We start from the raw sequence: 56910 nt of genomic DNA on the forward strand, positions 1-56910 counted from the left end.
ACGCCTCGCAGCCATCGAACGCGAGAAAAAGGCAGCAGAAGACGCGCGCCAGGCGGAAATAAAGCGCCAGGCGGACGCGAAGGCAGCGGAAGAAGCCGAAGCCGCCCGCCGTGAAGCTGACAAGGCCCACAAGGGCAAGGTCAACCGCGCCGCCTTGGATGCGTTCGTCGCCGGCGGGATGCCCGAGGACTGCGCCAAGCAGGCGGTCACGCTGATCGCCAAGGGCCTGATCCCCAACATTCGAGTCACCTATTGAGGACGCCATGAACGACGTTATCGAAGCACCGGCGCGCGAAGTCGCCGCACCCATGGGCGGCCCGGCCGCCAACTCCCCGATGGGCATGATGCTGGCGGCGCTGAACCAGGGCGCTCAGCTCGAGCAGATCGAAAAGATGATGGATCTGCAGGAGCGCTGGCAGAAGGGAGAGGCCAAGAAGGCATATGACACCGCCTTCGCCGCGTTCAAAGCCGAAGCGGTCAAGATCATCAAGGGCAAGGATGTGACGGACGGCCCACTGAAAGGGAGGTCCTATGCAGAACTGCATGACGTGGTGAACGCAGTCACGCCGGCGCTCTCGAAACACGGCCTGTCGTCGTCCTGGAAACTCACCCGGGACGAGAAAGACTGGATGGAGGTGACCTGCTATTTGCGGCATGTTGGTGGTCACGAGGAAAGCGTGTCCATGGGAGGGCCGCCTGATGCCGGCGGCGCCAAGAACGCGATCCAAGCCCGCGCCAGCACCAAGACCTATTTGGAGCGCTACACGCTCAAAGCAATCACCGGCCTGTCTGAACAGAACGACGACGACGACGGCGCCGGCGCGGAGGACGCTGCCTTTGAGCTGCGGGACGAGTGGATCAGCAAGATGGCCCAGGCGGACAGCCTGGACGCCGCCGTATCGACTTGGCAGGACGGCTGCAAGGCCATCGAAGCGACCAACAACCTTGCGGCGTTTGCCGCGTTCAAAAAGGCCTATGCCGACAAGCGGGCCATGCTCAAGCAGGAGAAACAGTAATGGGTCTGATCTTCCACACCGCCCCGCAGGGCTCGCAGGAATGGCTGGACGCACGCCGCGGCGTCATCACGGGCAGCCGCTTTAAGGACTGCCGCGACAAACTGAAGGCTGGCGGCCCGTCGAAAGACTGCCGCAAGTATGCAATGGATGTCGCCCGGGAGCGGGTCGGAGGCCGCCCGCCAGAGGTCTACGTGAACGGCGCCATGCGAACTGGCACTGAACAGGAGCCCTTCGCCCGCGCCGCCTATGAGGCGAAGACCGGCAACTTCGTCGAGGAGGCAGGGTTCATCACGACGGACGACGGTCTGTTCGGCGTGAGCGTGGATGGCCTCGTCGACGATGACGGCATCATCGAAATCAAGACGATGGTGTCGTCCGACACCCTGTTCACCGCTGTGGTCGACGGCGACATCAGCGCCTACATCGACCAATGCAACGGCGCCATGTGGCTGCTGGGACGCAAGTGGGTGGACCTGATTCTGTGGGCACCCGACCTGGAACCGATCGGCCGGCAGCTCACGACCATCCGCATCGAGCGTGACGACGATGCCATCGAAGAACTGGAAGACGACCTGATGGAATTCGAGCGCATGGTCTCCAAATACGAACACCTGCTGCGCAAGGAGGCCGCGTAATCATGGCTCAACTCTTCGGCTTGGCCCGCATCGGCCGCGATGTTGTCGTCCGTCACACGCAGAACGGTGAACCGGTGGCGAACCTGGCGCTGGCGTTCGCATACGGCAAAAAGGACGCCGACGGTAAGCGGCCGACTCAGTGGGTGGACGCCTCACTTTGGGGCCAGCGCGCGGAGACGCTCGCGCCGTACCTCACGGTCGGCGTCAAGGTCAGCGTCACCATCGACGAAGTGCACATCGAGACCTACGAGCGGCAAGGCGGCGAACGCGGCGCCAAGCTGGTTGGACGGGTTTCAAACATCGAGTTCGGCGGCGCGCCGGCGCAGCAACAACCGGCCGCCGCAGAACCGCCGCGCCAGCAAAGCCAACCCGCTCCGCAGCGCAGCGCGGCCCAGCCCTCCCAGGCGTCGACCCTTGCCGACATGGCGGACGATGTGCCGTTCTAGGCACGGGGTCCTGACACGCACCACCACGGCCGGCGCGGCGCTGCCCGCCGGCCACCTATACCGAGAACGACATGCCCAAGATCATCGACGTCATTGTCCAGCACTCACCCTACGGCGGGGGCAAGCCGCATTATTGCCTCGTCGTGGACGTCATGCCCAAGAAGGTCTACACGCGCTACGGCCAATACTTCATCGCGCACGATGACGGCTTCTACGATTTCCTGTCCGGGCGCGCTGGCAAGGGCGACGCGTTCGCGGGCCGCGAGTTCCACATTCAGATTGACGACGGCACCACCTTCCACTGCCAGGGTCAGGTGTGGTCGTCCGGCCATGGCGGCCATGTCGCTGAGCGCACGGTGGAGGTCGGCATTGCCACCCTGGAAGAGCTGGGCAAGTGCTACGTGTTCTTCGGCGGCACGGTGTCCGCCGCCAAGTTGCAGGCCTGGCTAGACAGCAACACGCCCAGCGGCAACTACCGCAAGTACGACCCGAAGCACACGGTGGAATGGCTGGACAGCGTCTTCACATCCGGCAGCCGCCCGATCGGCATCAAGCGCGCCCGCCAGTTGCGCCGCCGCGGCGTGCGCATTTTCAAAGACGACGCCGGCCGCCGTAGCTGGTCGCCCTACTACGAGCGCCGCAAGGCCGAGATAATCAAGGCGAACGCGCAATGATCCCCGCCATGAACCGCCAGCAGCGCCGCATGATGGAAAAGCAGCAGGCCCGCGTGCGGGCCACGCGTCGACCTGATCGCCCGGCCCGCCTGCCCATGCTCATCAAGACCCAGCAGACCCTGGCGCCGCTGGAAGCCATCATCGACCAGATGGAGCGCGACGGCACCGTGACGGTCGACCCGCGCGGCGTGCCGGTATTCCACTGCGTCTCGGACGGCGAGTGGTACGCCAGCGCTCCGGCGATTGCGGGCATGGCGGACTTCTTCGACATGTGGGCGACGCGGCACGGGCGCGAATTCAAGGCCACGGCGCTGCGCCAGCTCGCCAAGCGGCTGGACGTGGGCATGCCGATCGACGGCCCGCTCATGGCCGCGCTGCACGCCGAGATTCCCGCGCTTCGCCGCATCGGCGCCGGGCTGACGCAGGCCGACGCGTCCGACCTGCTGCGCCAGACTCAGATCCTGGCCGAAATGGAGGCCCGCCCGTGATCCCCGACTACTGCGACCCGCTGGACGACGCCGCCGAGCGCGCCTTTCACCGCCGGATGCTGTGGCGCCTGGGTGCATTAACGGCCGCCGCGCTGGCCATCGTCCTGTACTTCCTCTATCCCATCCTCACTGGAGCGTGAACAAATGACCCAACAATGGAAGCCTATCAGCAGCGCGCCCAAGGATGGCAGCCTGATTCTGCTGGGTTGCCCTGACGAAAGACCTGATGGCCGTCCTGCGCTTAGCTTGCCTGGATACTGGCTAAAGGGCTGGGGAGATGGCCCGGACGATATTGGCCAAGACGACGGATGGGTGGATGTTCAATACACCGACTTCTATCCAGGTCGGTCGTTCGGAAGCCCGGATTACATGCGCAAGGGTAGCCAACCCACGCACTGGATGCCGCTGCCCGCCGCTCCTGGAACCCCTCCCGCCAGCGCACAGCCCGAAAGCATGCGCGAAGGGTATCCGCACGACGACCCGCAATTCATCGCCTTGTGCCGTGAGCATGACATCCTAGGTACTGCCATGCAGGGGCTGGCTGCTGTGTTCTGGCGTGCTGCCAGCGCACAGGACGATGCGAAGGACGATTCCATTGCACTGGACAAGCTGGCGGACTACATCGCCGACAACTGGCCCGACAAGAAGTATGGGCTGGAAGAAATCTGCCAGCGGCTGAACGCGACGTGGCCGAGCGCATTCATGCCCGCTCCCGCTGCTGGCGATGATCGGGACGCGGTGAAGGTGGTTCAGTCCCTGCCGCGTTACTCCTTCGGCTACAAGACCGACGAATGGGGAATGGGGAGCTACTTGACCGGGTTGCCGCGAGACGACGGCCCGTATCTCCTGCGCGACGAGGTTATCGCTGCCCTTGCAGCCTCTCAGCAGCAGGAGGGGTAGGCATGAGGTTCTACGCGAGGGTCTGGCCGCAGTCCGGATTTGGTAGTCGCACTCTGGCTCCAGAGTTTGTTCAACGCTCGTCTGCAGCGGATATCGACGAGGAAAAAGCCGAGGCATGCGCCGAAGACTACTTCCGCAACCACGACGGCTTTGAGGCCAATTGGCCGCTCACGTTCGCCATATTCGACGGCTTCACCGGCCCTGAGATTGGGCGGTGGGAAGTCGCTCTTGAATACGAGCCTTCGTTTGCAGCCTATCAGCAGCAGGAGGGGTAGACATGGACCAGATCGAAGACAGCGGTCAGTTGACGCTTCTGGATTCCGCCGCACCGGATGGGTGCGGGACCGAGGATAGCAACCCCGGTATTGGAAAGGGTGCGGTAGCGACGCACCACGAGTCGGCTCAGACGATGGCGCATGACGGCTCTGCGAGCGGCGTATCCGCTCAACCGTCTCCCAAGATTGCAGAGCTTCTGATGATGGGTCCGGACGAGACGACGCCTATGCCGTCATTCGATGCTACCAAGGTATTCCTGCGTGAATACTACCTACATAGCCGGTTCGAGGGCCGTGATGGCCCAGCCTGGAGCCGCAACTATTCGGACGTGGTGACACGCAGCAAGTTGGAAGATCTGACCATCCACGCCATCACGGGCGTGAGCATGTACGACTGCAACCGTGGCCGTGCTGTCTGGTTCGATCGCTCTCTAACCGTTCTGAATCCTGATGAAGCGCCGGCGCAGATCCAGAAGCACCCGGGCAACCTCACACACATCTACGGACAATCGCTATGACCACCCACACCTCCGCCCCGGCACCGAAGGGAGCCCTGTTAACCACAGGGCAAATCCTGAGCCTGGAACGTCGCAGCAACATGACCGACGACGAAGCGTTGCGCTTTGGCCGCGCCATCGAATCCGCCCTGCTGTCCAAGCTGCGCGCCCCGGTAGCCGATGAGCGGGTGGCGCTGTCGCAATACGATTATCAAGCCCTGTTCGACGCCATCGGGAAGGCCGTCAAGGTTCATCCGAATTTGGCCATCGAAATTTCGGTACAAGCGTTCCGCGCCGCCCTGGCAAGCGCCCCTGTATCCGGAGAGGCACAGCCAGTTGGCTACGTGGAGCATTCGCGCGAATACAACTTCCACGCATGCCCCGTGATGACACGGGTTATCGAATACCCCGCGCTCAAAAATTTGCCCAACGGAACCAAGCTCTATGCCGCGCCCCAGGCCAGCGAGGCAGTGCGCGATGCTAAGGACGCGGAACGGTGGCGCGCATTCGAGCGAGCATTGCACACTCGCATCCCCGGACCCGGGCATGGCACCAGAATCAAGGTTGTGGCGATTTGTCCGATGTATGGCGATGAAAAGGACGTTTCAGACGTGCGTGCGCTGATTGACGCCGCCCTGTCCGCGCAACCGGGCGCGCAGAAGGAGCAATGATGGGTAGCCAGATCACCGCCTTCATCCTGCCGCCGGAGTTGCCCGGCGAGCAGTGGAAGCCCAGCAACGGCACCGTGGGCTATTCCTTCGTCGCACACTACTGCGGCGACTGCGAGCGCAACCGCGACGACGACTGCGACATCCTGTCGCGCTCTTTCCGTGGCGAGGCCATCGAATGGCGCAGCACCGAAGAAGGGCAGTTCTGCATGGCGTATGCCCCGCTGGGAGAGCGCCTGCCAGAAGCGCCCTGCCCGCACACCAGCGCCCTGGAGTTGGGCGCGCAGAAGAACGGAGGCAGCGATGCGGGTTGAGCAGATCGGTATCGCCACCCTGTACCTGGGCGACTGCAGGGAAATCTTGCCGACGCTACCTTCTGTCGACGCAGTCATCACCGATCCGCCCTACGGGCAGGCCTACAAGGTCAACACATTTTACAAGGGTGGATCGCGAGAGTCCTCAGTCGTGCAGCGCAACGGCAAGACCCTAAACGTCCTGCCCAATCTACACGCCGAGATAGACGGCGATGACGCACCGTTCGATCCGTCGCACCTGCTCGATCTCGCGCCAACCGTCCTGATCTGGGGAGCGCACAAGTTCGGCCATCTGCTGCCACAAGGCCGCACGCTGGTCTGGGACAAAGTGCCGACCGGAAAGCTGCGCTCCCAGGGGGACGGTGAAACCGCATGGACCAACGTTAATCCCAATGGTCCCCTGCGTGTCTTTCGTCTGCTTTGGGACGGCCTTTGCGTGGGCGACGGTGCCCGACACGAAGTCACTGCCGGCCAAAAGAGGCTTCACCCGATGCAGAAGCCAGAGATTTTGATGCGCTGGTGCATCGAGCAAGCTGGATACCCACGTCGGCTCGTCGACCCATACATGGGAAGCGGATCGACAGGCATAGCTGCTGTGCAAGCCGGGTGTGAGGCGTTCTATGGCATCGAATCACAGGTCTCGTATTTCGACATCGCTTGTCGGCGCATCGAAACTGCCCAGCGGCAACAGCACCTCTTTCCCATCGAAATCGAATCTCTGGCCCACCCCGACCACAAGGACGGAGGCGCTTGACTCATATATAGCGCATATCCCGCTACTGTGAATCATTAACGAGACAAACATGACCAAAGACGAACTAGAGCAGATAGCCACCCGCGAGGCGCACTGCAAGTCCTATGGCTCTGCGGTGACGCTCAGTATTGGAGAGCGCGACGAGCTGGTGGCGCTGGCGAGGGATGGGATGCTCCTGCGGGAGAAATTCACCAGTGGCAATGCGATACCGGTCGAGCGAATAACTGTGCGGGCCGAGGAATTGGCGAAGGAGGGAGCGTGAAGGTATCTGAACTGGAAGGCACGTTGCTGGACGCTTGGGTAGTCAAGGCGCTGGACGGATATCGAGGCCCTTACCAACTGGTCAAAGATGGGCGGCCAGAGAAGAACTGTCTGATTTTTCCTGACGGCGTTCCATTCCGGGCTACCACTGGCAACCTCATGCCTTCGTCCGATTGGTCGCACGGGGGCCCGATCATCCAGGCCGAGCGAATCAGTGTTTATGCCCAAGTTGACGAAGGCAACCTATTGCACTGGGTCGGAGTGGTCGAGCAGATGCAAACCGCCCGGCGCGGTTGGCTCGGGCCCACGCCATTGGTCGCCGCCATGCGCGCCTACGTCGCCAGCAAATACGGAGAAGAAGTACCCGATGACTGACCAAATCCAGCGCGTGCTGGAAGTAACCCGCAATTGGATGCCCGCCTAGCGCGGGCTTTGTTTTGGAGGCGATATGCTGACCCTTACCGACAAGGAAATCGGCGAGATCACCGCTCGCCAGCGTCGCCCGGCCCAGATGAAGGTCCTCAAAGCGCTGGGGATCCGCTATCAGGTCAGGCCCGATGGCTCTCTACTGGTCTACCGTCGATACGTGGACAAGGGCCACCCCGATACAATCCCGTCTCGGGAACCGCAAATGAGGCTGAGAAATGGGCCGTCCGCGCAAATCTGACAAGCATTTGCCGCCCTGCGTCTATGAAAAGCACGGCGCTTACTACTACGTCAAAGCCGGGAAGTGGACTCGCCTGGCGGCGGATCTGCCTGCCGCTTTGGCCGAGTACGCACGTCGGTTCGATAACCCGCGTGGAGGCATGCCGGAGCTTGTGGAAAAGGTCCTGACGCACATGTCTCCGAAGCTATCGAAAAACACCATCGATCAGTACAAGATCGCTGCTGCGCGGATCAAAGAGACGTTCGCTGAGTTCGCTCCGGACCAGATCCGGCCGAAGCACGTTGCCGCGCTCAAGATGGACATGTCCGACACGCCAAACATGGCGAACCGCGTGCTGTCGTTCCTGAAGACGGTTTTCAGTTATGCCGTCGAATGGCAACTGGTCGACAGCAATCCTTGCGTCGGGATCCGCCGTCATGCCGAGGGAAAGCGCCAGCGCTACATCACGGACGACGAATACGCCGCCATTTACGCGAAAGCAAACCCGCGGATGCAGGTCATCATGGATTTGCTGTACCTTACCGGGCAGCGCGTCGGGGATGTGATCGCTATCAAGCGAGCGGACATCAACGACGAGGGCATAGCGTTCGACCAGCAGAAGACTGGCGCGAAACTGCTGGTCCGCTGGACGCCAGAGCTACGGGACGCGATTGCTCGGGCAAACGCTCTGAATGGTAATGTGCTGGCTCCCACTCTGTTCCGCACCCGGTCCCATACTAAGGGCGCACCTTCCTATGGAGCCACCAGGGACCGATGGAAGGAAGCAGTGGAGGCTGCCGGTGTCAAAGACGCCAACATTCATGACCTGCGCGCCAAATCCCTGACGGACGCAAAGCGCCAAGGCAAGGACGCGCAATTGCTGGCTGGCCACACGACCGCCGCCATGACTGACCGATACATCCGGCTGCGTGAAGTGCCTGTAGTTGATGGCCCCACGTTCAGCCGCCAAGCAAAGAAAACCGCCTGAGTTTTAGACTGTCTAATATAAGCATGTCGCAAGTCATTGATTCACAACATACTCCCATGATGCAACAGTACCTGCGCCTCAAAGCCGAGGCCGGGCCGTTGCTGCTGTTCTATCGCATGGGCGACTTCTATGAAATGTTCTACGAAGACGCCGAGCGCGGCGCGCGGTTGCTTAACCTCACGTTGACCAAGCGGGGCTCGTCCAACGGCGTGCCCATCCCCATGGCCGGGCTGCCTGTGCATGCCATGGAGCAATACCTGGCGCGGCTCGTCGCGATGGGCGAGTCCATCGCCATCTGCGAACAGATCGGCGATCCCGCCGCCTCGAAGGGCCCGGTCGAGCGCCGTATCGTGCGCATCGTGACCCCCGGCACGTTGACCGATGACGCCCTGCTGCCCGCCAAGGCGGACCGCGCGCTGGCGGCCATTTTCGTCAGCGGCAGCGCGCGCGCGCCGCGTGCCGGGCTGGCCTGGCTGAATCTGGCCAGTGGCGAGTTCCGGGTGACCGAATGTGCGCCGGCTCAACTGGAATCCGAACTGCACCGCATCGCGCCGGCGGAGATCGTTTGCGCCGACAGCGCGGAGTTCGATTTTCCGTTCGAGGGCGCGCGTTCCCGGGTGCCGGATTGGCACTTCGAAAGCGACGGCGCCCGTGCGCATCTGCTGGCGCATTTCAAGACGGACACGTTGGCAGGCTTTGATATTGAAGACATGCCAGCCGGCATCTGCGCGGCGGGCGCCCTGCTGCGTTATGCAGCGCGTACGCAGTCGCAGGCGTTGGCGCACGTGCAGAGCCTGTCGGCCGAGCGGCCCGGGCAGTTCGTGCTGCTGGACCCGGTCACGCGCCGCAATCTGGAACTGACGCAGACGCTGTCGGGCGAAGACTCGCCCACGCTGTTCTCGTTGCTGGACGGTTGCCGCACGCCGATGGGTAGCCGTCTCCTGCGCCGCTGGCTGCATCACCCCTTGCGTGAAAACGACCAGGCGCTGGCGCGTCAGCAGGCCATTTCGGCGCTGCTGGCCGGGCGCATGGACGTCGAGCAGACCTTCGGCTCGGCGGGACTGCTGGAAGCCCTGCGTGCCTCCTTGAACGCCTTTCCCGATATCGAACGCATCGCGGCGCGACTGGCGCTGCGGTCCGTGCGCCCGCGCGAACTGGCCAGCTTGCGCGATGCGCTGCAGGCCCTGCCGGCGCTGGCCGATCTTGTCGAGCCCATGTCGGCCTCGCCGCGCATCGGCGAACTGATCTCCCACCTATCGGTGGATCCCGCGCTGGCCGCGCTGCTGGTGCGCGCCATTGCCCCCGAGCCGGCCGTGGCGATCCGAGATGGCGGTGTGCTGGCAGCCGGCTTTGATGCGGAACTGGACGAATTGCGTGGACTGGCCGCCGATGGCGGCGACTTCCTGGTCCAGCTCGAAGTCCGCGAGCGCGAGCGCACCGGCATCAGCAATCTGCGCGTGGAGTTCAATCGCGTGCATGGCTTCTATATCGAGGTCACCAAGGGCCAGACGGCCAAGGTGCCGGAAGACTACCGCCGCCGCCAGACGCTCAAGAACGCCGAACGCTACATCACCCCCGAGCTCAAGACCTGGGAAGACAAGGTGCTGTCCGCGCAGGACCGCTCGCTGGCCCGCGAAAAATGGCTGTTCGAGCAATTGCTCGACGTGTTGGCCGAACACGTGCGCCCGTTGTCGGACTGCGCCGCAGCGCTGGCCGAACTGGACACGCTGGCCGCCCTGGCCGAGCACGCGCAGCGTCACGACTGGGTCGCGCCCGAACTGTCCGAGCAGGCCGACATTGACATCGACGCCGGCCGCCACCCGGTGGTGGAGCGCGCCATCGAACGCTTTACGCCGAACGGCTGCCGCCTGGATCCGGCGCGGCGCATGCTGTTGATCACCGGCCCGAACATGGGCGGTAAGTCGACGTACATGCGGCAGGTGGCGTTGATAGTGCTGCTGGCGCGCATTGGCAGCTTTGTGCCTGCGTCGCGTGCCCGGATCGGGAAGATCGATCGCATCTTCACGCGCATCGGCGCGGCCGACGATCTGGCGGGCGGACGCTCGACCTTCATGATGGAGATGACGGAGGCCGCGGCCATTCTGTCGGCCAGCACGCCCAACAGTCTGGTGCTGATGGACGAGATCGGCCGCGGCACGTCTACCTATGACGGCCTGGCGCTTGCGTGGGCCATCGCCTGCCGCCTCTTGTCGCACAACCGCGCGCTGACGCTGTTTGCCACGCACTATTTTGAATTGACGCGTCTGCCCGCCGAGCAGGCCACGGCGGCCAACGTGCACCTGGCCGCCGCGGAATCGGCAAGCGGCATCGTGTTCCTGCACGAAGTGCGCGAAGGTCCGGCCAGCCGCAGCTATGGGATTCAGGTGGCGCAGCGCGCGGGCGTGCCCGCCGCGGTCATCCGCCAGGCGACACGCGAACTTGAACGCCTGGAAGCGCAAGGCGCCCCGACGCCGCAGCTCGGCCTGTTCTCGGCCGCCGCCGAGGCCGACGCGCAGGCGTACGCCAAAGCCGAACGTTCGGACGCCATCGAAGCGCTGGACTCGCTGCGCGAGGAGCTTTCCGCCATTGACCCCGACAGCCTCACCCCGCGCGAAGCGCTGGATGCCCTTTACCGCTTGAAGAAGCACCTCCAATGAACCTCGACCACCCGCTGCCGCTCCTGGGCAATCAAAGCCCCAACGACTTCATGCGCCGTTACTGGCAGAAGAAGCCGCTGCTGATCCGCCAGGCTATTCCGGCTTTCAAGCCGCCCGTCACCATCGCGGCCATCAAGAAGCTCGCGCGCCGCGACGACGTGGAGTCGCGTCTGATCTGGCGCGAGAACGGCGAATGGCAGATGGAAAACGGCCCCTTCGCGCGCCTGCCCAAGGATAACGAGGGTGATTGGACGCTGCTGGTGCAGAGCGTGGACCTGCATAGCGATGCCGCGGCCGAGCTGATGGCCTTGTTCCGCTTCATTCCGGACGCGCGCCTGGACGATGTGATGATCAGCGTCGCCAGCCACGGCGGCGGCGTCGGTCCGCATTTCGACAGCTACGACGTGTTTCTGCTGCAGGCCGCGGGCGAGCGCGAATGGAGCTACGGCCGCCAGAAGGACCTGTCGCTGGAGCCGGGTCTGCCGCTCAAGATCCTGAGCAACTTCCAGCCCGAGGAAAAGGCGGTGCTGGCGCCGGGCGACATGCTGTACCTGCCGCCGCAGGCCGCGCATGACGGCATTGCCATGGGAGACGGCTGCATGACGATCTCCATCGGTTTCCGGGCGCCGACGCAGGCAACATTGGCGCGCGGCCTCCTTGAAGCCGCTGCGGACCAGGTGATGGCTCGCGTGGGCCTTCTGGGCGGTCCCTATGGCGAACCCGCCCTGCCCGGCCCCAAGCTGTCGGCGGTCTACCGTGACCCGGGCCAGCCGGCGGTGGACACGCCCGCGGCGCTGCCGGACGGACTGGTGGCCGCCACGCTGGAAACGGTCGAAAAGCTGCGTTTTGACGATGCCCTGGCATCGCGCTTCCTGGGCTGCTGGCTGACCGAGCCCAGCAACCTCAGCGTGTTCGATGCGCCCGAGGGGTTGGATGTCGATCTGGAAGAAGATTGGCCCGCGTCCGGCCGCCTGGTGTTGGATCGTCGCAGCCGCATGCTGTATCGCGGCAAGCAGCTTTTCATTAACGGGGAAACGGCCATGACGCCCGCCGACGTGGCGTTGCGCCTCTTGGCCGATGCGCGTAGCCTGGATTGTGCGCATCCCGCTTGCGCCCGTCTGTCAGAGGAAGCGCGCGCCTGCCTGGCGGATTGGCTGGACTCGGGTTGGATTCATTACCGCCCCGAGTAGTATCTGGAAACCTGAAAGTATCCGTGTCGCACAGAAAGAAATCAGGTCTGTAAGCCGGGTCACATCAAGAAAGAGATAACACCAAGCTGAAAGGTTTGTTGCTTTTGGGATGCCACCGCTTTAACTTTCACACGCGATCGGCATGAACCTTCCTGTAGCCTGAATTCTGGTTTCCCCTAACGGGGTTTCAAGAGTCGTCATCTACAGGAGTTCAAATAATGATGAGCAAAACCTTGATTATTGCCTCGGTGCTGGCCGTCGCGCTCAGCGCTTGCAACAAGAAGGAAGATGCCCCGGCACCGGCGGCTAACCCCACTCCCGGCGCGACCACGCCCGCTCCTGGCGGCACGCCGCCGGCATCGCCCGCGCCGACCCCTGGCACGACGCCCGGCTCTGGTTCGACCACCCCGGGCGGCTCGACCACCCCCGCGTCGTAAATCTTCAGGCACGAACCCCCGCCCTGAAAGACGCAAAAAAAACCCTGGCATGTCATGCCAGGGTTTTTTTGTGCCTTGCCGCGGCACGCTGAGCGTGCGCGGCGAGGTCGTTTCAATTACATCTTGTCCTTCAGGACGCTCAGCAGGCGCTGCGCCGTCGGGCTGTTGTCAGGCGAACCGTTGGCGTCCAGTACCGAGACGGTGGTCTGTTCGCCGTTGCCCACCAGGTGGATGCGGTACTGGGGCGCCTGCGCCTTCTTGTCGCCGGAGAACATGCGGCTGAAGAAGCCGGGCTGTTCCATCTTTTCGCCGGTGTCCGTGTCGACATAGCGAACGAAGTAGTCGCCAGCCGAACGGTCGCGGTCTTCGACGGCGAAGCCGCCGCCGTCAAGCGCCACGCCGACACGGCGCCAGGCGCGGTCGAAGGATTCGCTGACGATGAGCGACGCGCCCTGCGCGCGGACGTCCTGCTGAACAGCCGGACGCTGCGGCGAGGCTTCCGCCTGCTGCACCAGCCTGCGGGCGTTGTCGACGTCGGTGCCCAGGTAGACCATCATGCGCGCCAGCATGGCGGCGTTCAGGCCGGGGTCTTCCTTGCCGTTCTGCCACTGCACCTGGGCGCCGTCGGAACCGACGCGCTTCTCAAGCATCTGGCGGTGGCTGACGTAGATTTCGGTGTGGCCGTTGACGCGTTCGACGCGGGTGCGGAATTTTTCGCGCTCGCCGCTATCCCAGGCCGTTTCCAGCACGGCGCCCAGGGCTTGGCGAAGCCAGCTTTCCGGGATCTTGGCGCGGTTCTCGGCCCAGTCCGTTTCGATCAGGCCGGCACCAGGGTTGTTGGTGGCGACGGTAAAGCCGCTTTCGGTCCAGAAGTCGATCAGGCGGGGGAAGACCTGCTCGGGCGGACGGTCCACCACGAGCCAGCGCAGGTCGCCGTCGCGCTCGACACGCATGTCGGAGCGGCTGGGCAGCACGTTGCTGGTCTTCGGGGCGCTGGCCTGGGCCACGCCTTGCTGCTGGAACTCAGAGAAGGTGGTGGAGCCGGATGCCGGCGCGCGGTAGCGGGGGTCGCTGTTGGCTTGCGTCAGGTCGGGCGGAATGCTCAGGGGCTCTCCGCGTTGGTTCACTGCGCTCTTGTAGTCGACCGATTCTTCATTGCCCAGGAATTGGTTGACCTCGGAGCACCCGGCCAGCAACACCAGAGACATCAATGCCGACAAACCGGCATGACGCTTGTTCATACGTTTCCTCACGATATTTAGAGCAGTCCCGTTTCCTGGAGCGCGTTGCGCACCGTTGCGTGATGCGGCGCGCTCAGTTCGACCAGTGGCAGTCGGTAGCCAAGCGCGCTGCGGCCCATTTCGGCCAACGCCCACTTGACGGGGATGGGGTTGGCTTCAACGAACAAAGCCTTGTTCAGACGCGCCAGGAACGCGTTAAGTTCACGGACCTTCGGCACGTCGCCCGCCAGGGCGGCGGCACAGAGGTCGCGCATGAGCTTGGGCGCCACGTTGGCCGTGACGGAAATGTTGCCGCGCGCGCCCAGCAGGATAAGAGCGGCCGCGGTGGGATCGTCGCCGCTGAAGACCTGGAAGCTGGCAGGCGCCTCGCGGAGGAGCAGGCCGCCGCGGGCGATGTCGCCAGTGGCGTCCTTGATGCCGATGATGCCCGGCACCTGCGCCAGACGCAGGATCGTGTCGTTGCTCATGTCGGCAACGGTACGGCCCGGCACGTTGTACAGGATGGTGGGCAGGTCGACGGCTTCCGCGATGGTGCGGAAGTGGCGGTACAGGCCTTCTTGCGACGGCTTGTTGTAGTAAGGCACGACCGACAAGCCCGCGTGGGCGCCGACCGCCTTGGCGTGGCGCGTCAGGTGGATGGCTTCGTCGGTGGAGTTGGCGCCCACGCCAGCAATGACCGGAATGCGGCCGGCGGCGTGTTCGACGGCAACGCGGATCAGTTCCGCGTGTTCTTCCATGGAGACCGTGGGCGACTCCCCGGTGGTGCCCACCACCACCAGCGCGTCGGTGCCTTCCTGGACGTGCCAGTCGATCAACGACCGGTAGGCAGCGTAGTCCAGGCTGCCGTCGGGTTGCATTGGGGTGACCAGGGCCACCATGCTGCCCTGGAAAATAACGCCTGCGGCGGTAGCAGGGGATGCCATAGATTCGGGCTCCAAAACCCCGCGGCGGGATTGCCCCAGGGCCTGATTCAGTGAAACCGCTGAGTTTAACGGATATTGGGGGGAATCTTACAGAAACCACTGAACGATTGTCGTTCCCAGCCCGAGCACCGGTTGCATCAATAACCAGAGCACATCGGTGACCAAAAGCACAATGACGATGATCAAGCCATACGGCTCGATTTTCGAGTATTGCCAGGCCAGACGATTGGGCAGCAGGCTGAACAGGATGCGTCCGCCGTCCAGGGGCAGGATGGGCAGCAAGTTCAGCGCCATCAGCACGAGGTTGACGTTGACGCCCGCCACCGCCATTTCGAACCAGAAGCTTTCGTGCAGGCCGCTTTCCATGAACAGGCGCAGCGACAGCGCCCACAGGATGGCCATGAACATATTGGCAGCCGGACCGGCCAGCGCCACCCAGGCCATGTCCTTTTTGGGGCGGCGCAGGCGGCCGAAGTCGACGGGAACCGGCTTGGCCCAGCCGAAGAGCAGCATGGAGCCGCCGATGAGCTTGGAGGCCAGCAGGATGGCGACCGGCACCAGCAGCGTGCCGACGGGGTCGATGTGCCGCGCCGGATTCAGGCTGACCCGTCCGGCCTGGTAGGCGGTCGGATCGCCCAACATGCGCGCCACGTAGCCGTGCGCGGCCTCGTGCAGGGTGATGGCGAAGATAACCGGTATCGCGTAGACCGCAATGGTTTGGATGATGTCATTCATGGCGAACCGGATTGTAGATGAGCCACGCCCGCGCGCGGCACGTCTCGTGCATCGAGGCGAGGGGTGAAATCAGACAAGTCCGAGCGTGGCGGGATCGCCGCGGCCCAGGCGCACGACAACCGGCTCGTCGGCCGTGAGGTCGATCACCGTGGTGGGCGCCTGCGGGCACGCGCCCGCATCGATGATGGCGGCCAGATCGTGGTCGTAGCGCTCGCGGATTTCCTCGGCGTCGTTCAACGCCTCGGTTTCATCCTTGGGAATGAGCGTCGTGGACAGGAGCGGCGAGCCCGCCTGCTCCAGCAAGCCCAGGAGGACGGCGTGATCCGGCACGCGGATGCCGATGGTCTTGCGCGATGGGTGCGATACGCGCCGCGGGACTTCCTTGGTGGCCTCGAGGATGAAGGTCCAGGGGCCAGGGGTCGCGGCTTTCAGCAGGCGGTACTGCTTGTTGTCGACGCGGGCGAAGTGGCCGATTTCAGCCAGGTCGCGGCATAGAAGCGTGAGGTGGTGGCGTTCGTCGAGTCCGCGCAGGCGGCGCAGTCCATCGGCGGCGCTTTTGTCGTCCAGGCGGGCGACGACGGCGTAACTGGAGTCGGTGGGCACAGCCACCAGGCCCCCGTCATTAAGCCATTGCGCGGCTTGCTTGAGCAGCCGCGGCTGGGGATTTGCTGGGTGAACGGAGAAGTACAAAGCCATGGGTTTATCCTAACATCCTTGAAGGCCGCTCAATTGCGCGGCGATGCAAAATGGCGGTATCGCCGATCCGCCCCGGAGAACGAATATGCGCCTTGGAAATTCGCGCCAGAGCAACAATGTGGAAGACCGCCGGTCGGGCGGCCCGCGAATCGGGGGCCGCGGCACCATCGGCATAGGCACGATAGTACTTGCCCTTGTCGCAATGTACTTCGGCGTGGATCCCCGCGTGGTCCTGGACATGGCCGAGGGGCCGGCGGTGCAGGAGCAGGCGCCCGCCACGGCCCCGCCGGCCAACGATCCGCAGGCCGTCTTCGTGTCCAAGGTGCTGGGCGAAACCGAGGACGTGTGGAATGCCATCTTCCAGAAGGAACTGAACCGCCAGTACGTCGAACCCAAGCTGGTGCTCTTTCGCGGCGCTACGCCGACGGCCTGCGGCACCGGCCAATCGGCCATGGGGCCCTTCTACTGCCCTGGCGACAGCAAGGTCTATATAGACCTGTCGTTCTTTGACGAGCTGCAGAACCGGTTCAAGGCGCCGGGCGATTTCGCGCAGGCGTATGTGATCGCGCATGAAGTCGGCCATCATGTGCAGCACCTGCTGGGCATTTCGGACCAAGTTGACCAACTGCGCCGTCGCAACCCGTCGCAGGCCAATGCGCTGTCGGTGCGGCTGGAGCTGCAGGCGGACTGCTTTGCCGGCCTGTGGGCGCAGCGCGCCGATGCGGCGCGCAACATTCTTGAAGGCGGCGACGTCGAAGAAGCGCTGGCAGCGGCCACCGCCATCGGCGACGACCGGCTGCAGAAGCAGAGCCAGGGCTACGTGGTGCCCGATGCCTTCACGCACGGCAGTTCCGCGCAGCGCGTGCGGTGGTTCAAGCGCGGCCTGGAAAGCGGCAGCATCAAGCAGTGCGACACGTTTGGTGCGACATCGCTGTGACGGCAGATTCGCGCTGGACGCCGGCGTCGGCATGTCATCATTCCAGGCCGGCCGCCCGCTTGACTGTATATCCATACAGTCAGCCAACCCCTACCGTCTTCATCTTGTAAGATTACGCCCCCTCGCAATGCTGCGCGCGCGTGTTTATCTCCGCGGCGCGGCGGGCGCAGCGCACGCCACTCGCAGGTTTGCCCACGCGCCCTCCAAGACCCTTTATCTGTTTCCATGGCCAACAAGTTCGAACCGCTGATCACCGTTGATGAGGTGCAAGAGATTCTTGCCGAACCCAAGGAAACCGCGAAGCCCATCGTCTGGGTCCCGAAGCCGGCGGCGGGCAGCGCGCAGTGGATGGAGTTCAGCAGCCCTTGCAAGATCAAGGGCGACGTGCGCGAAGACGTGATCTTTCGCGTCATGTACCGGGGCGCCCGCACCGCCGTGCACGGCCAGGCCACCATCTTTCTGACGGAAGCGTTCTGTGCCAGCCTGTTCGTCGGGCCGCACCGGGTGTACGGGGTGGACACCGACGACTCGTTTCACACCAGCCTGGTGGGCGCGGACCGGCCGCAGTACCGCAAGCCGCTGGCCGACCGCAGCCATGAGCACATCTGGGTCGAGGAAGGCGAAGGTTATGCCGAGCCCGTCGTGCCCGCGCTGGACACCATCGCGGCGCTGATGCAGTATTTCCTGCCGCGAGCGAACCTGACGCTGGCCGGCGGCTTTGCGCATCCCCTCAAAGGCCGCCAAATCGAACTGATCCTATGAGCAATTTTCTGGAAGCCTCCGGCTGGACCGTCCTGCCGGCGGGCGAACACGCCATCCGCGCCGTGTCTCCCATGACGCTGGGCCTTGACGGCCAGCACGCCGCCTTTTTCATCGCGCATCCTGACGAGTCGTCGTTCTACCTGACCGACGCCTGTGAGACCGCGATGCACGCGTCGAGCTTCGGCATCGAGGTAGCGGCCAAGCGCATCGACATCCTGAACGAGACGCCGGGCGTCACCCTCGCCCACTTCGACCGGTCGGGCGCGATCGTGGCGTCGGGCCCGAATGAGCAGTTGCAGGAAGCGCTATGGGACGCGGTAAAGCTGGCGATGGCCCTGTCGTTTCAGTGCGCGAAGTGGATGCCACGTTTCAGCCAGCTGCGCTTCCGCGCCCAGGTGGGACGCGCGCTGGCCGAAGGCGTGGGCGTGAACCGCATGGTCAAGGGCGCGCGCGCCAAGGGCAGCAGCGGTCACACGGCGGACTTCGCGTACGCGGTGCGTGCGGCGGGCAGCACCGCCCTCACCTACATCGAGCCCATCGCCCTGAAGGCGGGCAAGAAGATGGACTGGACGCAGGTCTATCAGACTCACGGCAAGATGTCGGACGTGAAGATGGCCGATGCGCGCAACTCGCGCATGGTGATTCTGGAAGACGGCGCGTCGGCCGAGGAATTCAAGAAGGCCGTGACGATCCTGGAGCAGTCCGCCACCGTGCAGACGCTGGCCAAGACGCGCGACTGGCGCGAAGTGTTTTCGACGTAGCCGTCAAAAGTCAGGTGGGTCAGGACGGCAGATTGGTCAGGCCGTCCACGATTTCGCGGCCATGCAGAATGGCCGCATGGACGGCCTCGCGCGGGCTGTAGACAAAGCCACCGCCGGCAAATTGCGGTACGGGGTATTCGTCGCCGCCTTCAAGGATGGCGCCTGCCTGCACGACCATCACCGATGCGATGAAGACAGGGCCGCTGGATTGCGCCGGAACTTCGATAGCGCCGCTGCCCCGGGAAACCTTGGCCGTGAGGCGGTATCCCTTGTAGATCAAGTTGTTCTGATGCACTTCGGTAGTCCTCTATCTGCCGTCGAGCATACTCCGTGATTCGATGACAATCCGGATAAGTTTTGTAACCCAAGCAGAAAATGGAAACACTGTTGCGCTGCCGCAAGCGCGTCCCCGTTTCTCAACCGCTGGGAATCAAAATGGCCATTTTGCCGAGAGTCAGCGTGGACGCGGCTTGCGGGGCTGCACCGCCCTTTAGCGGTGCAGCATCAACAGCGGTTTCCGGGGATTTACCCTAGGCCCTGTTGCGAAAGTGCATCCTGGGACACTTTCATCCCTGTCATGCGCATGTAATCGTCCAGCCGCCAGCCTTTACCGAGCAGGATCATGCGGGTATGCAGGTCGTCCCGCACGGCCGGACTGACCTCACTTCCCAGATACGTGAGCTGCTTGCTGCGCAGGTCCACGAAGCCCAGCACATAATCGCGCGCCAGCCCCATCCACAGACGATGCGCCCCCACCGACTGACGGGCGCCGCTTAGGATGCACAAACCCGCATCCAGCGCCCAGCGGTACACCGCGGTGGCCAGTCCCATGCCTTGGTAAGGGGCGGCGTACTTGGAATGCGGCGCGCGCACGTAGGGATCGGCGCGCCGCCCCACTTCGATCAGGCGGTTGAAGACGGTATAACCCGCCAGCCGGCCGCGCCGCACGTCCACCACATACACGTAATACTCGCCGTCGGCCTCGCGGTAGCGAAGCACAATGCCAGGGATATCGGTCTTGACCTCCGGCAATCCATGCAGGCGGTCCATTGGACGATTCATGCGGTTGTGGATGGCATCGAGTTCCTTATCCACTTCTTCGGGACTATGGTTAACGTCGATGCGCAATTCCGTCACGATCGACATGACGTGACGGAACGCGTGCAGGGCCAGCGTAGGCAAGGCCACCTCCTGTACAGGGTTGAGAAGCTGTCCGCGAGGGACGGGACGTAAAAAAAGCCGCATCCGCGGCTTGAAAGGTTGTGTGCGGGTGCACCGCCGTATGGGGCGGTATGGATGGGGCGAGGCGCGGAAGAAGCGATCAGGCTGCTGCATGCGCGTCCCTTTGGGCGGCGGGCTGGTCGCCGGCAAGACCGAAGAAGGCCGGAAACTGGCGTTCGCCCTTGGCCGTGATGCGCAGCGCGCGTGAGTCCAGATCCTTGCTGATCCAGCCGCGCGCCAAGAGCGCATCGAGCAGCGCGGCGCCCAGTGCGCCTCCCAGATGCGAGCGCCGCTCGCTCCAATCCAGGCACGCGCAGGCAAAGCGGCGGCGGCGCTGGCGCGCTTGCGCGGCATCAACGCCCACCTGCGCGAGCGACGCCTCGCCCAGCGGCGTCAGCAGATAGTCGCGGCCGTCCGGCGTCAACCAGTGCCGGGCCAGCATCGCATCGTGAATTTGCACCGCCAGCGTGCCGGCCATGTGGTCGTAGCAGGTGCGGCTGTCGCGCAGCGCGGAAGGCGTCGTCGGCTTGAATGGGGCGCGGTCGGCGCCCGCCACCACCAGCAGCGCCTCCAGCGCGTGGCCGACGTCGCCGCTCGCCAACCGATAGTAGCGATGCTTGCCCTGCACGGCCATTTCGACCAGCCCCTGATCGCGCAGACGCTGAAAATGGCTGCTGGCCGTGGACGCGCCGATGTCGGCGGCCGCGGCCAATTCCGTGGCGGTGCGCGCGCGGCCGTCCAGCAGCACGCATAGCATGCGCGCCCGCGCGGGATCGGCAATGGCGCCCGCCACGGCGGACAGGTTGATGTCGGCGAACTCGGAATCCATGATTCGGTATGGACCAAAGTGTTGTGTGCAGGACGTAAGCATACTTCGACTCAACGAAAACAACATCCACGCCATCCCATGCCTGCTTCCCCTTCCTTTTTCGGCTGGAAAGTCCTCTACGCCACCTTCATGCTCGCCATTTTCGGCTGGGGCGTCGGCTTTTACGGGCCGCCGGTCTTCCTGCATGCCGTCGTCCAGCGCACCGGCTGGAGCGTCGGGCTGGTGTCGGGCGCGGTCACCCTGCATTTTCTGGCGGGCACGGTGGTGGTGGCCAATCTGCCGCGTCTGTACCGGCGCATCGGCGTCGCTCGTACGACCGCAGGCGGCGCGGCGCTGTTGGCGCTGGGCGTGGCGGGATGGGCGGTGGCGCAGGCGCCGTGGCAGCTTTATGCCGCCGCAGTGGTCAGCGGAATGGGCTGGGTCACGCTGGGTGCGGCAGCCGTCAACGCGCTGATTGCCCCGTGGTTCGTGCGGCGGCGACCCGCCGCGCTGGGCATGGCGTACAACGGCGCCAGCGTCGGCGGCATCGTCTTTTCGCCGCTATGGGTGTTCCTGATTGCGCAGGCCGGCTTCGCGCAGGCAGCCCTGTGGGTTGGCATTGCGATGGTCGCCGTCATTGCCGTGCTGTCGCACAAGGTGTTCAAGGTGACCCCACAGCAAATCGGCCAGGCGCCGGACGGAGATTTGTCGGGCGGCGTGCCGTCGGTCGGCGTCCCGTCGGCCGGCTCATCGTCAGACGGCTCATCGTCAGACGGCATCCAGTCTAGCGGCACGCCCCCGGCCACCGCCCCATCGCGCGCCGCGCAGGAAAGCGCCGCACCGCCCACGCCAAGACTTGCGATCAAGCTGCGCCAAGACCGGGCGTTCGTGACGCTGGCCGCCGGCATGGCCTTGGGGCTGTTCGCCCAGATCGGTTTGATCGCGCACCTGCTGTCACTGCTGGCGCCGATCTTGGGTGCGCAGACGGCAGGCCTGGCGATGGGACTGGCAACGGCCAGCGCCATCGCCGGCCGCTCGCTCGTCGGTTGGCTGATGCCGCCAGGGGCCGACCGCCGCAAGATAGCCTGCGCGGCATACGCCGTGCAGATTGCGGGATCGCTGGTGCTGATGCTGGCCGCCGACCATGCGTGGGCGCTGTGGACGGGCGTCGTGCTGTTCGGGTCGGGCATCGGCAACGCCACGTCGCTGCCGCCGCTGATCGCGCAGACGGAATTTTCCCGCGAGCAGGCGGCACGCGTGGTGCCGCTGATCGTCGCGCTGTCGCAAGGCGCGTATGCCTTTGCGCCCGCGGCATTCGGCGCGCTGCGCACGTGGCTGCAGCCTTCGGGATTGACGCTTCCCGACTTCCTGGCTGCGGCCGCCTTGCTGCAAGCCGCGGCCATCGCATGCTTTGCGGCCGGCCGGGGCGCGCACGCCAAGCGCTGCGCGCCCTGATGCCTCAGGCGCCTTTGCCGCGCCGGGCCACCAGGCCGGCCATGACCGCGTCGCCGCGTTCGCTGACCAGGCCTTCGGCGACGCCCTCGCGATCCGCCGCGTTGCGGTTCTGGCTGACCTTCCACTTGCCTTCGATACGGGCAATGGGGATCTCGACGCCGATAATGGCGCGCATCTGCGCGGCAATGAAATCGGCGGGTGCCTCGTCCAAGCGCCACGGCTGGACGCGCGCCTTTTCCTGGCTGTCGGTCAGCGCCTCAAGCTGGGCGCGCAGCCAGGCCGGATCGTCCTGGATCACCGGCGTGCCCCACACATGCACGGCCACGAAGTTCCAGGTCGGCACGACCTTGTGCGTTTCCGCCTTGGTCGCGTACCAGGACGGCGTGATGTACGCCTGCGCGCCATGAAAAGCCACCAGACACTCGCGACCCGCGGCCAGCTCGGCCAACTGCGGATTGGCGCGCGCCACGTGCAGGCGCAGGACGCCATGCTCGCCTTCGGGATACAGCAGACAGGGGATGTGATTCGCCATCAATCCGCCCTCTCCGCTGGTGAAGACAACCCCCAGCGGGTGGGCGCGGATGAACTCGTGCTGGATTTCCAGCGAATCTTCGCGAAAAGCGGACGGCAGGTACATGGCAGCGGCGCGATCAGTAGGGAGGAAAACGACAACATACCGCGCGCGTGGCACCACTGAAAGAGCCACACAACCTGCCTTTCATGGAGCCATACGCGGCGCAAACCCGGAACACCGCCCGTGCCCGTCCGGCCGCTATTGCCGGGATCGACCGTACGCCGCGTTCATGCGCTCGCGAGCCTGCGTTTCATGCGCGAAAGCGCGGTCGTAGTTTTCCAGGCACCCTGCCGTGGGATTGGGCCACTGGATTGCAGCGATTGCGTCGGTCAGTTCGTCACGTGCCCGCTGCCATTCCTTGACGGCGGCATACCATTCGTTAGCGGTGTCCATAGATACTCTCCCCCTTCTATGTGCACAGGCCAATCGTAGCGCTGGCCAACACCAGCGAGACAGCGTTTTCGCATGGCCAGATGGATGATGTGGCGGCGACGCAGCGATGCATTGCGCGAGCGAAAAAATTGCCGCGCCGCGCCGCGGTTCAGGCAGATAATTTCCAGCAAGGATCGTGCCGGTTTTGCGCCTGCCTGCCGTGGGCGCCGTTTTTCTGACAAGGGAAAAAGCCATGAAGCCCAACCTCGCACTGCGCGCGGCCTGCTGCGCGCTCATCGGACTGGCCGGCTGCACCAATCTGCCCAAGGCCAAGGACTATTCCACCGCGCTCGGCGAACCGCAAAGCCAGCTTCAGCAGGATCCCAACTGGAGCGGCGGCCGCATCTGGGTCAGGCCAGGTCCGCCGATCGGCAGCCAGTTCGACAAGAAGCTGCTCATGGAAGACGTCACCTACATTCCGGGCGACCGGCCGGACGAGCTGGACTTCCGTGACGACGCCGAGATGCGCCAGCGCGTGCTGGCCTACATGAACGCGGCCCTGCGCCGGGAGTTCACGCAGGCGGGCTATCAACTGATCTCCGCGCCAGCCCCGCGCTCGGTGCGGCTGCGCGCCGCCATCACCGGCACCTTCCGCAACGATCGCGATCCGCGGCCCGGCGAGTATGTGCCCATTGGTTATGTGCTGGGCCAGACTGCCAAGGCTGCAGGCCTGCGCGACCAGTCGGCGCGGCTGCTGATCGAAGCCTCGGCGCGCGATGCCACCACCAACCAATTGCTGATCGCGTCGTTGGGCGCAGTCACAGGCAGCAATTTGCCGGAAAACCGCAAGCCCACCGCCGCCGACGTGCAAAGCGCCATCGACGACTGGGCGCGCCGGGTCCGCGAGCAGTTCGACCGCATCTGGGTCGGCGAAATACCCAAGACCAAATGACGCGCGGCGGACATTTTCCGCCTTCATATCACGATGTGATGAATATTGACGTCAACCCTCACTTACCCAGGGCCGCCGGCTAATGCTACTGTTCCGCCTGTGCAAGGAGTACATGCAATGGATCAGAAAACGAAGCCCTGGGCATTTCCCAAACCCCACCCCGAAAACACGCCACGCGGCGAACGCAACAAACAAGAGTTCGACACGCCGCCCAAGGAAGAAAAACCCGCGGCCAAACCGCGCGCCAAAAAGCAGACGCCTGCGACCGGGCGGGCGCGCCCGTGAGGCTGGCGGCAAAGGTCTGTACGGCAGCGCTGGCGGCGCTGTCCGCGGTGTCCATGGCGGCCGCCGCCGCGCCCGACATCCAGACGGGCGACATGGTGTTCCAGCAGTCCCGGTCAGCGCAAAGCCTGGCCATCCAGCAAGCCACGCACTCGCCCTACAGCCACATGGGCATGATCGTGACGCGCCAAGGCCAGCCCTACGTGCTTGAGGCCGCGGCGCGCGTCAGCTACACCCCCCTCTCTCAATGGACCGCGCAAGGCGAGCGCGGCCATTACGTCGTCAAGCGGCTGCGCGACACTTCCCTGCTGACGCCCGACGCGCGTGATCGGCTGGCGAAGGCGGGCGCCGCCTACGTCGGCAAGCCCTACGATCTGGTATTCGCCTGGTCCGACGATCAGATCTACTGCTCCGAACTGGTGTGGAAAATCTATCAGCGCGTACTGGGCGTGAAGGTCGGCGCGCTGGCGCCGCTGAAAAGCTTCGATCTCGCCTCGCCTGCCGTGCAGGCCAAGATGCGGGAACGCTACGGCAAGAACATTCCGTGGGAAGAACCCATCATCTCCCCGGCCGCCATGTTCGAGTCCGACCAACTGGTCACGGTAGGCACCTTCTGATTGCAGTGCGCGGCGCAACCGCCGTCCAAGGAGCGCAATGACGGTTTCCATCCTGCTGGGCATCGCCATTGCGCTGGAAACGGGCTGGGGTGCGCTGGCATTGTGGATCCGCGCGCCGCTTTCATCTGCATGGAAATTGGTCGCAGTGCTGGCTTGGGTGATGTTGGCATTGGCGGCCATCGCCGGGCTGGTATGGCCGCGTTGGTGGCCGGGCCTGGTTCTGCATGGCGCGGCGCTAGCCGTTCTGCTCGTGTGGTGGCTGCGCATCCGCCCGTCCAACGACCGCCCCTGGCTTGCCGAAGTCGCCCGCCAAACCCACGGCGTCGTCAATGGCAACACCGTCACGCTGCACAACGTGCGCAACTTCGACTGGCGATCGCGCACCGACTTCACGCCCCGCTGGGAAACCCGGCGTTATGCGCTGGACACGCTGCAATCGGTGGACGTGGCCCTGTCGTATTGGGGCCGTCCCGCCATCGCCCACGCGCTGGTGTCGTTCGGGTTTGGCGACGACGATCACGTGGTGTTCTCGGTTGAAATCCGCCGCAAGCAGGGCGACCGGTTTTCCGAGATCGGCGGATTTTTCAAGCAGTACGAACTGAGCGTGATCGCCTCGACCGAAGCGGACAGCCTGCGGGTGCGCACCAACGTGCGCGGCGAAGACAGCTACCTGTATCGCATCCACATGCCCGAGGGCGCGGGGCGCGAACTCTTCGTGGCCTACGTCGACGCCGCCAACCGCCTCCGGACAACACCCCGCTTCTATCACACGCTTACGGCAAACTGCACCACCATCGTCTTCCAGATGGCCCGGCGCATCGTGCCCGGATTGCCGATGGATTACCGCCAGCTTCTTTCAGGCTACCTGCCGGAATACCTGTACAAGCTGGACGCCCTGCGCGGGGCCGGCAGCGCCGCAGAGTACCGGCGCCGCGGCCGCTACACGGACCGCGCCCGCGCCACCACCGACCCGGCCGAATTCTCCCGCAACATACGGCACGGCGTGCCCGGCATCGCGCCTGAATGAGCCTGGTCCACCGCGCCGCCTAGGGAACGCCGGCCTCGGCCACGCGTCACGCGCCGGAAGTCCGCAAGCGCCACGAGCGGACGCCTCGCTCAACGGACGGGCACTGCATCCTTGTAGATGACGCCATCCTTCATGATGACCAGGAAGTTCTTGTCCGGATCGCCGATCAGCTTGATGTCCTGAATCGGGTCGCCATCGACCAGCAGCAGATCGGCAAGCGCGCCTTCGCGCACGACACCCAGATCGCCGCGGTAGGGATTGCGCTTGCCCGACAGTTTCAGCAGTTCTGCGTTCGTGCCGGTTGCCATGATGAGCGTCTGCGCCGGCGTGTACCACCGCGTCAGGCTTGCCAGGATGCGGCCCTGCTGCTCGGCCAACTGGCTTGAAAACAGGATGTCCGTGCCGAACGCCGTCTTGAGCTTGTGCTTGATCGCCAGCTGGTAGGTCCGGTCCGTCCCGGCAAAGACCTCCTGCGCCTTTTGCCATTGATCCGATCCTCGCGGAAAGGCGTCGGCCAGTTCGTCCGGAAAGGGCTGCGTGCTCAGCCACACGCCCGCGCGCGCCATCAGCTCGGCCGTTTCCTCGTCCATCATGCTGCCGTGCTCGATGCTCTGCACGCCCGCCTTGATGGCGCGCTGGATGGCGGTGGGCGTGTAGGCGTGCACCGCCACATACGTACCCCAGTCGGTCGCGGCATCCACCGCCGCGCGCAACTCCGGTTCGGTGAACGTCACCACATCCAGCGGGCTGTGCGGCGACGACACCCCTCCGCCACCGGTCAGCTTGATCTGCGTCGCGCCCTGCATCAGCTGTTCGCGCGTGCGAAGGCGCACTTCGTCGGGGCTGTCGGCGATCGTGCTATCGCCGGACAGATCGTGCCGCGAGCCCGGCGCGCCCAGGGTGCGCGGCAGGTCCGCCATCGAGCGGAAGTCACCATGCCCGCTGGTCACGCTGATCATCGCGCCGGACGGATAGATGCGCGGACCGGGGATCACGCCCTGGTCCACCGCCAGCTTCAGGCTGAAGGCCGAGCCGCCCAGGTCACGCACCGTGGTGAAGCCTCGCATCAGCGTCTTCTTCGCCTCGACGCCCGCGACGATGTTCAAGTACGTGGGCTCCTGCGTCATCGCCACCGCCAGCGGCACGCCCACGAACATGCTGTGCCAATGCATGTCGATCAGCCCGGGCATCAGCGTGCGGCCGCCGCCGTCAATGACGCGCGCGCCGTCTGCCGCGATCTTGTCCCGCGACACTTTTTCGATGACATTGCCGTGAACCAGAACACTGCTCGCCGGGCTCAGGTCGCCGGACACGCCGTCGAAGATGCGCACGTTTTCAAACAGGATCCGCGAATCCGCCGCGGCCTGCGCGGTCGGCGGCGGCGCCGTGGCAGCCGGCGCCGCAGGCAAGCTATGGGAATGCGCCAGCGAAGCGCCAAGAAGCAGCGATGCCGCCATGAATGCAATGCCAGTCCTGACAAACATGATCGAACCTCCGGATGGGGTCATCCGCCCTCAGGACGGAAACAGGATCGGAATCAGCAGCACGCTGACCACCAGCGAAAACACAGCAAGTGGTGTCCCGATCTTCAGATAGTCGGCAAACCCGAAACCGCCCGCCACGCTGACCAGCGCATTGGAGGGCGTAGACACCGGCGACATGAACGCCGCCGACGACGCAATGGCCACCGTCATCGCAAATGCATAGGGAGACGCGTGCAGGCTTTCGGCGATGCTGATGGCGACCGGGCCCATCAGCACGGCGGTCGCGGTGCCGGAGACCACCACGCCCAGCGTCACCGTCGCCACGAACACCAGCGCCAACTGCCCGTAGATGCCCCAATCGCCCGAATAGTGCAGCAGGAACTGCGCGGCCAGATCCACGCCGCCGCTGCGCTTGAGCGCCAGCGCAAACGGCAGCATGCCCACGATCAGGATCAGCGCCCGCCAGTTGATCGACCGGTACGCCACGTCCAGCGTCACGCAGCCGAACAGGCCCATCATCAGCGCGCCAATCAGCCCCGCCATCACGTTGGGCACCCAGTCGGTCAGCATCAGGAACACCACCGTCGCCAGCGAGAGCAGCGCATGGATGGCGCGGTTGGGCACCGGCACCAGCGAATCGGCTTCGACCGGCATCGCCAGGCTGACCAGATCGTGCTCTTCGGCCTGCAGGGAAAAAATGCCCGCCCACGGCCCGACCACCAGCAACGTATCGCCCACGCGCATCTTCACGTCGGGCAGGTCGCGCTTGGCCTCCTTGCCGCGCCACAGGCCCACGACGAAAAGTCCATGCCGCCCCAGCACCACGGAATCGCGCGCATTCGCGCCGTCCAGCCGCGATTCCGACGGGATGATGACCTCCACCATACCCACATCGCGGGCCTGATCCGTGAAGTACACGCCGGACATCTCCAGCCGCCGCAGGTGATGCCGGCTGCAAAAGCCGTCGATATCGAACCCCTCTGCATCCCTGTCCAGGAGCAGGATGTCGCCCGCCTCCAGGACGTCGTCCGCCGTCGCGCGCATGACGGCCCGCGCGAACCGCGTGTTGCGCTCGATGGCGATGACGAATGCTGCCTTGCCGAGTTCGCCCGCCCACAGTCCGAGCTGGCGTCCCACCAGGTCCGAGTCGGTCTGCACCAGCAGGCGGCATGCCCGGTTCTGCAGGGAATATTTGGTCGCCCAGTCGCCCAGGCTGGGCCGGTTCAGCGCGCGCGGCCCCTGGCCCGCGTCGATGAGCTTGCGCGCGAACAGCATGTAGGCGACGCCGCCCGCCAGGACGACGATCCCGATCGGCGTGAAGTCGAAAAAGCCGAAACCCTCGTAGCCCGCATAACCGAGCGCGCTGTTGAGCACCAGATTCGGCGTGGTCGCCACCAGCGTCAGCATGCCGCTGATCGCCGCCGCCGCGCCCATCGGCATCAGGATCCGCCGGGCCGCCATGCCGGATTTGCGCGCGATCCGCAGCACGATCGGAATGAAGATGGCCACGACGGCCGTGGAGCTCATCACCGCGCCCATTGCGCCGACCGCCCCCATCACCAGCAACACCAGCCAGCCCTCGCTCTTGCCGCCGTGCCGCAGGAGCAGGTCGCCGACGGACTGCGCCACCCCGGTCCGCACCAGCCCCTCGCCGACCACGAAGAGGCACGCGATCAGGATGATGGCGGGATTCGAGAACCCGTCCAGCGCCTCGCGGTAGGTTACGGTGCCACTCAGCGGCAGCAGCAGCATGACCAGCAGCGCGACGGCATCCGACCGCGGCCGCCCGATGACGAACAGCACGACGGCCGCACAAAGGATGGTGAGGACAATCGCCAGTTCGCTGCTCATTGCCGTGCTGCCCCCTGCCCCTTTCGGCTAGAACGCCGTATTGCCCGTGCTGATCGCCCACACGCCGATGCCGCAGGACACCAGCACGAGCAGCAGGATCGGCCACTCGTACGGCGCGAAGATGTTGCCGCGCTGTTCGCGGCGCGATATCAGGAAAAGAATGGTGCCCGGCGCGTAGATGACGCAAGACAGGACGAAATACCGGAAACCGCCCGCATACACCAGCCCGGCCGCATAGACCGTGGCCGCCACCGCCAGCCCCAGCTCGATCTTGCGCCGCCGACTCCAGCCGTCATAGGTTTCGCCGCGTACCGCCAGCATCAGCCCGAACGCCGCCACGAAGAAGTACGGAATCAGGCTCATCGAACTGGCCATGTTCTTCAGCAGCACAAAGGTGTCCTCGGTGAAGAGCGTGACGATCAGAAAGAGCTGCACGATGCCGTTGCTGAGCCACAGTGCCGCCGCCGGCACGCCGTGGCGGTTTTCCCGCCCCAGAAACGACGGCATGATGCCCGCGCCCGCCGCGGCGCGCAGCACTTCGGCGGCCAGCAGGATCCACGCCAGGTAGGCGCCCGCCACCGACACCATCAGCCCCACGCTGACCAGCATGCTGCCCCACGGTCCGACCGCCGCCCGCAGCACGCCCGCCATGGACGGGTTGCGCAGCGAGGCCAGTTCCGCGCGCGGCAGCACGCCATACGACAGCATCGTCACCAGCACCAGCAGCGCCAGCACCAGCAGGAACCCGACGATTGTCGCCACCGCCACGTCCTCTCGGCGCTTGGCGTAGCGGGAGTAGACGCTGGCGCCCTCCACGCCCAGGAACACGAACACCGTGACCAGCATCGTGTTGCGCACCTGTTCGAAAAGACTGCCCTTGCCCCCGCCGCTGAGCCCTTCGGCAATGTTGGCGCGCAGCACGTCCAGGTCCACGGCAAACGCGGCGAAGACAATGAAGATGGCGATGGGCACGACTTTGGCGATGGTCACGACCGTGTTCATGCCCGCCGCCTGCCGGATGCCGCGCAGGATCAGGAAATGGGTGGACCACAGCAGGACCGACGACACCAGCACGGCGGCCACGGTATCGCCGTCGCCGAAGAACGGCAGGACGGCGCCCAGCGTTCCCTTGAAGATGACGAAATAACTGACGTTGCCCAGGCAGGCGGCCGTCCAGTAGCCCAGCGCCGCCAGAAAGCCCAGATACAGCCCGAATCCGGCCTTGGCATACGCGAAGATGCCGGCGTCCAGATCGGGGCGCCGGCGCGACAGGAACTGGAACACCATCGCCAGCGTCAACATGCCCGTGCCAGCAATGGCCCAGGCCACCAGGCCGCCCACCGGCCCGGTATTGCGCGCAAAGACGCTGGGCAGCGAAAAGATTCCCGCGCCCACCATCGATCCCACCACCATGGCGGCCAGCGCCATGCGAGAAAGTTTGGCAGTTTCCCCGCTCACGTTCTTCTCCTGAAAGCGATCCGGTGGTTGCGCGCCCGCGCGGCCGCCCTTTTCAGGGATGGCCGCGCGCGGCAATGCGCCGCTAGGCGGGATCCCGCGAAATCGGGCACGTCATGCAGTGCCCGCCGCCGCGGCCCCGGCCCAGTTCGGCGCCGACAAAGGTGACGACCTCGATCCCCGCCTTGCGCAAGAGCGTGTTGGTGTAGACATTGCGGTCATACGCCAGCACGACCCCGGGCGAGATGCAGACCAGGTTGGCGCCGCTGTCCCACTGCGTGCGCTCGCGCAGATAGGCGTTGCCGCCGGTCTCGACGACGCGCATCTTCTTGATGCCCAACGCCTCGCCGATCACGTCCACGAGCGACCCCTTGTCCTTGTGCAGCTCCAGCGACCCCGGCGCGCTGCCCGGCCGGTAGGAGAACGCCTGGATGTTGTTGACGATGTCGGGATACATCAGCACGCAATCGCGGTCGGCAAAGGTCAGCACGGTGTCCAGGTGCATGGCCGCCCGCAGCTTGGGCATGGCCGCCACGATCACCCGGTCTGCCGCATTCTTGGCGAACAGGCTGGCCGCCAGCTGGCTGATGGCCTGGCGCGACGTGCGTTCACTCATGCCGATCATCACCGTCCGGTTGCCGATGGGCATGACGTCGCCGCCCTCCAGCGTGGCCAGTCCATGATCGGCGGTGGGGTCGCCCCACCAGACGTTCACCTTGCCGGCAAAGCGCGGATGGAACTTGTAGATGGACGACGTCAGGATCGTCTCTTCGTGCCGCGCGGGCCAATAAAGCGGATTGAGCGTGACGCCGCCATAGATCCAGCAGGTCGTATCACGCGTGTACAGCGTGTTGGGCAGCGGCGGCAGCAGGTACTCCGTGACGCCGGCGGCTTCCTTGATGAGCGTGAGCTGTTCGCCGCCGATCGACTCGGGGAACTCCTCGGTCGACAGCCCGCCGATCAAGGTCTCGGCCAGCTTGCGCGCCGGCAAGCCGTCCAGGTAGCTGCGGATCTCGTCGAGCAGGCCCAGGCCAACCTGGTTCGCCACGACCTGGTTGTCCAGGATCCACTTCTTCGCTTCAGGTATCGCGACCGTTTCGGCCAGCAGGTTGTGCATTTCCACGACGTCCACGCCGCGGTCCCGCATCTTCGTCATGAAGTCGAAATGGTCGCGTTTCGCGTTGTCGACCCACATGACATCGTCAAACAGCAGCGCATCACAATTGGAGGGCGTCAATCTTTCGTGGGCGCGTCCTGGCGCGCAGACCATCACCGTGCGCAATTGCCCGACTTCTGAATGGACTCCAAATTCCTCGGTATCAGCCATGACTAGCTCCCAGACGTTAGATGGCAATCCAGCCGTAGATCAGGCCCACGATGGCGGCCAGGGCTCCGACGCATGCCACGATGAAAACGACCAACTCCCAGCCGGTGAAGAATTTCCGGCCCTGCTCACGCCGGGCCCAGAAGTACAGGACCGACCCGGGTGCATACAACAGCGCCGACAACAGCAGGAACTTCAAGCCGCCGGCGAAGATCATGAAAAGCGTATAGACGGCCGCGATGCTGGCAAGTGTGAGATCGCGCTTCTGATCCTTGCCGCCGACATAGGTTTCGCCGCGCTTGGCGAGCTGCCAGCCGAAACCCGCGACCAGCAGGTACGGAATCAGCGACATCGCGCTGGTCAGGCTGAGCATCAGCGAAAATGCATCGCGTGACCAGTACGTGCTGATGACGAAAAGCTGCACGATGATGTTGGTCACCCACAGCGCGACGACCGGCACGCCGTTCTTGTTCTCGCGGGCGAACGCGCGCGGCATGTCTTCCGTCTTTGCTGCCGCGTGCATCACTTCGGCGCAGATCAGCGACCAGGCCAGATACGCGCCCAGCACCGAGATCAGCAGACCGACGCTGACGAATACGGCGCCCCACGGCCCCACCACCGACTCCAGCACGCCGGCCATGGACGGCTGGCGCAGCGCCGCGATGTCGGTCTGTTGCATGGCGGCATAGGGCAGCAGAGACACCAGCACCATCAGCAGCAGCGCGGTCACAAACCCGATCAGCGTGGCCACCCCCACGTGCGAACGCTTCGACGCGAAGCGGGAATAAACGCTCGCGCCCTCGATGCCCAGGAAGACGAAGACCGTCACCAGCATGGTTCGCCTCACCTGCTCAAACAGGCTGTAGCCGCTCATGTCGCCCCAGAAATTGATGCGGAAGAGGTCAACCTTGAAGGCCACGAACAGCACGATGATGAACACCACGATCGGGATGATCTTGGCCACGGTCACCACGGCATTGATGAACGCCGCCTGCTGCACCCCGCGCAGGATCATGAAGTGGAACATCCAGATGCCCACGGACGCCACAGCGATTGCGATGACCGTGTTGCCGTCGCCAAAGACGGGAAAGAAGGCGCCGAGCGTCGATTTGATCAGCACCCAATACGACACGTTGCCGATGCAGCTGCCGATCCAGTATCCAAACGCGGACAGAAAGCCCAGGTAATTGCCAAACCCGGCCTTGGCATACGCAAAGACGCCCGCGTCCAGGTCGGGCTTGCGCTCGGCCAGCGCCTGGAACACACGGGCCAGCGTGTACATGCCCGCGCCCGCGATGATCCAGGCGATCACCGCCCCAACCACGCCCGTTGCCCCGCCAAAGGTCCGGGGCAGCGAAAAGATCCCGGCGCCGATCATCGACCCCACCACCATGCCCGTCAGGGCAAGCAATCCAAGCTTCTTGGGAGTACTGCTTTCCATCATGCACCTCCAGTATTGAGCAAAGACGTGAGCAGGTCGGCCGCCGTCCCGGATGCTGCCCGGGACGGCCGGCTCAGCCGCGGGTAACGCGCAAACTGCGGCTGGCGCCGTACACCGTGGTCATCGTGATAAGAAGCGGCACGCCGATGAACGTGCCCGGTATGCCCCACACCAACCCCCAGAAAAACACCGCAAACATCACCATCAGCGGCGACAGCGAAAACGCGCTGCCGGCCAGCCGGGGTTCCAGATAGCAGCCGTAAACGATCTGGATGCAGTTCAAGACCACCAGCACCAGAATGCTCGTCTGCAACGATCCGTATTGCACGAACGCGAAGAACGCCGGAAACACCGTCGCCACCAGCGGTCCCAGGAACGGGATGTAGTTCAGCAGGAACGCCAGCCCGCCCCAGGCGGTCGCCAGCTCCAGCCCGGCGTAGATCGCAAACAGCCAGACGGTCACACCCGTCAGCACGCTGGCGATGGTGCGGATCACCATGTACCAGCGCAGCTTGCTCGCCACCTCGCGTGCGACCGCCATCCAGCGCTGCGCCCTTGCCTCGCCCAGCAGGCGGGTCAGCCGCTCCGGCGCCTCGTCCAGTTCGAACAGCCCCAGCGCGATGAACACGAAGGCGATGAAGATCATGCCCAGCATGCTGTTGATCCGCAGCGCCACTTCCTGGATCGCCCGCACCAGCCATGACACGTTGAAGCTGTCCTGGAACATCTGGATCGCCATCGCGCCGTGCGGGTGCAGCGTTTCGGTCTCTAGCGTGAACAGGCGCTGGAAGCGCGCGGCGTTGGCCATGACCCACTGCGCGACCAGGCTGAAGCCCCATGCCGCCAGCGACAGGAACACCACCGACACGACCAGCGTCACCACCAACGCCAGGATCGCCGCGAGCGGCGCGGGCATCTTGCGGCCCAGGTACTGGCGCAGCGGCGCGACCAGGCAGATCACGAACAGCGCGAACGTCAACGGCACGAACACCGGGCTGGCCAGGTACAACAGCCCCAGCAGCAGGATGGCGAAAATGCCGGACAGTGCGAAAGACATCATCTTGGTATCACCCCATCAACGCGCTTGACCAGATAGGCATAGAACGGATTGGAGGTCAGCCGGGTCAGCGTATCCATGCCGATCACGAAAGCTCCAACCTCGCCACGCATGGACATGGCGCCCAGGCTGATGCCGAATTCCTCGATGTTGTCCGGGTGCGTGCCGTACAGCGCGTCGTCGGTCGGAAACGGCAGCGCCACGTGCGACAGCGAATAGACCTCGCGCGGGTAGTCCATGCCGATGGCGCGTTCCACGACCGCGGTCGCGTTCGGCTCGATGACGCGCTCGATCATGGCGCTGGACGTGGGGCTGGCGTTGGTGACGAGCGTCAGCCGGTAATTGCGCTTTTCGCCTGGCAGCGTGCCCGCCAGCTGCCAGGCCACGCCGCGGCGGAACAGCGGGCCGAGCTTGGTAGCGCGGTTCAGGTCGAACAGCACCAGGTCGCTGCCGTTGGCGGGCAGGCGCGCATACAGGGCGTTGATCAGCGCGCGCGTGCTGACGGTGAAGTCCAGCACCGAATGGAACGTGATGATGGGCGGCAGACGCTCCAGGCCGCCGGATCGCTGCTGCGCGACCAGCCTGTCCTGCAGCGTCTGCGTCAGTTCGAACGACTGGCGCGCCGCGTGGACCGGGAAAGAGTTGTACTTGAACGGGTTGAACTCCGGCACGATGCTCAGCCACGCGGCCTTGGCGAACGCGGGCAGGATGGCGGGCAGCCCGGCCACGCCCGCAAAGCGCGCGAACGACGTGATGCCGACCATCGGCGACAGCAGCACCAGCCGGTCGGGCTTGTCGAGCTTGGGATTGTCCAGCGCGTCCAGCGTGTGCATCAGCGCCAGCGCCCCGCCGTTGGAAAAGCCCACCATGTGCAGCGGCTTGGGTGCGGGCACCCGGCGCCGCGCTTCGCGCACCGCCAGACGCGTCGCGGCCGCCCAATCCTCCCAGTGCGCGTCCGTCAGCCCGCCCGGCACCGTGCCGTGGCCCGGCATCCGGATGGCGATCGCCACGTAGCCGACGGACTGATAATGCGCGGCGACATGGCGCAGGCTGTACGGCGAATCCGTCAGGCCATGCAGCAGCACGGCCACGCCCTGCGGCTCTCCCGCCGGCGTCAGGACGAAGGACCGGTTCCAGTCGTGCGCGAAGTGTTCGGGGTAGACCTTGGCGTCCGCGAAATAGCGGTTGCTGTCCACCTTGTCCTCCGGCAGCAGCTTGTCGCCTACGTTCTGCCGGACCAGCGTGAAAAGCGCGTCCTCGTGCGCCAGGTAATCGTCCCAGGTGCTGCGGTCCAGGCGTTCGGCGTCCAGCTCCTGGGGAACATACGTGTGCCAGGCAGCCAGCGGCGGACCCTGCTGGATGTCGTACAGGCGCACCCCCATCAGCGTGACGACGACCAGCACGGCAAGGCCGGCAAGGATGAACACGGCTTTGCGCAGCCTGCGCCACCCCGGGCGCGGGCTGGCTCTGCCGGGCTTGCCGGCGTTCACTGGGGGGCTCCCACGCCGGGCGGCGGAACGGGGGTAGACATGGCGGGTGAATCGCCTGTCGCAGGACCGCCTGCCGACCCTCCCGCGCCCGGCGGCGATCCCGCCATCACCACCTGCGGCTGTTCATCCCCGCCCCCCAGCGCGACATACAGCGACACGCCGTTCTGAAGCTGGGACGCGCGCAGCGTCAGCATCTGCTGCTCCGCGCTAAACAATCCGCGCCGCGCGTCGACGACTTCCAGGTAGATCGAGATGCCGTTCATGTAGCGCAGCTCGGCAGTCTCGGCCAGGCGGCGCTGCGCCTGGATCGCCGTTTCCTGCGCGGTCACCTGCTCCTGGAAGCGCTTGCGGTTCTCCAACGCGGTGGCCACTTCGCTGAACGCCGTCTGCACCGTCTTGCGGTAGTTGGCGATCAGTTCGTCGCGCTGCGCCGTGGCAAGATCCACCGCCGCGCGCCGCTGCCCGTAATCGAAGATCGGCCACCCGATTCCCGCGCCGATGTTCCAGATCTGGCTGGGCGACGAAAAGAGGTCCGACAGCTCGGTGGAGGCATAGCCGAACGAACCGGTCAGTGCAATCCGCGGAAACAGGGCCGCGCGCGCCGCGCCGATGTTGGCGTTGGCGCTGCGCAAGCGGTTCTCGGCCTGGCGGATGTCGGGTCTTACGACAAGCAGCGACGACGGCAGGCCGGGACTGAGCGCATCGAACTGGCCCGCGGCCTCAATCGGCGGCCCAACGGTCATCTCCCGCTGCAGGTCTTCGCCCACCAGCACCCACAGACGGTTCCAGTGCGCCGCCGTGGCGCGCTGCCACTCAGCGAGCTGGGTCTGCGCCTGCGTCAGCAGGATGGCCGACTGCTCGAAGTCGACCAGCGAGGTCACGCCGGCGTCCAGCCGGTCCTTGGCGACGCGCAGTGCATAGCTGCGGGTTTCGACCGTGCGCTGCGCCAGCGCGATGCCTTCCTCGCCCGCCCGGGCGTCGTAATAGGTCGAGGCCACGTTCGCAATCAGCGACAGACGGAATGCCCTCCGCCCTTCCACGGTCGCCAGGTATTGCTGCAACGCGGAGGCGGTCAGGTTGCGGATCCGCCCCCAGAAATCCAGCTCGAAGGACGAGACCATTACCTGGGCGCTGAACTGGTTGAACTGCACGGTCTGCCGCGACCCCGCCAGCGCCGGATCCAGTACGGTCAGCGGCTGCTGGTTGCGCGACGCGGCCGCGCCGGCATCCAGTTGCGGCAGCTGGTTGGCGCGTTCGATGCGGTAGAAGGCGCGCGCCTGCTCGATCCGGGCCGTGGCTGCGGCCAGATCCTGGTTCAGTTCCAGCGACCGGGCGATCAGGCGCTTGAGTTGCGGATCGCCGAAGAACTGCTCCCACGTGACGTCCTGCGCCGCCACCGCATCCGGCGGGACCTCGCCGGGAAATACCGCAGGCGTCGCGACTTCCGGCTGGCGGTGCTCCGGCGCGAAATTGCAGGCGGTCAGCCCCCAGCCCATCAGCGCCAAGATGGCAATGCGCGCCGGCCTCATGGGTTCTCTCCCCGCTCTTCGGCCTTGGCCGGAACGCTGGCAGCAGGCGAGGACCCGGGCTTGGCCGCATTCTTGCGCGGCCCCGACCAGCGCCGCGCAACCATGTAGAACAGCGGCGTGAAGAAAACGCCGAACAGCGTGGCGGTCAGCATGCTGCCCATCACGCTGGTGCCCACCGCCTGACGGCTGGCCGCGCCGGCGCCGGTGGCCAGCACCAGCGGCAGCATGCCCAGCACGAAGGTGATGCTGGTCATGATGATGGGACGCAGACGCTGCCGGGCGGCATCGACCACGGCCTCCTTGCGGTCGCGCCCTTCCAGTTCCTCTTTCAAGGCGAACTCCACGATCAGGATGCCGTTCTTGGCGGCCAGGCCAATGATCGTGACCAGCCCGATATTGAAATAGATGTCCGCCGACATGCCCCGCCCCAGCGTGAACGCCGCCGCGCCCAGAATGCCGAACGGCAGGATCAGCAGCACGGACACCGGCACGGACCAGCTTTCGTAGAGCGCCGACAGCAGCAGGAACACCACGATCAGCGACAGGCCCAGCAGCAGCGCCACCTGGTTGCCCGCCTGGCGTTCTTCGTACGCCGTGCCGGTCCACTCATAGGTGATGCCCTGCGGCAGGACGCGCCCGGCAATGGCTTCCATCTCGGCCAGCGCCACGCCGCTGGAGCGGCCCGCGGCGGCCTCGCCCGAGATGGTGATGGATGGAAAGCCGTTGTAGCGTTCCAGCTGCTGCGGCCCGTCGATCCAGCGCATCCGCGAGAACGCCGAGAACGGCACCATCTCGCCCCGGTTGTTCGGCAACTGCAAGGCGGCAATGTCCTGCGGCTGCATGCGCTGGTCGGCCTCGGCCTGGATGAACACCCGCTGCACCGAACCGTCGAGCAGGAAGTCGTTGACGTAGTTCGACCCGAACGCCAGTGTCAGCGCCTGGTTGACCTGCGCGACCTGCAGCCCCAATGCGCGCGCGTGCACCCGATCGATCTCGACATACAGGCGCGGTCCCGGCGGCATGCCGTCCAGCCGCACGCCGGTCAGCACGGGGCTGGCCGCAGCGGCCGCGATCATGGCCGCGCCGGTGGCGGCCAGACCCGCGCCACCCTGCGCGGTGCGGTCCTGCACCTTCATGGAAAAGCCCGACGCGTTGCCCATCGACGGGATAGGCGGCGGATTTAGCGCGAAGATCATCGCCTGCGGAATCGACCGGAACGCCAGGTTGCTGCGTCCGACCAGCGCGTCGACGGCCTCGGCCCGATCGGTGCGCTCGCTCCACGGGTGCAGGTCCACGAACGACAGCGCCGCCGTCTGCCCCTGGCCGAAGAAGTTGAAGCCGACCACCGACGCCACGTTGCGCACGGCCGGCAACTGGCGCAGCTGGCTTTCGGCCTGCTGCACGGCGGCCTCGGTCTGGTCGGCCGTGGTGCCGGGCGCGCCGGTGTACGACACGAAGAAGTAGCCTTGATCTTCCAGCGGCAGATAGCCGCCCGGCAGGCGCGAGAACAGAAACACCGTCAGGCCGCAGACGCCCAGGAATATCAGCATCCAGCGCAGGGGCCGCACCAGCATGTGTTCGACCGCGCGCACGTACTGGCGTGTCATCGCGTCAAAGCCGTTATTGAACTTGTCGAAGACCCACTGCTTGCCCTTTGAGATCCGGCCCTTGGGCGGCTTGCCGTCCGGCAGCTTGAGCAGCGTGGCGCACAACGCGGCGCCCAGCGACAGCGCCAGCACGGTCGACACCACGATCGCCACGGACAGCGTGATGGAGAACTGGCGGTAGATGGCGCCGCTGGAACCGGGAAACATCGCCATCGGCACGAACACCGCCACCAGCACCAGCGTGCTGGCGATGATCGGCCCCCACACCTGGCCGACCGCCTTGCGCGTCGCTTCCGGCGCAGAAATCTTCTCGTCCTGCATGATCCGCGCGACGTTTTCCGACACCACGATGGCGTCATCGTTCAGCACCCCGATCGCCACCACCATGCCAAAAAGCGACAGCAGGTTGATGGACGCGCCAAACAGGAACAGGCCCGCGCAGGTGCCGATCAGCGCGATCGGCACGATCAGCGTGGGGATCAGCGTGCTGCGCCAGCTTTGCAGGAACAGGAACACCATTGCCGTGACCAGCAACAGCGCCTCGACCATGGTGACCAGCACCGAGCTGATGGACGTGGTGATGAAAGGCGTGGTGTCGAACGGCACCGTCCAGCCGACGCCCGCCGGAAACACGGGCTCCAGCTCGGCCATGCGCTGCCGCACCTGCCGTGCCACGTCCAGCGCGTTGGCGTCGTTGGCCAGCTGAATGGCGATGCCGGCGGCCTCCTTGCCGTTGACGCTGAGCCGGAAGTTGTAGCTTTCGTTGCCCAGCTCCACCCGCGCCACGTCGCCCAGCCGCACCAGCGAGCCATCGTTGTTGACCCGCAAGATGACCTGCCGGAACTGCTCCGGTGTGGAAAAGCGGCTCTGCGCCACGATCTGCGCGTTGAAGTCCGCGCCGCGCGCCAGCGGCAGGTCACCCAGCGATCCGCCAATCGTCTGCGCATTCTGTTCCTGCACCGCACGCATCGCGTCGCTGGCCGACATCTGAAAGCTGGCCAGCTTGCGTTCGTCCAGCCAGATCCGCATCGCGTACGACGAGCCGAACAGCTGCACGTCGCCCACCCCGCGGATGCGGCGCAGCTCGTTGAGGATGTTGTTGGACGCGAAATTGCCCATCTCGACGGCGCTGACGTTGCCGCTTTCCGATTGCAGCGCCAGCAGCATCAGGAAGCCGGACGACGCCTTGGTCACCGCCACGCCAAGCTGGCGGACTTCCTGCGGCAGCCGGGGTTCGACCCGGCTCAGGCGGTCCTGCACCTGGCTGCGGGCCACGTCCAGGTCCGTGCCCGGCTGCAGCGTCACCGTGATCTGCGACGTGCCGTTGGCGCGGCTGACCGACGCCATGTACAGGAAGTTGTCGACCCCGTTCATCTCCTCCTCGATGATCGAGGTGACCGTGCGGTCGATGGTGGTGGTGTCGGCGCCCCGGAAGGTCGCCTGGATCGTGATCGAAGGCGGCGCGATGTTCGGGTACTGCTCCACCGGCAGCAGCACCACCGCGATCAGCCCGAACAGCAACAGGAACAACGCCACCACCCAGGCGAATACCGGCCGCAAGACGAAGAATGAGCCCATGACCGACTCCGCTAGGGTTTCGCGGCTTGCTGTTCGACCGGGTCAACCTGTTGGCCTGGCCTTATCTTGTGCCAGCCATCCACGACCACTTTCTCCCCTGGTTCAAGGCCGCGGCGCACCAGCCAGCTTCCTGAGATCTGCTCACCCACCTCGATCTGCCTGGGCACCGCCGTGTTGTCGGGCCCGATGACGAACACGGTGGCCGTATCGCCGTTCAGCCGCGCCGCCCGCGCGGGAATCAGGACGCCCTCCTGGCGCACCCCGACAAGTATCTGACCGTTGACGAACTGCCCGGGCAGCAACTCACGCTTGGCGTTGTCGAAACGGGCGCGGATGGTCTGCGCGCCAGTGGTCCGGTCGACGCTCAGGTCCGCGAAATCCACGACCCCGGTCTCGCCAAACTCCCGGCCGTTGGCCAGCGTAAGCCGCACCGGAAACGTATTGCCCGCCGTCGCCAGCGCGCCGGAGCGCGCGTAGTCGGTCAGGTCCATGATGGCGGTGTTGGACTTGGTGAACGTGGCGCTGATCGGCGACAACTGATTGACCTGCGCCAGCAGCGTGGCCGCCGATGCGCTGACCAACGCCCCTTCGGTGACCAGCGCGCGGCCCACGCGACCGGCGATGGGCGCCCTGACCGTGCAGCGGTCCAGCCGCAACTGCGCCAACGTAACCGCGGCCTGCGCATCGGCCACATTGGCCTGCGCCTGCCCCAGCGCCGCCAGCGCGGCTTCGTATTCCTGCGCGCTGACCGCTTGACGCTGCACCAGCGGACGGAACCGGTCCGTGACCGAGCGCGCATTCTTCTGCACGGCCTGCGCACGCTGCAGCATGGCGTTAGCCTGCGCCAGCTGCGCCTTGTAGTCGCTGGGGTCTATCTGGAACAGCGGATCGCCGGCCTGTACGTCGCTGCCTTCGGTGTACAGCAGTTTCTCGACGATGCCGTCAACGCGTGCCCGCACTTCAGCGGTGCGAATCGGTTCGATCCGCCCGGGCAGGTCCACGTTCAGGTCGACCGGCTGGCGGCCGACGGTCATCACGAACACCTTCATCGGCGCAATGGTGACGGCCGCCGCGTCGTTCCGGTCACCACATCCCGCCAATGCAAGCGTCCAGGCGCCCAAGGCATACAACATGACACGACGGACATTGCTGCTTACTTGCGTCATCCACTACTCCCAGGCGGTCGGACTCGGGGTCTCGCGCTGCCCTCACCTCATGGCGGAGGCAAGAGCCTTACTTGGACAGCTTCTATACGGAACAGCTTATGGGTGGACACCTTGCGGGCACGCCTGAGCGCGCCGGACTGACGGACGTGCAGCTTATGAAGCGAGGGCGCAGCAAGGCGCCATGGGGTTATCGCGTTGAAGTAGGAGAATGCCGCCAATCGGGAAAAGTCCGACCCAGGCGGAACCTGCCCAATTGAGGCCAGGCTGGCTCTGGCCCGGCGTCGGCCGGGCGCCATGCAAAACGAACAAGACCATCGACTTTCGCACAAGCATCCTTTATGTCGTTGACGAGGAAGACTGGCTGAAATAGGGCTGCATGGTCGAGCGGCGGAGGGGGAATCCGCTTGCGGGCGCTGGCACGGCACGTGCTGGGCGCGTCGCGAAAGCACAGCTTAAGTAGCGATGGCACTTAGTGCAAGCTTTTCTCGTTTGCGCCGTTGGCGAACGGGAACGAAAGCGATGCGTTGGGAACGGGTGTCGCAGGACAGGGCGATGGGGAGAAGTGCCCCGGGTCGGGCGTCCACTTGAGTAGTTGTTGCCAGACTAAACAAATAGGATCAGAAAGAATCCGCCGCGGCGAAACGAGCCGGGAAGTGGCGGCAAACGCATGTGCCGGCCACTTCCCAAACGCGCGGATCACCCGCGCAACCGCAGCTTGCGAACCACTTCGAGCAGATCGTCCAGCGACACCGGCTTGCTGATGTGGGCGGAAAAGCCTGCGCTGACGGCTTCGCGCATGTCTTCCTTGGCGCCAAAACCGGTGAGCGCGATGGAAGGCAGATCGGCGCCACTGTCTTTTTCGCGAATGGCGCGCATCAGCGTATAGCCATCCATCTCCGGCATGCCGATGTCCGACAGCATCAGGTCGAAGCGGGCGGTCTCCAGGATTTCCAACGCCTGCCGGCCGTTGGAGGCGGCCGTGACTACCGCCCCTTCCATGTCCAGCAGCTCGTGCATGATGTGCAGGACGTCCTCGGAGTCATCGACCAAAAGCACCTTCAGCCCTTCCAAAGGCATGTCGGCGTTGGCTTGCGGCGCGGCCTCGGCTTCAAGGGAACCGGCCAGGTCCAGCCACACCGTGAAGCGCGCGCCGAGCCCCACGCCATCGGAATGGACCTGGATCGTGCCGCCATGCGCACCGACCAGTTCGCTGACAACCGCCAAGCCGATGCCCAGTCCGGGGCTGGCGCCCGTCTTCTGGCGCACGTCGCCCTGGCTGAACATGTCGAACACCCGGCCGATGAACAGCGGGTCGATGCCCTGGCCCGTGTCGGCGACTTCCAGTTTCAAGCGGTTGTCCTCGATGGCCAGCTTAAGCGCGACGGAACCGCCCTCGGGCGTGAACTTGATCCCGTTGTTCAGCAGGTTCCAGATCACCTGTTCGATGCGCACGGGATCCGCGTCCAGGTAGATCGCCAGCGCAGGATCAAAGTCGCTGCGCAGATCGATGCCGGCCGACGCCGCCACGGGCTTGAGCACCTCGAGGATGTTTTTCGCGATGGCCACGACGTCGATGATCGATTTGTTGAGCGCCAGCTTGCCCGTCCGGACGCGCGAGAGATCCAGCAGATCGTCAATGATGCGGGCCTGGCCTTTGACCGAACGCTGGATCAGGTCCGTGGCACGCGCGGCGGGGCCGAAATTGCGCACGGCCGGCGTGCGGGCCAGCAGCTCTGCATTGAGCTGGATCAGGTTGAGCGGGTGCTTCAGTTCGTGCGACACAACCGCGAAGAACTCGTCCTTCAGCACGCTATCGGCATGTGCGCGGTCCAGACGGGACTCCTGCTCGGCGTCGCGCAACTTCAGGTCAGTGACATCGCGCACGATCTTGGCAAACCCCTGATAGACAGGATCATCCATCCGGTTCACGCCGCCCGTGCAGAACACCAGGCTGCCGTTCTTGCGCTTGTGCCAGCGTTCGTCAGGGGCGTAGCCGATCTTCCTGGCGCGATTCAGCTCATGCTCGGGTCTGCCGGCCGCGATGTCCTCGTCAGTGAAGATGATCGCAATAGGCTTGCCTTCCGCCTCGGCGCTGGTGTAGCCGAACATCAGCTCGGCGCCGATATTCCAGTTGGTGATGATGCCTTCGTTATCCAGCGTCATGATGCCGAAATCGCGCGCGCTCTCGGTCATCAGCTTCAAGTGGGCCTCGCCCAGTCGCACGCTTTCTTCCGCCTTGCGCCGGTCCGTGATGTCGATGAACGTAAGCACCGCGCCCTCAATGCGGTGGTCACCGCTCCGGTACGGTAGCAGCCGCGCCAGATACCAACGGTCCGTCGTGCTGTGCACCTCGCGTTCCAAGGGGCGCAGCAGCTCGAACACGCCGGCGGCATCCTTGGCCAGATCCGGGTACTCCAGACGGTGCGTGATGTCGAGCACCGACCGTCCAGCGTCGGCCGGGATAACATTGAAGATGTCGGACGCGCGGGGCGTGAACCACTGGATGCGCATCATGCGATCCACGAACACCGTGGCAATGTCGGTGGACGCGATCAGGTTTTGCAGGTCGTCATTGATCTTCGCGGTTTCATCGACCTTGGTCTTCAGTTCCGCATTGACCGTGATCAGCTCCTCGTTGACGGACTGCAGCTCTTCCTTGCCGGTCTCAAGTTCTTCGGTGGTGGAGCGCAACTCTTCGTTGATGGCCTGAAGCTCTTCGTTGGAGGCCTTCAGTTCTTCCGTGGAGGTTTCCGCCTGCTCAATGGTCGCCTGCAACTGGCCCTTGGTGCGCTGGAGTTCGGCCTCCAGTTGCGTCAGTACCACCGCGGAGCCGGTCGCGGGGCTGACAGCGCCCTCTGCGCTCATGATGTCCTCGACTTCCTCGAAAAGCACAAGCAGGTAATCACTGGCCGTCTCATCGTGCCGGAATGGCCGCACCACCATGTTGACGTAGGTCTGGCGCTCGCCAAGCGTCATTCTCACGCGCCGCGCCTCGACACTCTTTCGCGAATGCAGGGCCTGAAACATCGCGGTGCGCAATTCCGTGCGCAATTCCGGATGCACCGACAAGGACAGATTGCGGGAAGGTTCGCCGCCCGGGTGGCGCAGGAAGCGGCCTGCCCGCTCCGAAATGTGCACGATGTCGCTGTGAGCATCGACGATGACACTAGGCGGCGCGAACATTTCGAGCGCACGCTGGTGCACGGCGGCATACGAGACCTTGGGCTGGCGAACCGGCGCCGCCGAAGCGTGCACCGGCCGAACGTGATTAATCCCGCCGTCGGCCAGTTCGGGCATGCCGCTCAGTTGCGACGGCGTTTCCCGAGCGATGTAGATGCGGTGGCGCTTGTCCACCACCTGAAAAAGCTGCGGGCACGCATCGGCCGATTCGGAACTGCCGAGGAAAAGATAACCGCCCGGCTTCAATGCGAAGTGAAACATGCGCAACACGTCGCGCTGCACTTCGCGGTCCAGGTAGATCAAGAGGTTGCGGCAACTGACCAGATCCAGCTTCGAGAACGGGGGATCGCGCAGGATGTTGTGCACGGCAAACAGCACCCGCTCGCGGATTTCCTTCTTGACGCAGTACTCGTTGTCCTGCTCGCTGAAGAAGCTTTGCAGCATGGCTTCAGGCACGTCGCCCTTGATTGCCATCGGATAAGCCGCCGCTCGGCCCACGGCTAGCGCCGATTCGTCGATGTCGGTGGCAAATAACTGGATCTTGGGCGGGTGGGGCAACGCATCGGCCTGCGCGCTCATCAGCATGGCCAGCGAATACGCCTCTTCACCTGTAGAACAACCGGCCACCCAGGCGCGCAACGCCACTTCCGGCGTGGTGCTCAGCGACTTCAGCAGCTTGGGCAACACGAATTCATCCAGATTGGCGAAAGCTTCCTTGTCCCGGAAAAACTGCGTGACGCCAATGAGCATATCGGACAGCAGTTTAGGGGTCTCGGCGATGCGTTCCTGAAGCAGCTTTCCGTATTCGGGCAAGGTTGACACGCCCGTAACCTGCATGCGGCGCTCGATTCGGCGAAGCACCGTGGCCTTCTTGTAGTGACGGAAATCGTGCGCCGTGCGGGCGCGCAAGAGGGCGAGAATGTCGCGCAACGCATTGCGTTCCTGTTGCGCCCCGTCCGTCGCCTGCTCGGCATCCGCGGCGCCGGAGGCCTCGGCCTCGGTCAACGGCGGCAGATGGATGCTGCCCATGTTCTCCGCGATCTGCTTGAGACGCTGCGGCATGGTGGACACAGGCAGCACAATGTCCACCATGCCGGTGGAAATTGCATTGCGCGGCATGGTGCCGTGCTCTGCTTCCTCGGGCAACTGCGCGAACGTCACGCCGCCCTGTTCCTTGATACGGGAAAGGCCCACCGATCCGTCGGACCCGCCACCCGACAACACGATGCCGACGGCACGGTTCGTATGCACATCGGCCAGCGTGCGGAAAAATTCGTCGATCGCAATCTGGCGGCCTTCCGGGCGACTGGCCCCCGCCGAAATACGCAGGTAGCCATCATTCATCGACAGCGAGGCCGCCGGAGGAATCACGTAGACGTGATCACGCAGGATCGGCACCGGCTTGGTGACCTGCTCGACCGGTAGCCCCGTGCAGGCCTGCAGAATCCTGTCGAGAATGCTTTCGTGATCGGGAGACAGATGCACCACGACGACGAAGGCCATGCCGGGTTTGGCCGGCATGTTCGAGAAGAAAGTCTTGAGCGCGTCGATCCCTCCCGCAGAGGCCCCCAGTCCGACCACCGGGAAGTTCAGGTCGCTTCGGACGACTCCCGGTTTGATGTTGGGAACAGACGGCGATTGGGACATTTTGGGCCTGTAGGTTGCGTGCGTGGGAGTACCCGCCATGATACAGCCGCCAGTTTGCGTGAGGTGCCGCGACAGCAGTCTCAAAGACAGATGTTTGGCGTCGTCGCGCAGCGTCTTCAAATCATTCGATGGGCCCCGGCGGCAGCATCCGCTTGTGCGCCGTGGCGCGGTACTGGCGCTCGATCACCGCGACCGCGTCTTCGGCAACCTCCTCGCCTTCCAGATAGCCATCGATCTGCGCGTATGTCACACCGTACGCGTCCTCATCCGGGCGCAACGGCCGCAACGACTCGAGGTCGGCGGTCGGCACCTTGAGCACCAGCCGGTCCGGCGCGCCCAGCAGCGACCCCAGCGCCCGTACCCGCCGCTTGGTCAGACCGCGCAGGGGCAGCACGTCCGCCGCGCCGTCACCATGTTTGGTGAAAAACCCCATCAAGGCCTCGGCGGCCTGGTCCGTGCCGATCACCAGGCAGTCAAGCGCGCCCGCAATGGCGTACTGGGCAATCATGCGCTGCCGCGCCTTGATGTTGCCCGCGCCGAAATCCTCGGCCGCGTCGTCGGCGTATTCCAGGCCGGCGGCGCGCAGCGCCTCGCGTTGCGCATCCACGGCGGGCTTGATGTCGATCCGCATACGGCGATCGGGTGCAATGAAATCCAGTGCCTGCGCTGCGTCTTCTTCGTCGCGCTGCTCGCCGTAGGGCAAGCGCACGGCGACGAACGTGGCCGGTCTCCCCTGGCCGCGGACGCGCTCGACGGCAAGCTGCGCGATCCGCGCCGCGACCGTGGAATCCACCCCGCCGCTGATTCCCAGGACATAACCTGCGCGGCCTGACTGCATCAGGTAGTCGGCGAGGAAGGCAATGCGCCTTTCCAGCTCTTCGGTCGCGTCGAAGTCCGGGGTTACTCCCAATTCTCCGGCGATGGCATCCCGCAAGCGCAAGGGGGTGTTACCTGAATTCATTTTTACTTCTCCACGTTGGCGCATCTGAGCAGCAATCAGCGTTCCTGCGTGCGACTCATGCCCTGCGCCGCGCCAGGCTTGTTCGGGCACGGCACTTGCTCGCCGTTCGATGTTTCATTGTCGGAGGCGCCACGATGGACCCGGACTGGTCGACGATGTTTTCGTTTTCGCTCTCGCCGCTAGAGATTTTCATCCGCGGGACGATCGTCTATTGGTTCATCTTCTTGCTGCTGCGGCTTGCCGGCCGGCGCGATGTCGGCTCGCTGGGCGTGGCCGACATGCTGGTGCTGGTCCTGATCGCCGACGCCGCGCAGAATGCGATGGCGGGCGAATACAAATCCATTCTGGACGGCATGGTCCTGATCTCCACGATCATCGGTTGGACCGTGCTGGTCGACCGGGTAGGCTACTTTTTCAAGCCGCTTGGCCGCCTGCTCGAATCGGACCGCGTATGCCTCGTGCGCGACGGCGTGATCGCCAAGCGCGCGCTGCGCCGCGAATACCTGACGGAAGACGAGCTGATGAGCCAGCTCCGGCTGAAAGGCGTCCTCGAAGTTTCAGAGGTGCGCCGCGCGTATATGGAGCCGGATGGAGATATCAGCGTCATCAAGCGCCGGGCGCACAACCGCTTTCGCCGGACCTAACGCCGCGCAGCCTGACGCCCATCCGTCGGGAACGTCGGCCACCGCCCGCGGGGATCACCGCAGCGCCATGCGTCGGCCCTTACGGCATCGTGTGCGCATCCTCGGTCAGCACCTGCATCAGCGCCTCGACGGAGTACGGTTTTTGCATGACCGGGAATCCCAGCGCCCGCGGTCCGGCCATCGCATCGCTATAGCCGCTGGCCAGCACGATCCGAATGCCGGGCCAATTTTCTCGGATCCGGCGGGCGAGTTCCATCCCGTTCATGCCGGGAAGCACCAGATCCAGGATCGCCAGGTCAAAGCCGCCGTTGCGTTGCTCCAGTTCGTGCAGGGCTTTCTCGGCATCGACCGTCCACGTCAGGTCCTGGCCCAGTTCCGCCAGCCATGCCGACACCACCTCGCCGACCATGCGGTTGTCTTCCACCAGCAGCACCTGGCGGCGCACCGGCACGTTGAGGATGACGCCGGCGGCAGGCGCCTCGACCACCTCGCCAGGTGACGTGACGGCCGGCAGGTAGAGCGTGAACGTGGATCCCTTGCCAACCGTGCTGTCCACGGTCACGTCGCCGCCGGACTGCTGCACGAAGCCCTGCACCTGGCTCAGACCCAAACCAGAATTCTCATGCTGGCCTTTGGTGGTGAAAAAAGGCTCGAACACGTGCGCCAGCACGCCGGGCGCGATACCCGCGCCGGTGTCCTGCACGGAGAGGGCCACATGCGGGCCATTGAGTTTGGTATGGTCTTCCAGTTCCGACGCGTCCGGCACAACCTTAGCCAATATCTTGAGTTGGCCGCCAGCCGGCATGGCGTCGCGCGCATTCATGATCAGATTGAGCAACGCGGATTCAAGTTGCCCCGGGTCCGCGAAGATCGTGCAGTCGCCCGGCCCGAACTCGTAGCTGATTGCCACGTGCGATCCGACCGAGGTCTCGAAAAGCTCCCGCATCGACGCCAGGCTGTCACGCACATCAAACGCGTGCGGCTGCAGCGGCTGCCGCTTGGCGTAGGCCAGCAACTGCCGGGTCAGCTGAGCTGCCTTTTCGGTGGTGTCGATGATGATGCCCACGTAGCGCATCAGCGAGGGGGGCAGTTCCGGATAGCGCTTGATGAACTCCGCGGAAAAGCGGATCGCGGTCAGGAAGTTGTTGAAATCGTGCGCAACGCCGCCGGTGAGGCGGCCGATGGCTTCCATGCGCTGGGCGTGATGCATGGAATCGCGGGCTTCCTGCAGTTGCTCGTGCCGCTCCTTCTGTTCGGTGATGTCGCGCGTGATCTTGGCGTAACCGACGAGGACGCCCCGGTCGTCATGGACCGGATCGATGACCACGCTGCACCAGAAGGTACTGCCGTCCTTGCGGACGCGCCAGCCCTCGGCCTCAAAGCGCCCTTCACGCCGCGCCGTCTCCAACGCACGCTCCGGCACGCCGGCATTTCGGTCTTCAGGTGTGTAAAAAACGGAGAAATGCTGCCCGATGATCTCGTCCGCGCCATAGCCCTTGAATCGTTCCGCGCCGGGATTCCAGCTGCTTACGCGGCCCTTGGCGTCGAGAAGATAGATAGCGTAATCCCGCACTGCGCCGACTAGAAGGCGATAGCGGTCCTCGGACGGAAAATCCGGTAAAGAAGTCATGCAATGTCCCCACCTGCGTGTTTATTCATGCTCATCGCTCTCAGCAAACGCCGTGCCGTTCAGAAAATCCTGTTACAGCAATCGCCAAACGGGCACAGAATTTGCTGTAACCCGTAGTCAGTGGGCGGCCCATTCCAGGCGCCGCCCGGGCATAGAGGGCCTTAATAATGCAACCGATTCGTAAAGCTGTATTTCCCGTCGCGGGCCTGGGCACCCGCTTTCTTCCCGCCACCAAGGCCATGCCCAAGGAAATGCTGCCCATCGTCGACCGGCCGCTGATCCAGTATGCCGTTGAAGAAGCGGTCGCGGCAGGCATCACCGAACTGATCTTCGTCACCGGCCGCAACAAACGGGCGATCGAGGATCATTTCGACCGCGTGCCCGAACTTGAGTACGACTTGGAGGCGAAGAACAAGAACGCCCTGCTGGAGACCGTCCGCAACGTCATTCCGGACAGCGTCAAATGCGTGTACACCCGACAGCCCGCCGCCCTGGGGCTCGGCCACGCCGTGCTTTGTGCGGCGAACATTGTAGGCAATGAACCGTTTGCCGTGCTGCTGGCGGACGACATGATAGACGCGGACGCCCCCGTGATCGGCGAAATGATGAAGGTTGCCCGGGAATTCGAGGGCAGCGTCCTGGCGATCCAGCAGGTGCCAAAAACCAACACGCACCAGTACGGGATCGTGTCCGGCAGCCGCAAGGCGCACAGCGTCATGAGCCTGACCGGCATCGTGGAAAAGCCCAAGCCCGAGGACGCGCCGACCGACCTGGCGGTGGTCGGACGCTACATCCTGGAACCCCAGATCTTCGCGCTGCTGGAAGCCACCCAGGCGGGCGTGGGCGGCGAAATCCAGCTGACCGACGGCATCGCCGCCCTGCTCAAGTCGCGCAAGGTCTTCGGCTTCGAATACGACGGCGTGCGCTATGACTGCGGCAGCAAGGAAGGCTTTTACCGCGCCACGATGGAAATCGGGCGCAAGTACCACAACCTGGCCTGAGAGAAAGGAGTCTTTCCATGACCGATTCGAAACCCGCTCCCCCGCCCAATCCGCCGCCGTCACCGCATGTCGACCGCGCCGAGACCGGCTTCACGGGCCAGCCGACCGAGGACGGGCCGCCGACGGGGGACGTGAATCAGAACCCCGACTCCAATTCGGGATACCCCGCCGGCGGCTCGCAAGCGCCGGCCGGCAAGGATCCGTACGGACGTCCCAAGCAGTCCGATTCCTGAGCCTGCCCGCCGCATTCACCTTGCGCCTTCAGCGACCGCACGGGGCCGTCCGCGTGCGGTCGCTGCCATCTGGCGCCCGTATTTCCGTGCCCGCGGGCGATGCCGACGCCCCCGCGCCATGCTGTAGATGAATCAGTTGCCGATGAGCCCCCTCTTTTCCCATTTATTGAAACGCGCTGCCGCCTACCGGGCCGCCATTGCCGAGGACGGCGTCCGCCTGCCGCTGCAGACCGTGGCGGCGGTACTGCTTGCCTTCGGCTGCATGACGTGGTGGCAGATGCCGGACGTCGCGTGGGGCGCCTTCTCCGCCCTTTTTGTGGTGCGCGCCACGGTCGAGGGCACGGTCGGCGAGGCCGCGGCCCGCATCCTGGGCGCACTGATCGGGGTGGCGCTGGGCATCACGCTCGTGCCGTTGGCGCACGCCGCCGACATTCCGGCGCCATGGAGCATCGTGGCCGGCGTGGGGGCCGCCGCCTGCCTGTCGATACGCTGGCCGACGCTGAACTACAGCCTGGTCACGGCAACCATCCTGACCGTCACGCCGGACGCCGACATCGTCGCGGGCGCGGTGAACAAGACGCTCGCCATCGTCGTGGGGTCCATTGCCGGGATCCTGGCCGCTTTTGCGGTGCTGCCCCTGTCGGCCCGATACAGCATGCGCTACAACCTGGCCGCGTCGCTGCAGCTCTATGGCGAACTGCTGGTCGAATGGGCCGCCGCCGTGAACGAAGGCCGTGCCCGGCCCCGGCCCCGCGACAAGCCCGCCCTGGAACGTACCCACTGGCGCGCACGCGACATGGCAAGCCAGTCGCGATCAGTGCCCATTCGTATTCTGGGCGCGGACACGCAGGCCCATCGGCTGCAGGAACGGATCGAGGAACTGTGGTTGACCGTGCCGCTGATGGAACGCATCGGCGGCATGGATCTGACCGACAACGTCTGCCACCGTCTGGGCCCCGCGCTGCACGACGTCGCGATGGCGGCACGGCAGCAGATCGATGGACTGGCCCGCGTCATTCGCGACAAGGGCGCCGAAGCGCCCATGTGCAGCACCGGTGAGCCATTTGCCAAACTGGATGCCGCTGTCGAGGAAGCCGCGAGCGGCGGCAGCTTCACGGCCCGCGAGCGCGTGGCCGTGGATCTCATCCGCTGGTCGTGGCAGGAAGTCACGCGGGAACTGGACGCCTTGTGCGACACCGTCCAGCCGGAGTCCTGACAAACGCGAAGCCGGATGCAGGATTTCCGGCCTCGGTGGTCAAAGCCCAACGATTAAATGGGTCAACGCGTCAAGACTTCAAGGCGTCAGCACGACCTTGATGCAGCGGTCTTCCTTGTCACGGAACGTCTTGTACAACTCAGGCCCGGCCTCCAGCTTGGCGCGATGCGTGATGACGAACGACGGATCGATCCTGCCCTGCACGATGAGGTCGAGCAGCTGGTCCGTCCAGCGCCGCACATGGGTCTGGCCCATGCGCCACGTCAGCCCCTTGTTCATCGACGCGCCAAACGGAATCTTGTCGATCATCCCGCCATACACGCCGGGCACCGACAGAATGCCCGCCGGCCGGCACACGTACATCATTTCGCGCAGCACGTGCGGCCGGTCGGTCTCGGCGCCCACGGCCTGCTTCATGCGGTCGTACATATGCTCCATTGTGCTGCTGGCGTGCGACTCCATGCCGACCGCGTCGATGCATTTCTCCGGCCCTTTGCCGTTGGTCAGTTCCTTCAACCGCTCCACGACATCCTCGTCCTGAAAGTTGATCGTGATTGCGCCAGCATCGCGCGCCATCTGCAGGCGTTCCGGCACGGATTCGATGCAGATCACCTGGCGCGCGCCCAGCAGGATCGCGCTCTTGATCGCCATCTGGCCGACGGGGCCACCGCCCCACACCGCGACCGTGTCGGTCGATTCGATGTCGCATTGCTTGGCGGCCTGCCAACCGGTGGGCAGAATGTCTCCCAGAAACAGCACCTGTTCATCCGACAACTCGTCGGGCACCTGCACATGCGTTGAATCCGCAAACGGCACGCGCACGTATTCCGCCTGGCCGCCGGCATAGCCGCCAGTCAGATGCGTGTAGCCGAACAGCCCGGCCGTCGTGTGGCCGAACATCTTGGCCGCCTGCGCCGCATTGCGGTTCGTGCGCTCGCAGACCGAGAAGTTGCCGCGCTTGCACTGGTCGCACTCCCCGCAGGTAATGGTGAACGGGATCACCACGCGATCGCCGATTTTCAGGTTCTGCGCCTGCGCGCCGACTTCCACGACTTCGCCCATGAATTCATGGCCCATGACGTCGCCGGATTTCATGCCCGGCATGAATCCATCGAACAGATGCAGGTCGGACCCGCAGATTGCGCACGCGCTCACCTTGATGATCGCGTCGCGCGGATGCTCGATGACAGGATCAGGGACGGTGTCGTAGCGGATGTCGTGTTTGCCGTGCCAGCAAAGTGCTTTCATCAGAATCTCCTTTGACGTGACCGCAACACGCGATCAGGCAGGGCGCAGCAACTGCCATGCCGCGAGCCACGATTCATCTGAAATGTCCGCGCGGACGCAGGAGCGAACGCAGAACTTGCAACGCCGGTCGAAAAATATCCACGACGCGTCAACACCTTGGGCCGCAATCGCCATTGATCCCCGCGATTTATCGCAGCCCCGCGTCCCGCGCGCGTTCGGCACGATGCTTGCGAAGCCCTTTCACACGCTTTCGGTGTGATACCCCGGCTCAAGCCGCCCCGCCATCACCAGACCCATCCCCATCTCCTGGAGTTTCCATGCGTACCGTCGATTCCTCAATTGGCGGCGCACCCCACGCCCGCCCTCCCACCGCACCGGAAGCACCTGCGGCGAACGGATGGCTGACGCGCGAGCGCCCTGCGATATTGTGCTTTTCCCATCTCCGTTGGAATTTCGTGCACCAACGGCCCCAGCATCTGATGACGCGTTTCGCGCGGGCCCACGCCGTCTACTACGTTGAAGAGCCTGTCTGGGAAGACGCCGCCCGCCACGGCTGGCTCGAGTCCAGCCGCGCCGATGGCGTCACCGTCATCACGCCGCACGTGGCGCGGGAAACGGCCGAGCAAGACCAGCGCCGCCTGCTTGCCGAGCTTGTCCGCGAGCACGGCCTTGCCACACCGGTCCTTTGGTACTACACGCCGATGAGCCTGCCGTTTACCGAAGATCTTGACGCCGGGCTCGTGGTGTACGACTGCATGGACGAACTGTCCGCGTTTCGCGGCGCGCCGCCGGAACTGGTCGCGCTGGAACGGCAACTGCTCTCGCGCGCCGACGTTGTCTTCACGGGCGGACAAAGTCTTTACGAGTCCAAGCGACAGCTGCACCCGAATGTTCAGGCGTTCCCCAGCAGCGTGGACCGGCAGCATTTCGCGCGGGGCCGGACGTCGGCCAGCATCCCTGCCGACCTGCTCGCAATTCCATCTCCGCGCCTGGGCTTTTACGGCGTGCTGGACGAGCGCTTCGACACGGCACTGCTGGCGCAGGCGGCCGGCATGCGGCCCGAGTGGCAGTTCGTGCTGATCGGCCCGGTGGTCAAGATCGACCCGTCCACGCTGCCGCAGGCGCCCAACATCCATTACCTTGGCTCGCGCACGTACCCCCAGCTTCCTGACTATCTGGCGGGATGGGACGTCGCCCTGATGCCGTTCGCGATGAACGAATCCACGCGCTACATCAGCCCGACCAAGACGCCGGAATACCTGGCGGCGGGCAAGCCCGTCGTCTCCACACCGATTGCGGACGTCGTGCGCGCCTACCGCGGCTGCCCCGTCGTGCACATCGCTGCGGACGCGCCAGCCTTCGTCAACGCGATAGCGCTTGCGCTGGACGCGGCGGCCGATCCGGACACGGTGGCCCAGCACGCCGACCGCGCATTGGACGGCATGTCGTGGGATCGAAGCTGGGAAGGCATCTGCGATGCGATGAATCGCGCCTGGACCAGCTCCGCGCGCGGGGCCAGTCAGGCGTTCCCGGTGCCGGCCGCCCTGCGGCTGCCGCAAAGCCTGACGCCCACGCACTACGACTGTCTGATCGTCGGTGCAGGCTACGCTGGCAGCGTGCTGGCCGAACGCCTGGCGCGCGGCAGCGGCAAGCGCGTCATGGTGGTGGACCGGCGTCCGCACATCGCGGGCAATGCTTACGACTTCTATAACGAGGCGGGACTGCTCGTGCACCGTTACGGTCCCCACATCTTCCACACCAACTCCGACAAGGTGCTGCAATACCTGTCCCGGTTTACGGAATGGCGGCCCTATGAACACCGGGTCCTGGCCCGCACCGACGGCATGCTGGTACCGATGCCGATCAACCTCACGACCCTCGAACGGCTGAACGGCCGGAGCTTCACCGCCGCCGAGGCCGAACAATTCCTGCAGACGGTGGCCGAGCCGGTTTCCGTCGTGTCCAGCGCCGAGGACTACGTCGTGTCGCAGGTCGGCCGCAACCTGTACGAAAAGTTCTTCCGCGGGTACACCCGCAAGCAATGGGGCCTGGACCCCTCGCAACTGGACCGTTCCGTCGCCGCGCGCGTACCCACGCGGCTTTCGCGCGACGACCGCTACTTCACTGACCGCCATCAATGCATGCCGCTCAAAGGCTACACGCACATGTTCGAGCGCATGCTGGACCATCCCAACATATCCCTTGCGCTCGGGATGGACTTCGAGGCAGCCAAGTCGGCGTTCAGCTATGACGAGCTGATCTATACCGGCCCCATCGACGAATACTTCGGCTATTGCTTTGGCCCGCTGCCGTACCGGTCCCTCAAGTTCCGGCACGAAACGCTGGATGAGGAATGGCACCAGCCCGTCGGCGTCGTCAACTACCCGGCCGAAGACGTCCCTTACACCCGCATCACGGAATACAAGCACCTGACCGGCCAGCGCCACGCGAAGACCGCCGTGACCTACGAGTATCCCAGCGCGCAGGGGGACCCGTACTACCCCGTCCCGCGCCCCGAAAACGCTGCGCTGTTCCGGCGGTACCAGGCGCTGGCGGATGCGTGCGAAGGCGTGCATTTCGTCGGCCGCCTGGCGACTTATCGCTACTACAACATGGACCAGGTCGTGGCGCAGGCCCTGTCCACGTACGAGGAGATGGCAAACCGGCAGGCAGAACCGCGCGGTGCGGTCGTGGCCGAATGAATCGGGGCATGGCGTTTCAGAGCTTCCTGCAGGCGGGGTTCGAGTGCTCCTGTCACCGCTTCCCCGATGGCCGGCAGCTTGACCTGATCGAGTCCACGGGCCATGCGAAGTGGGCGGCCCAGGACTACGCCGCCATCGCCGCGCTGGGCATGCGGACGGCAAGGGACGGGGTGCGCTGGCACCTCGTCTGCCCCGCCGCCAACGTATACGACTGGTCTTCGCTGCTGCCGCTGCTACGTGCCGCCCGCGACAGCAAC

Annotated in this window: 57 protein-coding genes (2 of these 57 running past the window's edge); 34 read left to right on the forward strand and 23 right to left on the reverse strand. The window is 64.8% G+C overall.

Going from position 1 to position 56910, the window contains the following annotated elements; all coding sequences use genetic code 11:
* From B2W22_RS03195 to B2W22_RS03290, 20 genes are all read left to right on the forward strand, one after another.
* Positions 1-256: the final stretch of a hypothetical protein gene (locus tag B2W22_RS03195; RefSeq protein ID WP_286936168.1), read on the forward strand. It extends 845 nt beyond the left edge of the window; only the last 256 of its 1101 coding nucleotides appear in the window; its start codon lies beyond the left edge, outside the window; it ends in the stop codon at positions 254-256.
* Between the two features lie 7 nt (positions 257-263).
* On the forward strand, positions 264-1016 hold the full coding sequence (locus B2W22_RS03200; protein WP_286936169.1) for an ERF family protein: 753 nt from the start codon (positions 264-266) through the stop codon (positions 1014-1016).
* Positions 1016-1651, forward strand: a complete 636-nt coding sequence (locus B2W22_RS03205; protein WP_286936170.1) for a lambda exonuclease family protein — start codon at positions 1016-1018, stop codon at positions 1649-1651. Before B2W22_RS03200 ends, B2W22_RS03205 begins: the two co-directional genes overlap by 1 nt.
* A 2-nt stretch (positions 1652-1653) precedes the next feature.
* Positions 1654-2097, forward strand: a complete 444-nt coding sequence (locus tag B2W22_RS03210) for a single-stranded DNA-binding protein (RefSeq protein ID WP_286936171.1) — start codon at positions 1654-1656, stop codon at positions 2095-2097.
* A 71-nt stretch (positions 2098-2168) separates the two neighbouring features.
* Positions 2169-2771, forward strand: coding sequence for a hypothetical protein (locus tag B2W22_RS03215; RefSeq protein ID WP_286936172.1), 603 nt, complete (start codon positions 2169-2171; stop codon positions 2769-2771).
* Positions 2768-3259 (forward strand): hypothetical protein, encoded by a 492-nt coding sequence (locus tag B2W22_RS03220; protein WP_286936173.1) that lies wholly within the window; start codon positions 2768-2770, stop codon positions 3257-3259. Before B2W22_RS03215 ends, B2W22_RS03220 begins: the two co-directional genes overlap by 4 nt.
* On the forward strand, positions 3256-3399 hold the full coding sequence (locus B2W22_RS03225) for a hypothetical protein (RefSeq protein WP_286936174.1): 144 nt from the start codon (positions 3256-3258) through the stop codon (positions 3397-3399). Before B2W22_RS03220 ends, B2W22_RS03225 begins: the two co-directional genes overlap by 4 nt.
* 4 nt (positions 3400-3403) lie before the next feature.
* Positions 3404-4159, forward strand: a complete 756-nt coding sequence (locus B2W22_RS03230) for a hypothetical protein (protein ID WP_286936175.1) — start codon at positions 3404-3406, stop codon at positions 4157-4159.
* Positions 4160-4161: 2 nt separating this feature from the next.
* Entirely contained in the window at positions 4162-4434 is a 273-nt protein-coding gene (locus B2W22_RS03235; protein ID WP_286936176.1) for a hypothetical protein, read from the forward strand.
* A 2-nt stretch (positions 4435-4436) separates the two neighbouring features.
* Complete coding sequence (locus B2W22_RS03240; RefSeq protein WP_286936177.1) at positions 4437-4952, forward strand: hypothetical protein; 516 nt, start codon at positions 4437-4439, stop codon at positions 4950-4952.
* Positions 4949-5602 (forward strand): hypothetical protein, encoded by a 654-nt coding sequence (locus tag B2W22_RS03245; protein WP_286936178.1) that lies wholly within the window; start codon positions 4949-4951, stop codon positions 5600-5602. Before B2W22_RS03240 ends, B2W22_RS03245 begins: the two co-directional genes overlap by 4 nt.
* Positions 5602-5913 (forward strand): hypothetical protein, encoded by a 312-nt coding sequence (locus B2W22_RS03250; RefSeq protein ID WP_286936179.1) that lies wholly within the window; start codon positions 5602-5604, stop codon positions 5911-5913. Before B2W22_RS03245 ends, B2W22_RS03250 begins: the two co-directional genes overlap by 1 nt.
* Entirely contained in the window at positions 5903-6667 is a 765-nt protein-coding gene (locus B2W22_RS03255; RefSeq protein ID WP_286936180.1) for a DNA methyltransferase, read from the forward strand. Before B2W22_RS03250 ends, B2W22_RS03255 begins: the two co-directional genes overlap by 11 nt.
* A gap of 49 nt (positions 6668-6716) precedes the next feature.
* Positions 6717-6929 carry a hypothetical protein gene (locus B2W22_RS03260; RefSeq protein WP_286936181.1) on the forward strand — a complete coding sequence of 71 codons (213 nt, stop codon included), beginning with the start codon at positions 6717-6719 and terminating at the stop codon, positions 6927-6929.
* The gene (locus B2W22_RS03265; RefSeq protein ID WP_286936182.1) at positions 6926-7303 is read left to right on the forward strand and encodes a phage protein NinX family protein; all 378 of its coding nucleotides are present in this window, start codon (positions 6926-6928) and stop codon (positions 7301-7303) included. Before B2W22_RS03260 ends, B2W22_RS03265 begins: the two co-directional genes overlap by 4 nt.
* Positions 7304-7376: 73 nt before the next feature.
* Positions 7377-7595 carry a DUF4224 domain-containing protein gene (locus B2W22_RS03270; protein WP_239215550.1) on the forward strand — a complete coding sequence of 73 codons (219 nt, stop codon included), beginning with the start codon at positions 7377-7379 and terminating at the stop codon, positions 7593-7595.
* Positions 7573-8562, forward strand: a complete 990-nt coding sequence (locus B2W22_RS03275) for a tyrosine-type recombinase/integrase (RefSeq protein WP_218344469.1) — start codon at positions 7573-7575, stop codon at positions 8560-8562. Before B2W22_RS03270 ends, B2W22_RS03275 begins: the two co-directional genes overlap by 23 nt.
* Positions 8563-8585: 23 nt before the next feature.
* A complete protein-coding gene (mutS, locus tag B2W22_RS03280) occupies positions 8586-11219 on the forward strand; it encodes a DNA mismatch repair protein MutS (RefSeq protein WP_414631935.1) in 2634 nt (877 codons plus the stop codon).
* Positions 11216-12409, forward strand: coding sequence for a cupin domain-containing protein (locus B2W22_RS03285; protein ID WP_175124278.1), 1194 nt, complete (start codon positions 11216-11218; stop codon positions 12407-12409). Before mutS ends, B2W22_RS03285 begins: the two co-directional genes overlap by 4 nt.
* 218 nt (positions 12410-12627) lie before the next feature.
* Positions 12628-12846 (forward strand): endopeptidase, encoded by a 219-nt coding sequence (locus B2W22_RS03290; RefSeq protein WP_175185695.1) that lies wholly within the window; start codon positions 12628-12630, stop codon positions 12844-12846.
* Between the two features lie 116 nt (positions 12847-12962).
* On the opposite strand, the gene bamC is transcribed toward B2W22_RS03290, so the two are convergent.
* From bamC to B2W22_RS03310, 4 genes are all read right to left on the reverse strand, one after another.
* The gene (gene bamC / locus B2W22_RS03295; protein ID WP_175124280.1) at positions 12963-14087 is read right to left on the reverse strand and encodes an outer membrane protein assembly factor BamC; all 1125 of its coding nucleotides are present in this window, start codon (positions 14085-14087) and stop codon (positions 12963-12965) included.
* 17 nt (positions 14088-14104) lie between these two features.
* Entirely contained in the window at positions 14105-15010 is a 906-nt protein-coding gene (gene dapA, locus B2W22_RS03300; RefSeq protein ID WP_175185696.1) for a 4-hydroxy-tetrahydrodipicolinate synthase, read from the reverse strand.
* An 87-nt stretch (positions 15011-15097) separates the two neighbouring features.
* The gene (locus B2W22_RS03305; protein WP_175124282.1) at positions 15098-15745 is read right to left on the reverse strand and encodes a site-2 protease family protein; all 648 of its coding nucleotides are present in this window, start codon (positions 15743-15745) and stop codon (positions 15098-15100) included.
* Between the two features lie 69 nt (positions 15746-15814).
* The gene (locus B2W22_RS03310; protein WP_175124283.1) at positions 15815-16441 is read right to left on the reverse strand and encodes an L-threonylcarbamoyladenylate synthase; all 627 of its coding nucleotides are present in this window, start codon (positions 16439-16441) and stop codon (positions 15815-15817) included.
* 85 nt (positions 16442-16526) lie between these two features.
* On the opposite strand from B2W22_RS03310, the gene ypfJ reads away from it, so the two are divergent.
* From ypfJ to B2W22_RS03325, 3 genes are all read left to right on the forward strand, one after another.
* Positions 16527-17378: a KPN_02809 family neutral zinc metallopeptidase gene (gene ypfJ, locus B2W22_RS03315; protein WP_175124284.1), complete on the forward strand. Its 852-nt coding sequence runs from the start codon at positions 16527-16529 to the stop codon at positions 17376-17378.
* 225 nt (positions 17379-17603) lie between these two features.
* The gene (locus B2W22_RS03320) at positions 17604-18140 is read left to right on the forward strand and encodes a hypothetical protein (RefSeq protein ID WP_175124285.1); all 537 of its coding nucleotides are present in this window, start codon (positions 17604-17606) and stop codon (positions 18138-18140) included.
* Positions 18137-18901, forward strand: a complete 765-nt coding sequence (locus B2W22_RS03325; RefSeq protein WP_175124286.1) for a DUF1828 domain-containing protein — start codon at positions 18137-18139, stop codon at positions 18899-18901. Before B2W22_RS03320 ends, B2W22_RS03325 begins: the two co-directional genes overlap by 4 nt.
* Before the next feature lie 19 nt (positions 18902-18920).
* On the opposite strand, the gene B2W22_RS03330 is transcribed toward B2W22_RS03325, so the two are convergent.
* The 3 genes from B2W22_RS03330 to B2W22_RS03340 form a co-directional block, all read right to left on the reverse strand.
* A complete protein-coding gene (locus tag B2W22_RS03330; protein ID WP_175124287.1) occupies positions 18921-19196 on the reverse strand; it encodes a hypothetical protein in 276 nt (91 codons plus the stop codon).
* Between the two features lie 230 nt (positions 19197-19426).
* Complete coding sequence (locus tag B2W22_RS03335; RefSeq protein WP_254595007.1) at positions 19427-20083, reverse strand: N-acetyltransferase; 657 nt, start codon at positions 20081-20083, stop codon at positions 19427-19429.
* 139 nt (positions 20084-20222) lie between these two features.
* Complete coding sequence (locus B2W22_RS03340) at positions 20223-20951, reverse strand: ArsR/SmtB family transcription factor (RefSeq protein ID WP_286936184.1); 729 nt, start codon at positions 20949-20951, stop codon at positions 20223-20225.
* Positions 20952-21029: 78 nt separating this feature from the next.
* Here B2W22_RS03340 and B2W22_RS03345 point away from each other — a divergent pair, with 78 nt between their 5' ends.
* Positions 21030-22385, forward strand: a complete 1356-nt coding sequence (locus B2W22_RS03345) for an MFS transporter (RefSeq protein ID WP_286936185.1) — start codon at positions 21030-21032, stop codon at positions 22383-22385.
* A 4-nt stretch (positions 22386-22389) separates the two neighbouring features.
* On the opposite strand, the gene B2W22_RS03350 is transcribed toward B2W22_RS03345, so the two are convergent.
* Both B2W22_RS03350 and B2W22_RS03355 read right to left on the reverse strand, forming a co-directional pair.
* The gene (locus tag B2W22_RS03350) at positions 22390-23022 is read right to left on the reverse strand and encodes an FMN-binding negative transcriptional regulator (protein WP_286936186.1); all 633 of its coding nucleotides are present in this window, start codon (positions 23020-23022) and stop codon (positions 22390-22392) included.
* A 135-nt stretch (positions 23023-23157) separates the two neighbouring features.
* Complete coding sequence (locus tag B2W22_RS03355; protein WP_175124291.1) at positions 23158-23352, reverse strand: hypothetical protein; 195 nt, start codon at positions 23350-23352, stop codon at positions 23158-23160.
* Between the two features lie 232 nt (positions 23353-23584).
* On the opposite strand from B2W22_RS03355, the gene B2W22_RS03360 reads away from it, so the two are divergent.
* The 4 genes from B2W22_RS03360 to B2W22_RS03375 all read left to right on the forward strand — a co-directional run bounded on the left by B2W22_RS03360 (position 23585) and on the right by B2W22_RS03375 (position 26209).
* Positions 23585-24283 carry a DUF3313 domain-containing protein gene (locus tag B2W22_RS03360; RefSeq protein ID WP_175138635.1) on the forward strand — a complete coding sequence of 233 codons (699 nt, stop codon included), beginning with the start codon at positions 23585-23587 and terminating at the stop codon, positions 24281-24283.
* Positions 24284-24400: 117 nt separating this feature from the next.
* Positions 24401-24568: a hypothetical protein gene (locus tag B2W22_RS03365; RefSeq protein WP_174245436.1), complete on the forward strand. Its 168-nt coding sequence runs from the start codon at positions 24401-24403 to the stop codon at positions 24566-24568.
* Positions 24565-25182, forward strand: coding sequence for a YiiX family permuted papain-like enzyme (locus tag B2W22_RS03370; protein ID WP_246282960.1), 618 nt, complete (start codon positions 24565-24567; stop codon positions 25180-25182). The genes B2W22_RS03365 and B2W22_RS03370 overlap by 4 nt, the downstream gene beginning before the upstream one ends.
* A gap of 37 nt (positions 25183-25219) precedes the next feature.
* Positions 25220-26209 carry a DUF4105 domain-containing protein gene (locus B2W22_RS03375; protein WP_286936187.1) on the forward strand — a complete coding sequence of 330 codons (990 nt, stop codon included), beginning with the start codon at positions 25220-25222 and terminating at the stop codon, positions 26207-26209.
* Between the two features lie 89 nt (positions 26210-26298).
* On the opposite strand, the gene B2W22_RS03380 is transcribed toward B2W22_RS03375, so the two are convergent.
* From B2W22_RS03380 to nadE, 12 genes are all read right to left on the reverse strand, one after another.
* Positions 26299-27693, reverse strand: coding sequence for a metal-dependent hydrolase family protein (locus B2W22_RS03380; RefSeq protein ID WP_286936188.1), 1395 nt, complete (start codon positions 27691-27693; stop codon positions 26299-26301).
* 30 nt (positions 27694-27723) lie between these two features.
* On the reverse strand, positions 27724-29544 hold the full coding sequence (locus B2W22_RS03385) for an SLC13 family permease (RefSeq protein ID WP_175124294.1): 1821 nt from the start codon (positions 29542-29544) through the stop codon (positions 27724-27726).
* A gap of 27 nt (positions 29545-29571) precedes the next feature.
* Positions 29572-31002: a basic amino acid/polyamine antiporter gene (locus tag B2W22_RS03390; RefSeq protein WP_175124295.1), complete on the reverse strand. Its 1431-nt coding sequence runs from the start codon at positions 31000-31002 to the stop codon at positions 29572-29574.
* 82 nt (positions 31003-31084) lie between these two features.
* Complete coding sequence (arcA, locus tag B2W22_RS03395; RefSeq protein WP_175124296.1) at positions 31085-32326, reverse strand: arginine deiminase; 1242 nt, start codon at positions 32324-32326, stop codon at positions 31085-31087.
* A 16-nt stretch (positions 32327-32342) separates the two neighbouring features.
* A complete protein-coding gene (locus tag B2W22_RS03400) occupies positions 32343-33764 on the reverse strand; it encodes a basic amino acid/polyamine antiporter (RefSeq protein WP_175124297.1) in 1422 nt (473 codons plus the stop codon).
* 73 nt (positions 33765-33837) lie between these two features.
* Entirely contained in the window at positions 33838-34824 is a 987-nt protein-coding gene (locus B2W22_RS03405; RefSeq protein WP_175124298.1) for an AI-2E family transporter, read from the reverse strand.
* Entirely contained in the window at positions 34821-36248 is a 1428-nt protein-coding gene (locus B2W22_RS03410; protein WP_286936189.1) for an alpha/beta hydrolase, read from the reverse strand. Before B2W22_RS03410 ends, B2W22_RS03405 begins: the two co-directional genes overlap by 4 nt.
* Positions 36249-36307: 59 nt before the next feature.
* Complete coding sequence (locus B2W22_RS03415) at positions 36308-37840, reverse strand: efflux transporter outer membrane subunit (RefSeq protein ID WP_286936190.1); 1533 nt, start codon at positions 37838-37840, stop codon at positions 36308-36310.
* Positions 37837-41025 (reverse strand): multidrug efflux RND transporter permease subunit, encoded by a 3189-nt coding sequence (locus B2W22_RS03420; protein ID WP_286936191.1) that lies wholly within the window; start codon positions 41023-41025, stop codon positions 37837-37839. Before B2W22_RS03420 ends, B2W22_RS03415 begins: the two co-directional genes overlap by 4 nt.
* A gap of 11 nt (positions 41026-41036) precedes the next feature.
* Positions 41037-42191 (reverse strand): efflux RND transporter periplasmic adaptor subunit, encoded by a 1155-nt coding sequence (locus B2W22_RS03425; protein WP_175124301.1) that lies wholly within the window; start codon positions 42189-42191, stop codon positions 41037-41039.
* Positions 42192-42887: 696 nt separating this feature from the next.
* Complete coding sequence (locus tag B2W22_RS03430) at positions 42888-47018, reverse strand: CheR family methyltransferase (RefSeq protein ID WP_286936192.1); 4131 nt, start codon at positions 47016-47018, stop codon at positions 42888-42890.
* A gap of 121 nt (positions 47019-47139) precedes the next feature.
* On the reverse strand, positions 47140-47979 hold the full coding sequence (gene nadE / locus B2W22_RS03435) for an ammonia-dependent NAD(+) synthetase (protein ID WP_286936243.1): 840 nt from the start codon (positions 47977-47979) through the stop codon (positions 47140-47142).
* Between the two features lie 134 nt (positions 47980-48113).
* Between nadE and B2W22_RS03440 the strand changes: the two genes are divergently transcribed.
* Positions 48114-48623 carry a DUF421 domain-containing protein gene (locus tag B2W22_RS03440; protein WP_175185705.1) on the forward strand — a complete coding sequence of 170 codons (510 nt, stop codon included), beginning with the start codon at positions 48114-48116 and terminating at the stop codon, positions 48621-48623.
* A gap of 79 nt (positions 48624-48702) precedes the next feature.
* Here the strand turns inward: B2W22_RS03440 and B2W22_RS03445 are convergent, their stop codons facing one another.
* Positions 48703-50253: a PAS domain-containing sensor histidine kinase gene (locus tag B2W22_RS03445; protein ID WP_286936193.1), complete on the reverse strand. Its 1551-nt coding sequence runs from the start codon at positions 50251-50253 to the stop codon at positions 48703-48705.
* A 167-nt stretch (positions 50254-50420) separates the two neighbouring features.
* Between B2W22_RS03445 and galU the strand changes: the two genes are divergently transcribed.
* The 3 genes from galU to B2W22_RS03460 all read left to right on the forward strand — a co-directional run bounded on the left by galU (position 50421) and on the right by B2W22_RS03460 (position 52703).
* Positions 50421-51254 (forward strand): UTP--glucose-1-phosphate uridylyltransferase GalU, encoded by an 834-nt coding sequence (gene galU, locus B2W22_RS03450; RefSeq protein ID WP_175185707.1) that lies wholly within the window; start codon positions 50421-50423, stop codon positions 51252-51254.
* Between the two features lie 17 nt (positions 51255-51271).
* A complete protein-coding gene (locus B2W22_RS03455; protein WP_175185708.1) occupies positions 51272-51487 on the forward strand; it encodes a hypothetical protein in 216 nt (71 codons plus the stop codon).
* 142 nt (positions 51488-51629) lie between these two features.
* Positions 51630-52703, forward strand: coding sequence for an FUSC family protein (locus B2W22_RS03460; protein WP_286936194.1), 1074 nt, complete (start codon positions 51630-51632; stop codon positions 52701-52703).
* Positions 52704-52781: 78 nt separating this feature from the next.
* Here the strand turns inward: B2W22_RS03460 and B2W22_RS03465 are convergent, their stop codons facing one another.
* Entirely contained in the window at positions 52782-53951 is a 1170-nt protein-coding gene (locus B2W22_RS03465; protein WP_286936195.1) for a zinc-dependent alcohol dehydrogenase, read from the reverse strand.
* A 455-nt stretch (positions 53952-54406) separates the two neighbouring features.
* Between B2W22_RS03465 and glf the strand changes: the two genes are divergently transcribed.
* On the forward strand, positions 54407-56653 hold the full coding sequence (glf, locus tag B2W22_RS28425; protein WP_349679446.1) for a UDP-galactopyranose mutase: 2247 nt from the start codon (positions 54407-54409) through the stop codon (positions 56651-56653).
* A gap of 8 nt (positions 56654-56661) precedes the next feature.
* Positions 56662-56910, forward strand: the start of a protein-coding gene (locus B2W22_RS03480; protein WP_217467861.1) for a beta-glucosidase. 897 nt of this gene lie beyond the right edge of the window; the window shows 249 of its 1146 coding nt (coding positions 1-249); it begins with the start codon at positions 56662-56664; its stop codon lies beyond the right edge, outside the window.

This window comes from Achromobacter sp. UBA4530 (genome assembly GCF_002388205.1).
GTDB classification, from domain to species: Bacteria; Pseudomonadota; Gammaproteobacteria; order Burkholderiales; family Burkholderiaceae_B; genus Achromobacter; species Achromobacter animicus.

Coding starts and splice junctions, on each gene's coding strand:
- B2W22_RS03200 (WP_286936169.1), top strand. CDS start 264: ATGAACGACGTTATCGAAGCACCGGCGCGCGAAGTCGCCGCACCCATG.
- B2W22_RS03205 (WP_286936170.1), top strand. CDS start 1,016: ATGGGTCTGATCTTCCACACCGCCCCGCAGGGCTCGCAGGAATGGCTG.
- B2W22_RS03210 (WP_286936171.1), top strand. CDS start 1,654: ATGGCTCAACTCTTCGGCTTGGCCCGCATCGGCCGCGATGTTGTCGTC.
- B2W22_RS03215 (WP_286936172.1), top strand. CDS start 2,169: ATGCCCAAGATCATCGACGTCATTGTCCAGCACTCACCCTACGGCGGG.
- B2W22_RS03220 (WP_286936173.1), top strand. CDS start 2,768: ATGATCCCCGCCATGAACCGCCAGCAGCGCCGCATGATGGAAAAGCAG.
- B2W22_RS03230 (WP_286936175.1), top strand. CDS start 3,404: ATGACCCAACAATGGAAGCCTATCAGCAGCGCGCCCAAGGATGGCAGC.
- B2W22_RS03235 (WP_286936176.1), top strand. CDS start 4,162: ATGAGGTTCTACGCGAGGGTCTGGCCGCAGTCCGGATTTGGTAGTCGC.
- B2W22_RS03240 (WP_286936177.1), top strand. CDS start 4,437: ATGGACCAGATCGAAGACAGCGGTCAGTTGACGCTTCTGGATTCCGCC.
- B2W22_RS03245 (WP_286936178.1), top strand. CDS start 4,949: ATGACCACCCACACCTCCGCCCCGGCACCGAAGGGAGCCCTGTTAACC.
- B2W22_RS03250 (WP_286936179.1), top strand. CDS start 5,602: ATGGGTAGCCAGATCACCGCCTTCATCCTGCCGCCGGAGTTGCCCGGC.
- B2W22_RS03255 (WP_286936180.1), top strand. CDS start 5,903: ATGCGGGTTGAGCAGATCGGTATCGCCACCCTGTACCTGGGCGACTGC.
- B2W22_RS03260 (WP_286936181.1), top strand. CDS start 6,717: ATGACCAAAGACGAACTAGAGCAGATAGCCACCCGCGAGGCGCACTGC.
- B2W22_RS03270 (WP_239215550.1), top strand. CDS start 7,377: ATGCTGACCCTTACCGACAAGGAAATCGGCGAGATCACCGCTCGCCAG.
- B2W22_RS03275 (WP_218344469.1), top strand. CDS start 7,573: ATGGGCCGTCCGCGCAAATCTGACAAGCATTTGCCGCCCTGCGTCTAT.
- mutS (WP_414631935.1), top strand. CDS start 8,586: ATGTCGCAAGTCATTGATTCACAACATACTCCCATGATGCAACAGTAC.
- B2W22_RS03285 (WP_175124278.1), top strand. CDS start 11,216: ATGAACCTCGACCACCCGCTGCCGCTCCTGGGCAATCAAAGCCCCAAC.
- B2W22_RS03290 (WP_175185695.1), top strand. CDS start 12,628: ATGATGAGCAAAACCTTGATTATTGCCTCGGTGCTGGCCGTCGCGCTC.
- bamC (WP_175124280.1), bottom strand. CDS start 14,087: ATGAACAAGCGTCATGCCGGTTTGTCGGCATTGATGTCTCTGGTGTTG.
- dapA (WP_175185696.1), bottom strand. CDS start 15,010: ATGGCATCCCCTGCTACCGCCGCAGGCGTTATTTTCCAGGGCAGCATG.
- B2W22_RS03305 (WP_175124282.1), bottom strand. CDS start 15,745: ATGAATGACATCATCCAAACCATTGCGGTCTACGCGATACCGGTTATC.
- B2W22_RS03310 (WP_175124283.1), bottom strand. CDS start 16,441: ATGGCTTTGTACTTCTCCGTTCACCCAGCAAATCCCCAGCCGCGGCTG.
- ypfJ (WP_175124284.1), top strand. CDS start 16,527: ATGCGCCTTGGAAATTCGCGCCAGAGCAACAATGTGGAAGACCGCCGG.
- B2W22_RS03320 (WP_175124285.1), top strand. CDS start 17,604: ATGGCCAACAAGTTCGAACCGCTGATCACCGTTGATGAGGTGCAAGAG.
- B2W22_RS03325 (WP_175124286.1), top strand. CDS start 18,137: ATGAGCAATTTTCTGGAAGCCTCCGGCTGGACCGTCCTGCCGGCGGGC.
- B2W22_RS03340 (WP_286936184.1), bottom strand. CDS start 20,951: ATGGATTCCGAGTTCGCCGACATCAACCTGTCCGCCGTGGCGGGCGCC.
- B2W22_RS03345 (WP_286936185.1), top strand. CDS start 21,030: ATGCCTGCTTCCCCTTCCTTTTTCGGCTGGAAAGTCCTCTACGCCACC.
- B2W22_RS03350 (WP_286936186.1), bottom strand. CDS start 23,022: ATGTACCTGCCGTCCGCTTTTCGCGAAGATTCGCTGGAAATCCAGCAC.
- B2W22_RS03355 (WP_175124291.1), bottom strand. CDS start 23,352: ATGGACACCGCTAACGAATGGTATGCCGCCGTCAAGGAATGGCAGCGG.
- B2W22_RS03360 (WP_175138635.1), top strand. CDS start 23,585: ATGAAGCCCAACCTCGCACTGCGCGCGGCCTGCTGCGCGCTCATCGGA.
- B2W22_RS03365 (WP_174245436.1), top strand. CDS start 24,401: ATGGATCAGAAAACGAAGCCCTGGGCATTTCCCAAACCCCACCCCGAA.
- B2W22_RS03375 (WP_286936187.1), top strand. CDS start 25,220: ATGACGGTTTCCATCCTGCTGGGCATCGCCATTGCGCTGGAAACGGGC.
- B2W22_RS03380 (WP_286936188.1), bottom strand. CDS start 27,693: ATGTTTGTCAGGACTGGCATTGCATTCATGGCGGCATCGCTGCTTCTT.
- B2W22_RS03385 (WP_175124294.1), bottom strand. CDS start 29,544: ATGAGCAGCGAACTGGCGATTGTCCTCACCATCCTTTGTGCGGCCGTC.
- arcA (WP_175124296.1), bottom strand. CDS start 32,326: ATGGCTGATACCGAGGAATTTGGAGTCCATTCAGAAGTCGGGCAATTG.
- B2W22_RS03400 (WP_175124297.1), bottom strand. CDS start 33,764: ATGGAAAGCAGTACTCCCAAGAAGCTTGGATTGCTTGCCCTGACGGGC.
- B2W22_RS03405 (WP_175124298.1), bottom strand. CDS start 34,824: ATGATGTCTTTCGCACTGTCCGGCATTTTCGCCATCCTGCTGCTGGGG.
- B2W22_RS03415 (WP_286936190.1), bottom strand. CDS start 37,840: ATGAGGCCGGCGCGCATTGCCATCTTGGCGCTGATGGGCTGGGGGCTG.
- B2W22_RS03420 (WP_286936191.1), bottom strand. CDS start 41,025: ATGGGCTCATTCTTCGTCTTGCGGCCGGTATTCGCCTGGGTGGTGGCG.
- B2W22_RS03425 (WP_175124301.1), bottom strand. CDS start 42,191: ATGACGCAAGTAAGCAGCAATGTCCGTCGTGTCATGTTGTATGCCTTG.
- B2W22_RS03430 (WP_286936192.1), bottom strand. CDS start 47,018: ATGTCCCAATCGCCGTCTGTTCCCAACATCAAACCGGGAGTCGTCCGA.
- nadE (WP_286936243.1), bottom strand. CDS start 47,979: ATGAATTCAGGTAACACCCCCTTGCGCTTGCGGGATGCCATCGCCGGA.
- B2W22_RS03440 (WP_175185705.1), top strand. CDS start 48,114: ATGGACCCGGACTGGTCGACGATGTTTTCGTTTTCGCTCTCGCCGCTA.
- B2W22_RS03445 (WP_286936193.1), bottom strand. CDS start 50,253: ATGACTTCTTTACCGGATTTTCCGTCCGAGGACCGCTATCGCCTTCTA.
- galU (WP_175185707.1), top strand. CDS start 50,421: ATGCAACCGATTCGTAAAGCTGTATTTCCCGTCGCGGGCCTGGGCACC.
- B2W22_RS03455 (WP_175185708.1), top strand. CDS start 51,272: ATGACCGATTCGAAACCCGCTCCCCCGCCCAATCCGCCGCCGTCACCG.
- B2W22_RS03460 (WP_286936194.1), top strand. CDS start 51,630: ATGAGCCCCCTCTTTTCCCATTTATTGAAACGCGCTGCCGCCTACCGG.
- B2W22_RS03465 (WP_286936195.1), bottom strand. CDS start 53,951: ATGAAAGCACTTTGCTGGCACGGCAAACACGACATCCGCTACGACACC.